56 protein-coding genes, 1 tRNA gene and 1 other annotated feature (1 of these 58 only partly in view) are annotated in these 54,822 nt (G+C 62.3%); of the genes, 32 read left to right on the top strand and 25 right to left on the bottom strand.

Annotation, left to right across the window (positions count from 1 at the left end; genetic code table 11):
* Positions 1 to 648, top strand: coding sequence for a TetR/AcrR family transcriptional regulator C-terminal domain-containing protein (locus tag SJ05684_RS10020; protein WP_034850892.1), 648 nt, complete (start codon positions 1 to 3; stop codon positions 646 to 648).
* Between the two features lie 154 nt (positions 649 to 802).
* Positions 803 to 1,822, top strand: coding sequence for a ketol-acid reductoisomerase (ilvC, locus tag SJ05684_RS10015; RefSeq protein WP_034850890.1), 1,020 nt, complete (start codon positions 803 to 805; stop codon positions 1,820 to 1,822).
* A gap of 106 nt (positions 1,823 to 1,928) precedes the next feature.
* Here ilvC and SJ05684_RS10010 read toward each other — a convergent pair whose 3' ends face one another.
* A complete protein-coding gene (locus SJ05684_RS10010) occupies positions 1,929 to 2,183 on the bottom strand; it encodes a hypothetical protein (protein WP_034850889.1) in 255 nt (84 codons plus the stop codon).
* A 314-nt stretch (positions 2,184 to 2,497) separates the two neighbouring features.
* Between SJ05684_RS10010 and SJ05684_RS10005 the strand changes: the two genes are divergently transcribed.
* Both SJ05684_RS10005 and SJ05684_RS10000 read left to right on the top strand, forming a co-directional pair.
* Positions 2,498 to 3,724 carry an aminotransferase-like domain-containing protein gene (locus SJ05684_RS10005; RefSeq protein ID WP_034850887.1) on the top strand — a complete coding sequence of 409 codons (1,227 nt, stop codon included), beginning with the start codon at positions 2,498 to 2,500 and terminating at the stop codon, positions 3,722 to 3,724.
* A gap of 550 nt (positions 3,725 to 4,274) precedes the next feature.
* A complete protein-coding gene (locus tag SJ05684_RS10000) occupies positions 4,275 to 6,242 on the top strand; it encodes an acyltransferase family protein (RefSeq protein ID WP_034850885.1) in 1,968 nt (655 codons plus the stop codon).
* Positions 6,243 to 6,475: 233 nt separating this feature from the next.
* Here the strand turns inward: SJ05684_RS10000 and SJ05684_RS09995 are convergent, their stop codons facing one another.
* The 5 genes from SJ05684_RS09995 to SJ05684_RS09975 all read right to left on the bottom strand — a co-directional run bounded on the left by SJ05684_RS09995 (position 6,476) and on the right by SJ05684_RS09975 (position 10,205).
* On the bottom strand, positions 6,476 to 7,525 hold the full coding sequence (locus SJ05684_RS09995; RefSeq protein ID WP_034850883.1) for an aldo/keto reductase: 1,050 nt from the start codon (positions 7,523 to 7,525) through the stop codon (positions 6,476 to 6,478).
* Positions 7,526 to 7,690: 165 nt separating this feature from the next.
* On the bottom strand, positions 7,691 to 8,365 hold the full coding sequence (locus SJ05684_RS09990; RefSeq protein WP_034850881.1) for a glutathione S-transferase family protein: 675 nt from the start codon (positions 8,363 to 8,365) through the stop codon (positions 7,691 to 7,693).
* 132 nt (positions 8,366 to 8,497) lie between these two features.
* Positions 8,498 to 8,920 (bottom strand): DUF1801 domain-containing protein, encoded by a 423-nt coding sequence (locus SJ05684_RS09985; protein WP_034850879.1) that lies wholly within the window; start codon positions 8,918 to 8,920, stop codon positions 8,498 to 8,500.
* Between the two features lie 97 nt (positions 8,921 to 9,017).
* On the bottom strand, positions 9,018 to 9,497 hold the full coding sequence (locus SJ05684_RS09980; protein ID WP_034850877.1) for a DUF1801 domain-containing protein: 480 nt from the start codon (positions 9,495 to 9,497) through the stop codon (positions 9,018 to 9,020).
* 168 nt (positions 9,498 to 9,665) lie between these two features.
* Entirely contained in the window at positions 9,666 to 10,205 is a 540-nt protein-coding gene (locus SJ05684_RS09975; protein WP_034850875.1) for a BA14K family protein, read from the bottom strand.
* Positions 10,206 to 10,777: 572 nt separating this feature from the next.
* Positions 10,778 to 10,829, top strand: a sequence feature (sul1 is cis-regulatory element that is thought to sense ions involved in sulfur or methionine metabolism; They are found in Alphaproteobacteria).
* Positions 10,830 to 11,057: 228 nt separating this feature from the next.
* Between SJ05684_RS09975 and SJ05684_RS09970 the strand changes: the two genes are divergently transcribed.
* From SJ05684_RS09970 to SJ05684_RS09955, 4 genes are read left to right on the top strand one after another with little or no spacing between them, the layout of a single operon-like run.
* Positions 11,058 to 12,548: a SulP family inorganic anion transporter gene (locus tag SJ05684_RS09970; RefSeq protein ID WP_034850874.1), complete on the top strand. Its 1,491-nt coding sequence runs from the start codon at positions 11,058 to 11,060 to the stop codon at positions 12,546 to 12,548.
* A 12-nt stretch (positions 12,549 to 12,560) separates the two neighbouring features.
* Positions 12,561 to 13,415: a universal stress protein gene (locus SJ05684_RS09965; protein ID WP_034850872.1), complete on the top strand. Its 855-nt coding sequence runs from the start codon at positions 12,561 to 12,563 to the stop codon at positions 13,413 to 13,415.
* 47 nt (positions 13,416 to 13,462) lie between these two features.
* Positions 13,463 to 13,810, top strand: coding sequence for a TraR/DksA family transcriptional regulator (locus SJ05684_RS09960; RefSeq protein ID WP_034850870.1), 348 nt, complete (start codon positions 13,463 to 13,465; stop codon positions 13,808 to 13,810).
* 38 nt (positions 13,811 to 13,848) lie between these two features.
* A complete protein-coding gene (locus SJ05684_RS09955) occupies positions 13,849 to 14,232 on the top strand; it encodes a PIN domain-containing protein (protein ID WP_193354419.1) in 384 nt (127 codons plus the stop codon).
* Positions 14,233 to 14,409: 177 nt separating this feature from the next.
* Here the strand turns inward: SJ05684_RS09955 and SJ05684_RS09950 are convergent, their stop codons facing one another.
* The 3 genes from SJ05684_RS09950 to SJ05684_RS09940 all read right to left on the bottom strand — a co-directional run bounded on the left by SJ05684_RS09950 (position 14,410) and on the right by SJ05684_RS09940 (position 16,517).
* Positions 14,410 to 14,625 carry a hypothetical protein gene (locus tag SJ05684_RS09950; protein WP_034850868.1) on the bottom strand — a complete coding sequence of 72 codons (216 nt, stop codon included), beginning with the start codon at positions 14,623 to 14,625 and terminating at the stop codon, positions 14,410 to 14,412.
* Positions 14,626 to 14,666: 41 nt separating this feature from the next.
* On the bottom strand, positions 14,667 to 15,650 hold the full coding sequence (locus tag SJ05684_RS09945; RefSeq protein ID WP_034850965.1) for a L,D-transpeptidase family protein: 984 nt from the start codon (positions 15,648 to 15,650) through the stop codon (positions 14,667 to 14,669).
* Between the two features lie 168 nt (positions 15,651 to 15,818).
* Complete coding sequence (locus SJ05684_RS09940; protein ID WP_034850865.1) at positions 15,819 to 16,517, bottom strand: TetR/AcrR family transcriptional regulator; 699 nt, start codon at positions 16,515 to 16,517, stop codon at positions 15,819 to 15,821.
* 118 nt (positions 16,518 to 16,635) lie between these two features.
* Between SJ05684_RS09940 and SJ05684_RS09935 the strand changes: the two genes are divergently transcribed.
* The gene (locus tag SJ05684_RS09935; protein ID WP_244426579.1) at positions 16,636 to 17,838 is read left to right on the top strand and encodes an alpha/beta hydrolase domain-containing protein; all 1,203 of its coding nucleotides are present in this window, start codon (positions 16,636 to 16,638) and stop codon (positions 17,836 to 17,838) included.
* Between the two features lie 138 nt (positions 17,839 to 17,976).
* Here the strand turns inward: SJ05684_RS09935 and SJ05684_RS09930 are convergent, their stop codons facing one another.
* Complete coding sequence (locus tag SJ05684_RS09930) at positions 17,977 to 19,260, bottom strand: PRC-barrel domain-containing protein (protein ID WP_034850862.1); 1,284 nt, start codon at positions 19,258 to 19,260, stop codon at positions 17,977 to 17,979.
* 251 nt (positions 19,261 to 19,511) lie between these two features.
* Here SJ05684_RS09930 and SJ05684_RS09925 point away from each other — a divergent pair, with 251 nt between their 5' ends.
* Together SJ05684_RS09925 and SJ05684_RS09920 are read left to right on the top strand one after the other, a co-directional pair.
* Entirely contained in the window at positions 19,512 to 20,243 is a 732-nt protein-coding gene (locus tag SJ05684_RS09925; RefSeq protein ID WP_034850859.1) for a ZIP family metal transporter, read from the top strand.
* 149 nt (positions 20,244 to 20,392) lie between these two features.
* Positions 20,393 to 20,866, top strand: coding sequence for a DUF421 domain-containing protein (locus SJ05684_RS09920; protein WP_050979898.1), 474 nt, complete (start codon positions 20,393 to 20,395; stop codon positions 20,864 to 20,866).
* Between the two features lie 67 nt (positions 20,867 to 20,933).
* Here the strand turns inward: SJ05684_RS09920 and SJ05684_RS09915 are convergent, their stop codons facing one another.
* Positions 20,934 to 21,533, bottom strand: coding sequence for a hypothetical protein (locus SJ05684_RS09915; RefSeq protein WP_244426578.1), 600 nt, complete (start codon positions 21,531 to 21,533; stop codon positions 20,934 to 20,936).
* A gap of 301 nt (positions 21,534 to 21,834) precedes the next feature.
* Between SJ05684_RS09915 and SJ05684_RS09910 the strand changes: the two genes are divergently transcribed.
* From SJ05684_RS09910 to SJ05684_RS09900, 3 genes are all read left to right on the top strand, one after another.
* A complete protein-coding gene (locus tag SJ05684_RS09910; protein ID WP_050979897.1) occupies positions 21,835 to 23,025 on the top strand; it encodes a BCCT family transporter in 1,191 nt (396 codons plus the stop codon).
* Positions 23,026 to 23,275: 250 nt separating this feature from the next.
* Positions 23,276 to 23,632 (top strand): hypothetical protein, encoded by a 357-nt coding sequence (locus SJ05684_RS09905; RefSeq protein WP_034850858.1) that lies wholly within the window; start codon positions 23,276 to 23,278, stop codon positions 23,630 to 23,632.
* Positions 23,633 to 23,859: 227 nt separating this feature from the next.
* A complete protein-coding gene (locus SJ05684_RS09900; RefSeq protein WP_034850856.1) occupies positions 23,860 to 25,572 on the top strand; it encodes an HAD family hydrolase in 1,713 nt (570 codons plus the stop codon).
* A 68-nt stretch (positions 25,573 to 25,640) separates the two neighbouring features.
* Here the strand turns inward: SJ05684_RS09900 and SJ05684_RS30370 are convergent, their stop codons facing one another.
* Complete coding sequence (locus SJ05684_RS30370; protein ID WP_034850854.1) at positions 25,641 to 25,835, bottom strand: hypothetical protein; 195 nt, start codon at positions 25,833 to 25,835, stop codon at positions 25,641 to 25,643.
* 368 nt (positions 25,836 to 26,203) lie between these two features.
* Here SJ05684_RS30370 and ftsZ point away from each other — a divergent pair, with 368 nt between their 5' ends.
* Entirely contained in the window at positions 26,204 to 27,238 is a 1,035-nt protein-coding gene (ftsZ, locus tag SJ05684_RS09890) for a cell division protein FtsZ (protein ID WP_034850852.1), read from the top strand.
* A 250-nt stretch (positions 27,239 to 27,488) separates the two neighbouring features.
* Here ftsZ and SJ05684_RS09885 read toward each other — a convergent pair whose 3' ends face one another.
* Positions 27,489 to 29,261 carry an adenylate/guanylate cyclase domain-containing protein gene (locus SJ05684_RS09885; protein WP_034850851.1) on the bottom strand — a complete coding sequence of 591 codons (1,773 nt, stop codon included), beginning with the start codon at positions 29,259 to 29,261 and terminating at the stop codon, positions 27,489 to 27,491.
* A 627-nt stretch (positions 29,262 to 29,888) separates the two neighbouring features.
* Here SJ05684_RS09885 and SJ05684_RS09880 point away from each other — a divergent pair.
* From SJ05684_RS09880 to SJ05684_RS09860, 5 genes are all read left to right on the top strand, one after another.
* Positions 29,889 to 30,098 carry a hypothetical protein gene (locus SJ05684_RS09880; protein ID WP_034850849.1) on the top strand — a complete coding sequence of 70 codons (210 nt, stop codon included), beginning with the start codon at positions 29,889 to 29,891 and terminating at the stop codon, positions 30,096 to 30,098.
* A gap of 128 nt (positions 30,099 to 30,226) precedes the next feature.
* The gene (locus tag SJ05684_RS09875; RefSeq protein WP_034850847.1) at positions 30,227 to 31,564 is read left to right on the top strand and encodes a TadE/TadG family type IV pilus assembly protein; all 1,338 of its coding nucleotides are present in this window, start codon (positions 30,227 to 30,229) and stop codon (positions 31,562 to 31,564) included.
* A gap of 720 nt (positions 31,565 to 32,284) precedes the next feature.
* Positions 32,285 to 32,728, top strand: coding sequence for a TIGR02594 family protein (locus tag SJ05684_RS09870; RefSeq protein ID WP_034850959.1), 444 nt, complete (start codon positions 32,285 to 32,287; stop codon positions 32,726 to 32,728).
* Positions 32,729 to 32,946: 218 nt separating this feature from the next.
* The gene (locus SJ05684_RS09865; RefSeq protein ID WP_034850845.1) at positions 32,947 to 34,053 is read left to right on the top strand and encodes an endonuclease/exonuclease/phosphatase family protein; all 1,107 of its coding nucleotides are present in this window, start codon (positions 32,947 to 32,949) and stop codon (positions 34,051 to 34,053) included.
* 296 nt (positions 34,054 to 34,349) lie between these two features.
* On the top strand, positions 34,350 to 35,267 hold the full coding sequence (locus SJ05684_RS09860) for a PhzF family phenazine biosynthesis protein (RefSeq protein WP_034850843.1): 918 nt from the start codon (positions 34,350 to 34,352) through the stop codon (positions 35,265 to 35,267).
* Between the two features lie 387 nt (positions 35,268 to 35,654).
* Here the strand turns inward: SJ05684_RS09860 and SJ05684_RS09850 are convergent.
* Positions 35,655 to 35,730 (bottom strand) — tRNA-Lys (locus SJ05684_RS09850).
* A 290-nt stretch (positions 35,731 to 36,020) separates the two neighbouring features.
* Here SJ05684_RS09850 and SJ05684_RS09845 point away from each other — a divergent pair.
* The 3 genes from SJ05684_RS09845 to SJ05684_RS09835 all read left to right on the top strand — a co-directional run bounded on the left by SJ05684_RS09845 (position 36,021) and on the right by SJ05684_RS09835 (position 39,042).
* Positions 36,021 to 37,001, top strand: a complete 981-nt coding sequence (locus tag SJ05684_RS09845) for a glycosyltransferase family 2 protein (protein ID WP_034850957.1) — start codon at positions 36,021 to 36,023, stop codon at positions 36,999 to 37,001.
* A 126-nt stretch (positions 37,002 to 37,127) separates the two neighbouring features.
* The gene (locus tag SJ05684_RS09840; RefSeq protein WP_034850955.1) at positions 37,128 to 38,144 is read left to right on the top strand and encodes a Tim44 domain-containing protein; all 1,017 of its coding nucleotides are present in this window, start codon (positions 37,128 to 37,130) and stop codon (positions 38,142 to 38,144) included.
* A 214-nt stretch (positions 38,145 to 38,358) separates the two neighbouring features.
* Entirely contained in the window at positions 38,359 to 39,042 is a 684-nt protein-coding gene (locus SJ05684_RS09835) for a pentapeptide repeat-containing protein (protein ID WP_034850841.1), read from the top strand.
* A gap of 25 nt (positions 39,043 to 39,067) precedes the next feature.
* Here SJ05684_RS09835 and SJ05684_RS09830 read toward each other — a convergent pair whose 3' ends face one another.
* The 4 genes from SJ05684_RS09830 to SJ05684_RS09815 form a co-directional block, all read right to left on the bottom strand.
* A complete protein-coding gene (locus tag SJ05684_RS09830) occupies positions 39,068 to 39,562 on the bottom strand; it encodes a hypothetical protein (protein ID WP_034850839.1) in 495 nt (164 codons plus the stop codon).
* A 61-nt stretch (positions 39,563 to 39,623) separates the two neighbouring features.
* Positions 39,624 to 39,875, bottom strand: coding sequence for a hypothetical protein (locus tag SJ05684_RS09825; protein ID WP_034850837.1), 252 nt, complete (start codon positions 39,873 to 39,875; stop codon positions 39,624 to 39,626).
* Positions 39,872 to 40,201, bottom strand: a complete 330-nt coding sequence (locus tag SJ05684_RS09820; protein ID WP_034850835.1) for a hypothetical protein — start codon at positions 40,199 to 40,201, stop codon at positions 39,872 to 39,874. The genes SJ05684_RS09825 and SJ05684_RS09820 overlap by 4 nt, the downstream gene beginning before the upstream one ends.
* A 150-nt stretch (positions 40,202 to 40,351) precedes the next feature.
* Positions 40,352 to 41,044 (bottom strand): LexA family transcriptional regulator, encoded by a 693-nt coding sequence (locus tag SJ05684_RS09815; RefSeq protein WP_034850953.1) that lies wholly within the window; start codon positions 41,042 to 41,044, stop codon positions 40,352 to 40,354.
* Between the two features lie 181 nt (positions 41,045 to 41,225).
* Here SJ05684_RS09815 and SJ05684_RS09810 point away from each other — a divergent pair, with 181 nt between their 5' ends.
* The 4 genes from SJ05684_RS09810 (at position 41,226) to SJ05684_RS09795 (ending at position 44,102) form a co-directional block, all read left to right on the top strand.
* Complete coding sequence (locus tag SJ05684_RS09810; RefSeq protein ID WP_034850833.1) at positions 41,226 to 41,747, top strand: helix-turn-helix domain-containing protein; 522 nt, start codon at positions 41,226 to 41,228, stop codon at positions 41,745 to 41,747.
* A 106-nt stretch (positions 41,748 to 41,853) separates the two neighbouring features.
* Positions 41,854 to 42,474, top strand: a complete 621-nt coding sequence (locus SJ05684_RS09805; RefSeq protein WP_034850831.1) for a hypothetical protein — start codon at positions 41,854 to 41,856, stop codon at positions 42,472 to 42,474.
* Between the two features lie 276 nt (positions 42,475 to 42,750).
* On the top strand, positions 42,751 to 43,248 hold the full coding sequence (locus SJ05684_RS09800) for a BA14K family protein (RefSeq protein WP_034850829.1): 498 nt from the start codon (positions 42,751 to 42,753) through the stop codon (positions 43,246 to 43,248).
* A 524-nt stretch (positions 43,249 to 43,772) separates the two neighbouring features.
* Positions 43,773 to 44,102: a BA14K family protein gene (locus SJ05684_RS09795; protein ID WP_083846048.1), complete on the top strand. Its 330-nt coding sequence runs from the start codon at positions 43,773 to 43,775 to the stop codon at positions 44,100 to 44,102.
* Positions 44,103 to 44,144: 42 nt separating this feature from the next.
* Here SJ05684_RS09795 and SJ05684_RS09790 read toward each other — a convergent pair whose 3' ends face one another.
* Together SJ05684_RS09790 and SJ05684_RS09785 are read right to left on the bottom strand one after the other, a co-directional pair.
* Positions 44,145 to 44,324, bottom strand: coding sequence for a hypothetical protein (locus SJ05684_RS09790; RefSeq protein ID WP_034850825.1), 180 nt, complete (start codon positions 44,322 to 44,324; stop codon positions 44,145 to 44,147).
* 106 nt (positions 44,325 to 44,430) lie between these two features.
* Positions 44,431 to 44,625 (bottom strand): hypothetical protein, encoded by a 195-nt coding sequence (locus SJ05684_RS09785; RefSeq protein ID WP_034850817.1) that lies wholly within the window; start codon positions 44,623 to 44,625, stop codon positions 44,431 to 44,433.
* 819 nt (positions 44,626 to 45,444) lie between these two features.
* Here SJ05684_RS09785 and SJ05684_RS09780 point away from each other — a divergent pair.
* Positions 45,445 to 45,852, top strand: coding sequence for a hypothetical protein (locus SJ05684_RS09780; RefSeq protein WP_050979896.1), 408 nt, complete (start codon positions 45,445 to 45,447; stop codon positions 45,850 to 45,852).
* 29 nt (positions 45,853 to 45,881) lie between these two features.
* Here the strand turns inward: SJ05684_RS09780 and SJ05684_RS09775 are convergent, their stop codons facing one another.
* The 4 genes from SJ05684_RS09775 to SJ05684_RS09760 form a co-directional block, all read right to left on the bottom strand.
* The gene (locus tag SJ05684_RS09775; protein WP_034850815.1) at positions 45,882 to 46,244 is read right to left on the bottom strand and encodes a hypothetical protein; all 363 of its coding nucleotides are present in this window, start codon (positions 46,242 to 46,244) and stop codon (positions 45,882 to 45,884) included.
* Positions 46,245 to 46,324: 80 nt separating this feature from the next.
* Positions 46,325 to 46,726, bottom strand: a complete 402-nt coding sequence (locus tag SJ05684_RS09770; RefSeq protein ID WP_034850813.1) for a hypothetical protein — start codon at positions 46,724 to 46,726, stop codon at positions 46,325 to 46,327.
* A 136-nt stretch (positions 46,727 to 46,862) separates the two neighbouring features.
* Complete coding sequence (locus tag SJ05684_RS09765) at positions 46,863 to 47,204, bottom strand: GFA family protein (protein ID WP_034850811.1); 342 nt, start codon at positions 47,202 to 47,204, stop codon at positions 46,863 to 46,865.
* A gap of 111 nt (positions 47,205 to 47,315) precedes the next feature.
* The gene (locus SJ05684_RS09760) at positions 47,316 to 47,522 is read right to left on the bottom strand and encodes a hypothetical protein (protein WP_034850809.1); all 207 of its coding nucleotides are present in this window, start codon (positions 47,520 to 47,522) and stop codon (positions 47,316 to 47,318) included.
* A gap of 133 nt (positions 47,523 to 47,655) precedes the next feature.
* Here SJ05684_RS09760 and SJ05684_RS09755 point away from each other — a divergent pair, with 133 nt between their 5' ends.
* From SJ05684_RS09755 to SJ05684_RS09740, 4 genes are all read left to right on the top strand, one after another.
* Positions 47,656 to 49,092: a terminase large subunit domain-containing protein gene (locus SJ05684_RS09755; RefSeq protein WP_034850807.1), complete on the top strand. Its 1,437-nt coding sequence runs from the start codon at positions 47,656 to 47,658 to the stop codon at positions 49,090 to 49,092.
* Positions 49,092 to 51,200, top strand: a complete 2,109-nt coding sequence (locus SJ05684_RS09750; protein ID WP_034850805.1) for a portal protein — start codon at positions 49,092 to 49,094, stop codon at positions 51,198 to 51,200. Before SJ05684_RS09755 ends, SJ05684_RS09750 begins: the two co-directional genes overlap by 1 nt.
* Before the next feature lie 658 nt (positions 51,201 to 51,858).
* The gene (locus tag SJ05684_RS09745; RefSeq protein WP_034850802.1) at positions 51,859 to 52,350 is read left to right on the top strand and encodes a hypothetical protein; all 492 of its coding nucleotides are present in this window, start codon (positions 51,859 to 51,861) and stop codon (positions 52,348 to 52,350) included.
* Between the two features lie 18 nt (positions 52,351 to 52,368).
* The gene (locus tag SJ05684_RS09740; RefSeq protein WP_034850800.1) at positions 52,369 to 53,250 is read left to right on the top strand and encodes a hypothetical protein; all 882 of its coding nucleotides are present in this window, start codon (positions 52,369 to 52,371) and stop codon (positions 53,248 to 53,250) included.
* A gap of 227 nt (positions 53,251 to 53,477) precedes the next feature.
* Here SJ05684_RS09740 and SJ05684_RS09735 read toward each other — a convergent pair whose 3' ends face one another.
* Positions 53,478 to 54,822 carry the 3' portion of an RNA-directed DNA polymerase gene (locus SJ05684_RS09735; RefSeq protein WP_157211935.1) on the bottom strand. The gene runs 293 nt beyond the window's last position, so only the last 1,345 of its 1,638 coding nucleotides appear in the window; its start codon lies beyond the right edge, outside the window — the gene reads right to left on this strand; its stop codon occupies positions 53,478 to 53,480.

Here is a 54,822-nt window from a genome sequence, read left to right as displayed (position 1 = left end):
GTGCAAGGCGTCGAAGCGACAAGAGAGGCGAGGGGCGGGACCGGCTTGACCGAGCGTCAAGGCGCGGTGCTCGAGCAGGCCCTGCGCCTTCTCGTCGACGGCGGCGAAAGGGCGTTGACGACGGCTGGCGTCGCGCGCGCGGCCAATTGCTCCAAGGAAAGCCTCTACAAGTGGTTCGGCGATCGCGAGGGGCTGCTTTCAGCGATGATCGCCTTCCAGGCAAGCAAGGTCAGGACGCTCGACGTTTCAGCGGAAGCGCTGGACGCAGCAAGCCTCAAGGCGCATCTTGTCGCCTTCGCCAGGGACCTGCTCGAAGTTCTCTCCGGGGAGGTGTCGCTGGCGCTTAATCGGCTGGCGATCGGCCAGGCGAGCCGCGAGGGCTCCAAGCTCGGGCGGCTCTTGCAGGAGCGCGGGCGGCGGCCGATCGGGCGGCGGGCAGGGGCGCTCCTGGAGGCCGGACGCAAGGCGGGGCTTCTTGCCTTTGACGACGCGGAGGAGGCCTATGGCGCGCTTTACGGGCTCGTCGTCGCCGACTGGCACCTGCGCCTGCTTCTCGGCGAAGAGGCGGGGATGATGAAGAAGGATTTCAGCCAAAGGGCGGAGCGGGCGGTCGAAGCCTTCCTGAGGCTCTACGGCGCGAAAGTGTGACGGTGGCCTCATGCCACCACTACAGCGCCGCGCGGCCTATCGGACGCGCAAATCGCTGTAGCACTTTGAAATGCTGCATGTCTTTCTCCTTGAATCGAGGTCGATTCAAGGAGACATGCGAGTGGGAAACAGACAGCAAAGGGAAGGAAATTCGATGCGCGTCTATTACGATCGTGATGCCGATCTCAACCTCATCAAGTCCAAGAAGGTTGCCATCGTCGGCTATGGCAGCCAGGGCCGCGCCCATGCGCTGAACCTCAAGGAATCCGGCGCCAAGGAAATCCGCATTGCGCTGAAACCGGGCTCGGCGACGGCCGCCAAGGTCGAGGCCGACGGTCTTTCGGTTCTCTCGGTTGCGGAAGCCGCCGCCTGGGCCGATCTCATCATGATGGCGACGCCGGACGAGTTGCAGGCCGACATCTACAAAAACGAGATCGCCGGCAATATCCGGGACGGCGCGGCAATCGCCTTCGCCCACGGCCTCAATGTTCACTTCGGCCTGATCGAGCCGAAGGCTTCGGTCGACGTCGTGATGATCGCGCCGAAGGGCCCGGGACACACGGTGCGCGGCGAATACCAGAAGGGTGGCGGCGTTCCCTGCCTCGTGGCCGTCCATCAGGACGCGTCCGGCAACGCGCTCGATCTGGCGCTCTCCTACGCCTGCGGCGTTGGCGGTGGCCGTTCCGGCATCATCGAAACCAACTTCAAGGAAGAGTGCGAAACCGACCTCTTCGGTGAGCAGGTCGTTCTCTGCGGCGGTCTGGTCGAACTCATCCGCGCCGGTTTCGAAACGCTGGTCGAAGCCGGCTACGCGCCGGAAATGGCCTATTTCGAGTGCCTGCACGAAGTGAAGCTGATCGTCGACCTGATCTATGAAGGCGGCATCGCCAACATGAACTACTCGATCTCCAACACGGCCGAGTGGGGCGAATACGTCACCGGTCCGCGCATCATCACGGAAGAAACCAAGGCCGAGATGAAGCGCGTACTCAAGGACATCCAGACCGGCAAGTTCACCTCGGAATGGATGCAGGAGTACAGGTCGGGTGCCGCCCGCTTCAAGGGCATCCGCCGCGTCAACGATGCGCACCAGATCGAGGAAGTCGGCGCGAAGCTGCGCGGCATGATGCCCTGGATCGGCAAGAACAAGCTGGTGGACAAGGCCAAGAACTAAGCCTTACCTCCCAAGGCAGGAGAAAGCCGGGGCATCAGCCTCGGCTTTCTTGTCTCGGGCGGTCGGATAACAGCCAACATATCTCGTCGGCCGGCGAACGAGACCGTCAGTCGGAAGATCCGCCTCTCAACGCGCTGGCCATGTGAGTCTTGCATTTGTCGATGTCATTCGCCGCCAGGGCTTGCTTGGCCAAGGCGAGTTGGTCCGCGGCATAAGCCCTTCTCGCGTCGTCGGTGAGCAGACTGACGTCGGTTTCCAATCTCTCCATGCCTGCCTGGTCGCAGATGATATCGGCCTGTGCAAACACGGGAGACGCGAAGGTGGCAGAAAGCGCGCCAGCGATGAGGATTCTTGTCAGCATGATGAGACCTCCAGAGTCTGGTGTGTTTATCTGTTACACGGAGCCAAACCTCCAAGTGCCGTTTCAGTTCCCTGGCGCGAGCCGCTGAAGCGGTTGCCAGCACGAGATGTGATCGCGTCGGTCCGAAATCTGCTGCAAGGGCGTGCGTGTGCAGCCTTCACGACATTGACTCGCAACCGCTTTGCCGACCGACTTCGTCATCAAACATGCCGAACGAGACGCGATCGTGCGGCGGAGGGACTGAAATAGGTCAGCAATATTGACTTAAAATCCGCTCTGTGATGATGTCCGGCCTTCGCCGAAGGGAGGGCCCCATGCTGAACTGGGAAAGCATTTTCGCCACGCGTTCGAGCCGGATGAAGGCCTCGGAAATCCGTGAGCTTCTGAAACTTCTGGATCGTCCGGACATCATCTCCTTCGCCGGCGGTATTCCGGATCCCGAGCTTTTCCCGGATGCGCAGTTCAAGGAGGCCTATGCGGAGATCTTCGGCGGACCGGCCGTCAGCGCCGCGCTGCAATATTCGGTGAGCGAGGGCTATCGGCCCTTGCGCGAATGGCTCGCGGGTCAGATGCGTGCCCTCGGTATTCCGGCAACGGTCGACAACATCTTCATCACCTCCGGCTCGCAGCAGGCGCTCGATTATCTCGGCAAGCTGTTTCTCTCGCCAAAGGATACGGCGCTCGTCACCTGGCCGACCTATCTCGGCGCGCTGCAGGCCTTCAATGCCTATGAGCCGACCTATGACCAACTGAATCCCGCCGGCAACCGGACGCCGGAAGCCTATGTCCAGGCCGCGACGGAAGCGGGCGGTCGCGCCAAGTTCGCCTATCTCTCGGCCGATTTCGCCAATCCGACGGGCGAGACCGTCGACCGCGCCGGCCGTGAGAGGGTGCTCGCCCTTGCCGAGGAGCTCGACGTCGCCGTGATCGAGGATGCGGCCTATCAGGCACTGCGCTATGACGGCGAGGCGGTCCCGCCGATCCTGGCACTCGAAATCGCCCGTAAGGGCGACATCAACATGACCCGCACCATCTATTGCGGCAGCTTCTCCAAGACGCTGGCGCCGGGCCTTCGCGTCGGCTGGGTCTGCGCGGCAGACCAGGTCATCCGCAAGCTGGTCCTGCTGAAGCAAGCGGCGGATCTCCATTCCTCGACCATCAACCAGATGGCGATCTGCACTGTCGCCGAGCGCGGTTTCGACGCACAGGTGGCGAAGATCCACCGCGTCTACAGGCACCGCCGCGACGCCATGTTGGCGGCGCTCGAGAAATACATGCCGGCGGATGTCAGCTGGACGAAACCGGAGGGCGGCATGTTTGTCTGGGTCACTCTCCCCAAGGGCACGGACGGTGCCGCGCTGCTTGCGAAGTCGATCGAGACCGCCAAGGTCGCCTTCGTGCCGGGCCGTGCCTTCTTTGCCGACGGATCGGGCGAAAACACGCTGCGCTTGAGCTTCTCCTGCGCCAATGACGAGATGATCGACGAGGGCATCCGCCGCCTCGGCGCGCTCATACGCGGCGAGATGGCCGAGGCAGCCTGAGGCGAGCGGCGAAATTCGGGTGGGCGGCACCCCCTGCCTTGCCGGGCACCTCGCGAGCCCCTCACCCTAGCCCTCTCCCCGCAAGCGGGGCGAGGGGACGAGGCGTGCCCCGATCTCTCGTTTTACCTACGCTGCAATTGGATATTCCGACCTGCTTCGGAAGAAGCGGCGAGGGGATATAACGGGGCGCGGCATTGCCCCTTCTCCCCGCGAGCCGGCAGAAGGTCGCGGCAGCGGGATGAGGGGCGCGGGGAGGGATGTCGCCTAGGACGTCCCGAAGACATTCGCAGGGGACAAATGGCCGGCGCCCTTTTGAGGCCATATTGTCGAGCAGTATCACCTCACCGTTGCGTTGCACTGCAGCAAATTTCCTGCAATGTGTGATGGAACTTTGCGCTCCGGGTCGGCCGATGCGGCGGGCAGGGCGCTGGAGTGGGATGCGCTCGCGCAGCTGCGCCATACCGCTCCATCCGAATGTTTTGCCGCATTTCTGCAGGGGAGGTGATTCCACCTGACTGCAAGATGCTCCAAGGGACAGGGCACCGGTCATATGCGTCCATCGGCATCCTCGGGCGAGTTTCGTCCGGACATTGAAGGGCTCAGGGCCCTGGCGGTCTCCGGCGTCGTCGCCTTTCATTTCGGCATGAGCGGATTGCCGGGCGGCTTCGTCGGCGTCGACATCTTCTTCGTCATCTCCGGCTACCTGATTACCCGGCACCTGCAGCAGGAAATTGCCAGGAGCGGCACGGTCGACCTCTGGCGCTTCTACGCCCGTCGTGCGCGGCGTCTGCTTCCGGCCTCGCTCTTCGTCATCCTGACGACGCTGCTCGTCGGCTATTTCATCCTCGCGCCTTCCGAACAGCAGTTCTATTCCAAGGGCTCGCTGTTTGCTTCCGCCTATATGATTAATCTCTGGCTCATCCGCTGGACCGTCGACTATTTCGCCACGGATGCGTCGAACAATCCCTTCATCCACTTCTGGTCCTTGTCGGTCGAGGAGCAGTTCTACCTCGTCTGGCCCGCGCTTCTGCTGCTCCTTGCGAAGTTTCGGCCGGGGAAGGGCGGCCTTTTCGTTCTCCTTGCCATCGTCGCCGCCGTCTCCTTCGCCTTCTGCTGGCGGATGACGGCCATATCCCAGCCCTGGGCCTTCTATTTCTCTCCCTTCCGGGCCTGGGAATTCGCCCTTGGCGGCCTTGCCTCAATGGCCCTGCCGCAGGAGTGGGCGAGGCGCTTTCGCTTTTCGCCGCTCCTCGGCTGGATCGGGCTCCTGCTGATCGCCGTCGCCTATCTCGCCGTCACCGAAGAGGTCCCCTTTCCGGGATCGATCGCCCTGCTGCCGGTCTTCGGTACGGTGATGGTGTTGCTGAGCGGCGCGCATGCGAGCGGCGCCGGGCCGAAAATCATTCTCGCGCTGCGGCCGCTGCAGGAGATCGGCAAGCTCTCCTATTCGCTCTATCTCTGGCATTGGCCGGTCATCGTCTATGCGGGAATCCTCAAGCCAGAACTGACGATCGCCGACCGGTTGCTGTGCGGCGCGGCAACGCTTGCGCTTTCCGTCTTCAGCTATCGCTTCATCGAGAACCCGGTCCGCCACAATGGCTGGCTGGCGGCCAAGACGAGCCGTTCCCTGGCGCTGGCAGTGCTCCTCACCGGAACCGGGACAACGCTCGCCTACGGCAGCGCGGCTCTCGCGGGTCGCAGCCTCGATGCCGAGCAAAGGCAGGTCCTTCGAAGCGCCGAGCGGCAATCGGCGGCGCGTACCTTCGACACGAACTGCGTCCTCGATCGGGAGGAGGCGCAGCCGAAGGCCTGCTCGTTCGGCGCCGCCGATCCGAAGAAGACGATCGTGCTCTTCGGCGATTCCCATGCCGATCACTGGTCGACGCCGTTCAAGAAGATCGCCGAAGCGAAGGGCTGGCGCCTGGTCACCTATCTGAAGTCGTCCTGCCCGGCGGCAAGCGTCCCGGTCTGGAACAGCGTCCTGATGCGGCGCTATAACGAGTGCGACGAATTCAAGGAGCGGGTCTTCCGCGAAATCGCCTCGCTGAAGCCGGACATGGTGATCCTCTCGCACTATTCCTCGAGCTATGTCCGAAACGACATCAACCACGCGTCCAAGCCGATCGGGCTCGAGGACTGGACGGCCGGACTCAGGCGGACGATCGAGAGGCTCAAAGGGGACGGCAGCGACGTCGTTCTGCTTCGCGACGTGCCGGTGCACAAGACCTATCTCGACAAATGCGTCGCGCGCGCGCTCTGGCAGGACCGGAGCCCGAGCGTCTGCGACACGCCGCGCAGCGAGGCGGTGGAGGAGACGATTCCTGCTGCCGAGAGAGCGGTCGCAGCGGCGCTGAAGGCGGACTATGTCGATCTGGTCGATCTTTTCTGCAACGAGACGGTCTGCCCGGCGGTGATCGACGGCAAACTGACCTTCCGCGACCGCCATCACATCGCCACCCCTTACGCGGAATCGCTGGCGCCGCGCGTGCAGAGCGCCGTTTTCGGCCCCTCACCCTAGCCCTCCCGCCGCAAGCGGGGAGAGGGGACTGGGAGTATGCGGCGCCGCCTTCAGCTCGTCAAAACCGCCGCAGCTCGATAGGACTGGGAAGGCGCCGCTTGTCCCTTCGCCCCGCGTGCGGGGAGAAGGTGCCGGCAGGCAGATGAAGGGCGCGCGGGAGATGCCCGGTCCTCCCTCCGGAGCTTCTGCGGAGACGGGCAGGGCAGAGGGGGTAAATCGCACCGCCGCCGCTCTCACATATGCGGTCCCAGCAGCGACAGATCAGCCTCGCCGAGCCGGTCCTTGGCGGTCCAGAGCTGGTGCCAGTAGGGATAGATGACCGGCGGCAGGCTGACGGCGTCGAGCAATTGGCGTTCCTCGTCATTGAGCTTGAGGCATGCCGCGGCGAGGTTGTCGCGGAATTGCGCTTCGGTGCGGCCGCCGATGATGACGGAGGTCACGCCCTTGCGGCCGATCAGCCAGGCGAGCGCGACCTCAGCGGCGGATACGTTGCGCTCGGCCGCGATCGTCACCAGCATGTCGACGATCTTCCACAGCCGTTCCTCGTCGCGGATCGGCGGCTCGTTCCAGCCGGCAAGCTGGCGCGTGCCTTCCGGAGTGGCGCCGCGCCGGTGCTTGCCGGAAAGCAGGCCGCCCGCTAGCGGGCTCCAGACCAGGATGCCGAGGCCCTGGTCGATCGAGATCGGGATCAGCTCGTATTCCGCCTCGCGGGCTTCGAGCGTGTAATGGATCTGCTGGCTGACGAAACGCTGGCGGTGCTCGCGCGCGCTGATGCCGAGCGCCTTCATGATGTGCCAGCCGGAATAATTGGAGCAGCCGATATAGCGCACCTTGCCCTGGCGCGCGAGCGTATCGAGCGCCTCCAGGGTCTCCTCGAGCGGTGTGAGGCCGTCCCATTCATGCACCTGATAAAGGTCGATCACGTCGGTCTTCAGCCTCTTCAGGCTCGCCTCGCAGGCGCTGATCAGGTGCTGGCGCGAAAGGCCGCCATCGTTCGGGCCGGGACCCATGGAGAAGCGCGCCTTGGTGGCGATCAGCACGCCGTTCTTGCGCTTGCCGCCGAGCACGTCGCCGATCACCTCCTCGCAGGCGCCGGTCGAGTAGATGTCGGCGGTGTCGATCAGGTTGACGCCGGCATCGAGGCAGAGGTCGACATAACGGCGGGCATCCTCGACCCCGACATTGCCGACCTGGGCAAACTTGCCGCCGCCGCCGATCGTCATCGTGCCCATGGTGATGGTGGAGACCTTGAGGCCGGAGCGGCCGAGCAGACGATATTCCATGGTCTTGCTCCTTTGCGTGGGGTGAACAGGGTAGCCGGTGGGAGCGCGAAAGCAAGACGGCCGATCCGCGCTGCGCCGCGCGTCTTTTCAGACGCGCGAAGGTCGCTGTCACGCTTTGAATCCGCACATCGAGCTTTCCGAAAGCCGGTTCCGGTTTTCGGCGGCTCACAGAAAGCGTGGCGGAATCGCCTCCCGGTAGGGGAACATGTGGAAATAGGGCCGCGCCTCGGCGAGCACGCGCTCAAAGGAGGGGCGGCGGAAAAGACGTTCGAAATAGGTCGACAGGCTGGGATGGGTGGCGTCAAAAGGCTCGACGATACCGGCATAGAACAGGGCAGGGGCGGCGGCGCAATCGGCGATCGAGAAGCGCTCGCCGACGGCGAAGATTTTTCCCGCCAGATGCCGATCGGCCATATCATAGGCGGTGTGGAGAGCAGTCCGCGCCTCGGCGACGCCGCGACTGTCGTTCTCGCCCTCCGGGCGCAGCGTATCGGTGACGATCTTCTGCATCGGCGCATGGATGTAGAGATCGAAGAAACGGTCCCAGAGCCGCGCTTCCAGTGCCTGCTCCTCGTCGCGCGGTATCAGCGCTTCCTTGCCGGGGTGGAGCCGGTCGAGATATTCGATGATGATCGAGGCTTCCGGCACCGTCCGGTTGGCCGCCGCATCATGGAGCACGGGGATCTTGCCGGCGGGCCAGACCTCCAGATAGCGCGCATGCTCCTGCGGGTCCATCAGGTCGACGATCTTCGCCTCGAACGGCGTTCCGGCCTCGTGGAGCGCGATCAGCACCTTATGGCAGAAGGAGGCGAGCGGATGCAGGTAGAGGGTCAGCGCCATGGACGGCTCCTTTGGCTTGGGCGGTGTCTTGACTATAGGGCGTGAACGCTGAGGAAAAAGAGGGGGCGGCGGAGGCTCGCCGCCTTCGCGTTAACCGCCGGCGTGACGGAGTGCCGAACCCGGAGGGGGCCCTCAAGCGCTCTTCCGCTTCTTCTGCGCCCGCGTCGACATGTTCAGGGCCACGGCGGCGCGAATGAGCGCCATCAGCGCCTCTTCATTTATCTCCTCGCCCTCATGGATGTCGATCGCGCGCCTGGTGTTGCCCTCGAGGCTGGAGTTGAAGAGGCCCGCCGGATCCTCCAGCGAGGCGCCCTTGGCGAAGGTCATCTTCACGGCCTGTTTGTAGGTCTCGCCGGTGCAGATGATGCCGTCGTGTTCCCACACCGGAACGCCTCTCCACTTCCACTCCTCGACCACTTCAGGGTCCGCCTCCCGGATGAGACGCCGGATCCGCGCCAATGTCTCGCCCCGCCAGTCACCGAGTTCGCCGATCTTCTCATCGATCAGCCGGGAAGGACTGACTGCCGCTTCTTGCGCCTTCGTGCCGCTCTTCATCATGTTCTCCTATAAGGACAGGCAGAAATTCAAAGTTCTACAGAGACCTTTGCGTGTCTGATAAGACGCGCTGTGCTGTAGTGGTTGTTGTCGACGCTCACATGCGCTCGCCGGGCAATTGGCTGGCCTGCCTCACCCAGTCGGAGAGTTGCGCTTCATCGATTTCGTCGTCCTCATGGATATCGAGATAGCGCACTTCCTTCTGCCTGGACTCGCCGGGAGGAAGAGGCTGCAGCGAGCTCCCTCGGAAGAAGGCGACTTTCACGTATTTCGTGAAGCAATGAAAGCTCAAGAACCAGCCCTCGCCCTCCAACCCATAGAATGGCGAGTTCCATTTGACGGCCTTCTGCACCTTGGGAACCGTGCGCGTGATGAGCGCGTCGATGCGTCGACCGACCTCGCTTTTCCAGCCGGGCATGGCCGCGATATAGGCCTGCACCGGCGCGTCGCCATAGGCTTTTGCGATCTGAGGATTGCCGCCCGAAAGCAGCCTCGGCTGCGCGTCCGCCGCAACCTCCTGCTTCTCCTCGGCCTTCTTTGCGGGCTTCCTAGTCTTGCTGGACGTCTTGCCGGCCATCGCGTTTCTCCGCTCGACAGGCAGACAAGTAGGTGAGGGGTGGTGCGATTTCTACCGCAGGTCTATTGAATCGACCGCAATCTACAGCGCCGCCGCGTCTTTTCAGATGCACGGCGCCGCCGCGTCCGCAGAGCGGCGGTCAATCGCTACTGTCGATGCGCTGCGCCGTCAATAGGGCGAGACGCACGGCCGCCGCGGACCGTAATAGGGCTGGAACGTGTTGTCGTAGGCCCTGTAGGAACGGTAGCGTGCGAAGCACCAGCGCACATGCGCGTTGCCGCCACTGTAATAGGTTTGGCGGTAATAGCGCGGCGCGTAATAGCGTGGCGCGTAATAGCGCGGCGCATAGTAGCTTGGCGCGTAGTAGCTTGGCGCGTAGTAGCGCTGCGCGCGGTAGCGTGGCCGGTAATAGGTTGGGCCGTCGTAGTAGCCCTGATCGTAGTAGCTTGGGCCGTAATATCTCGGTTGTGCCAGCGCTCCGCCGATGATCGCGCCGACGGCCAGTCCGCCGAGCGCCCAGGCCCAATCGTCGTTACCGCGGTGGCGGCGGTGCCCGCCGCGGTACCCGCCACGGTGGCGCCTGTATTGGACCGGCTCCGCCTGCGGTGCCTCGACCTTCAGTGGGACAGGGGTGGGAAACGCCATCGCCGGTGCGCCGCTCGTCAGCGCCGTCGCCAGCGACAAGGCAACGATTGCCAGCCTCTTCATTGGCTTCACCTTTCCGCTACAGCGCCGCACCCGGGACAGGACGTTAAAGGACGCTGTACTGCCTTGGACTTGCTCGACAATTTTGTGCCCAAACCGGTGCCGGTTCAACGTATTTCCGGTAGCAGGAAAGCGCTCTTGCAGCGCGACGCGCGAGGTGCAGATGCGGTAGAACTGGACATAAGTGATCACAGACGGGTGCAGCGTCCGCTTTCCGAAAAATCGATCCGATTTTCGGTGGCTGCGCTTCAGTTTCTCACGCGGAAAACTCGAACGGTAAGCTGCTCCAGATCGGTTGGCGCGAACGGCTTGCTCGGCATGTGCGAAGACCGAAACGGGTGGGGGAGTGGACTTCCGATGCGAGTACATGATGCGACTACATAGAGTGGCCGCTTTGGGGGGTGCAGACCTTGCAAAGACTTGTCTGGAGCGTCAATACGTGCCGCCTGGGCGGCGTCGAGTGCGCGGTAAGCGAGCGAAGGTTGCGGAAACACCGTCGGCTGTTGCAGCATCTCACCAACCTTCGAAATTCCCACTTGATCTCACGGCTGTTTGCCGCAATATTGCCGCCTTCCACCGGACCCGATCCTCGGGTGGCTTCTCCGGGCGCCCATCCCCCGGCAACCAGCTAACTCCTGCACATGTCTCCAGAGATGATGCCGCAGCGAGCCCTCCGATTGGACCTCCCACATGATTGCGACGGCCTGATCACGCCAGAGAACTGACGTTTGCCGTTCCGTGCCTTTGCACCGGCTAACACGCTCACAATCGTGCGCGCGACGTCACGACGTATTACCACATTAACCCGCCGGTCCGACGGTCTCCCAAGCGTTGCCCGGCACGGAGAACATAGACTTGAACCGCGATTTTATTGGCACACTCAAAACCGAATGGTTCGGCAACGTCAAAGGCGACGTGCTTGCCGGGCTTGTCGTGGCGCTTGCCCTGATTCCCGAGGCGATCGCCTTTTCCATCATTGCCGGGGTCGATCCCAAGGTCGGCCTTTATGCTTCCTTTTCGATTGCGGTGCTGATCGCCTTCGTCGGCGGCCGGCACGGCATGATCTCGGCCGCGACGGCGGCAACGGCCGTTCTCATGGTGACGCTGGTGCGCGATCACGGCCTGCAATACCTGCTCGCCGCCACCGTGCTCGCCGGCATCCTGCAGATCGTCGCCGGCCTATTCCGTCTCGGTTACCTGATGCGCTTCGTCTCGCGTTCGGTGATGACCGGCTTCGTCAATGCGCTCGCCATTCTGATCTTCATGGCGCAGCTGCCCGAGCTTACCAATGTCCCGGTGCTGACCTATGTCATGGTGGCGGCCGGTCTCGCGATCATCTACCTGTTTCCCTATCTGACCAGAGCCGTCCCATCGCCGCTCGTCTGCATCATCGTGCTGACGGTGATTTCGATCTTTTTCGGCTTCGATGTCCGCACTGTCGGCGACATGGGCGAGCTACCGTCGACGCTTCCGGTCTTCCTCATCCCGCAGATTCCGCTCAACCTTGAAACGCTGACGATCATTCTGCCTTACTCGGCCGCGGTTGCAGCCGTGGGCCTGCTCGAGTCCTTGATGACGGCCCAGATCGTGGACGATCTGACCGACACCCCAAGTGACAAGAACCGCGAATGCATCGGCCAGGGCATCGCCAACACCGCGACCGGCTTCATCGGCGGCATGGCTGGCTGCGCCATGATCGGTCAGTCAATCATCAACGTGAAATCCGGTGGGCGCGCTCGATTGTCCACGTTGTGCGCTGGCGTGTTCCTTCTGTTCATGATCCTGGTGCTCGGCGATCTCGTCAGCCAGATCCCAATGGCCGCGCTCGTCGCGATCATGGTCATGGTCTCGATCGGTACTTTCTCCTGGTCGTCGATCAAGAACCTCAGGGATCATCCGCGGTCGTCGTCGATCGTCATGATCGCCACGGTCGTCGGTGTGGTCTACACCCACAACCTCGCTATCGGGGTGCTGATCGGCGTGCTGCTTTCGGCCGTGTTCTTCTCCTGGAAGATCGCACAGATTTTCAGGGTCACGTCGGTTCTCTCAGGAGACGGTACGCACCGCACCTACAAGGTCGAAGGCCAAGTGTTCTTCGCCTCAGTCGAGGATTTCAACAAGGCCTTTGACTTCAAGGAGGCGCTCGCGAAAGTCACGATCGACGTCAGCCATGCCCATATATGGGACATCTCCAGTGTCGCCGCGCTCGACATGATCGTTCTGAAGTTCCGTCGCGAGGGCGCTGACGTCGAGATCGTTGGAATGAATGCAGCGAGCGAGACGATCGTCGACAGGCTCGCCATTCACGATAAGCCCGGCGCCATGGAACGCCTGATGGGCCACTAAGGGAGGACGCAAATGACAAGAATAGTCGGACTGATCGACGGGTCCATCTATGCGCAAAGCGTATGCGACCACATTGCCTGGATCGCGGGCAAGACAGAGGTCGGCGTGGAAATGCTCCACGTCATTGGCCGCCGCGATCTCTCGAGCGAGCCCGTCAACCTCAGCGGCAATATCGGGCTCGGCGCCCGCACCGCGCTGTTGGAAGAGCTGGCGGAATTGGACGCCCAAAAGGCAAAGGTCGCGCAGAAGCGCGGACGCCTGCTGCTCGAGGAGGCGAAATCCCGGCTTCAGGCGGCAGGCGTCGCGGACGTCGAGACCAGGCTGCGCAATGGCGATCTCGTCGAGACTATCCAGGAATTCGAGACCAATGCCGACCTCATCGTCATCGGCAAGCGCGGCGAAGGTGCCGACTTCGCCAAGGGTCACCTCGGCTCGAACCTGGAGCGCGTCGTGCGGTCGACCCGCAAGCCGCTCGTGGTGGCCTCGCGGGCGTTCAAGCCGATCAGCAAGCTGCTGATCGCCTATGACGGCGGCGCGATGGCGATGCAGGCGGTCGACCAGGTGTCGCGCAGCCCGATCCTGACGGGGCTTGCATGCAAGCTCGTCATGGCGGGCCCCGAAACGCCCGAAAACCGCAAGAAGCTCGACGACGCGGCAGTCATTCTGAGGGCTGCCGGCTACGAGGTCGAGACCGCGCTTGTGCCCGGCCATGCCGACAAGGTGATTTCCGAGACCGTCGAAAGGGAAGGTTACGACCTGCTCGTGATGGGCGCCTACAGCCACTCGCGCCTGAGGAGCCTGTTCATCGGTTCCACGACAACGGAGATGATCCGCTCCTGCAAGGTCCCGGTCGTCATTTTCCGATGATCATTGGAGGCGGGCCCTCGGCCCGCCAACATTTCGGGAGGTTCAACATGAAAACGATCGAAGACGCGGATGTCGTCAAGGCCTTCGAGCAGCGTTTGCGCGAAGAGCTGGCGGAAACGATCCGCCTCATCGAGGAAAGCAAGGAATACCGGGCGCCGGTCGAACTGGACCAGCAAAGCGTCGGACGTCTCTCGCGCATGGACGCCATGCAACAGCAGGCGATGGCCCAGGACATCACGCGCCGGCGGCAACATCGCAAGGTGTCGATCGAACGGGCGCTGTCGCGCATCCGCGATGGCGAATATGGCTATTGCAGCGAGTGCGGCGAGCCCATCGCCGTCCGCCGCCTCGATATCGATCCGACATTCGAGACTTGTGTGCGCTGCGCCCCCTGAGTGCGGCCGGCAAGACCGACTGATTGAGAGGAGCGATCATGCCGCGACAAAGGCAGACCCTGTTCCTGATCGACGGCAGCCATTACGACAGGCTGAAGTCCGTCTTTGAGGCGCCGCTCGATCTACGAAAGCTGGCGCAGATCGCCAGCAACGGCGCTTCGATTGATCGCGCCTTCTACTACCGCGACATCCGCGACGAAAAGGAGGAAGAAAGGCAGCGCCCGCTCTTCAATTGGCTCGGCCATCACGGATTCGCCGTCAAAGGCCGCGCCCACGGTCCTGACGAGGCACGCGAACGCTATGGAACCAACCTGGTTGAGATCGCCGTCGTCAGTGGCGCAGCCAATTACGCTCCCAGAATCGATGATCGTTTGCGGATCGCTGACGTCTGCTTGCCACTCGATCTGATCATGAGCGATTAGCGTCGTCGCGTCATGGTGTTAGATCTGCGACAGCAGGAATCGGGCAATCTCGATGTGACCGGTCATCAAGCCTCAAGCCTGATTGGGTGGAAGCAGATGACTGCTGGGACCCAACGCAGCGATCGTCTCCGCCATAGGCAGCGTGCCTCGTGGTCAGCATCGCGTCTCGGCCGGGTGCTACCAATTGCCCGGATCCGCAGTGTGATCGGTACCGGCAAACTCGTCCGCCTTTTCCCTGTCCAGCGTAAGAGCGGTTGCGATCCCTGTCTCGTCCGTCACCGAATAATCGAGCGGCGCCCACCCGTCGGTCAATTCCTGATACATGAGCAAGGCGGCTTCCTCGGCGGTGTCGGCGTCGAACTCTTTCGTGACGGTGACTGTGAACTTGTGCATGGCCTGTCCTCGTCTCTGCTCAAATGGAAATCTCACATGCTTCAATCGCCGAACTCGACGATCACTCCCGGCTTGACCATTGCCGCCAGTTCCTCGGCGTCCCAGTTTGTCAGGCGAACGCATCCGTGTGAGCTCACCTTGTCGACGAGCGACGGTTCCGGGGTGCCGTGAATCCCATAGGTTGGCTCGGTCAGGTCGATCCAGACGGATCCCACGGGGCCGTTGGGGCCGCTGGGCAGTTCTAGAACCGCATCGTTGTCGCCCTGCTTGAAGTTGACTTTGGGGTTGTAGACGTAGGTCGGATTTGGAGCGACCCCTTTGACCTTGTGCGTGCCGGAGGGCGAAGGCGTCTCTTCGCTGCCGATCGTGGCGGGATAAACGGTGAACAGCGAGCCGTCTTCCGCAAAGGCCGCAACCTGGCCTGCTTCCCTGCGCACCTCGATCCGTTTGACCTTACCTTCCCTCGCGGCGCCGGGGATTGCAACCGAAACCGTGTCTCCTACGGCAAATCCCGAGGCCGGATTGAGCGCCTTCAAGAGGTCGATGTCCATGTGGAACCGCTCCGCCAGCTTCTCCGCGACGCTCGTATATCCGAGGTGCTCCATCTCCGCCTGCTTGGCGTAATCTTCCGGGATGCGCTCGACGAGCTCCCTTGTGTCTTCTTCCGAGACGACATAGGGCGCGATGACGGGCTCGTCGTCCAGCAACCGGCCGATGACCTCGGGGTCCGGCTTTCCGTCAACGGGGAGACTTTGCATGGCCTCGAACCCGGCGATCGCCTTGGTGACGTTCTCGCCATAGTAGCCGTCGATCACCCCGGGAGACGAACCCGCGCGGTCCAGAAGGACCTGGAGACGGATGATTGCCGGCTGCGGTTGCGGCGGTGCCTCCGACGGTCGGTCTGGCGGAACCGAGGCGATGGAAGCATTGTTGATCGCTTCCGGCAGAAGTTCCACGGCGCCGGCGGCGGCGCAGAGGCCGAATGTCAGCGATGCTGCAAGAAATGCCATGCTCTTCATGAAGATCACAAATCCGTAGGAGCCAACTTGTTCCGCCCGCAGGGTCCGAAATCCCGGGGACGGGACCGTCGGGCGGCCGACCAACCCGGTCGTTCACCCGTTCCCCGGTTGCCGCAGGGTCTCGCCGTCGGCGCCCGAAGCTCGAACCGCCCGCCCACTTCCGTCAGGACATGTTCATGTTTTCGGAGCAAGGCCATCGAGGAGGAAGTCGAGGCCATTCCGAAAAGTGCCCTCCCAATCGCCATCCAACAGCAGACGCGAGCGCTCGATTGTCGGGAAGTGTTCGCTGAGGCCTGTAAGGCGTTGCTGAGCGGCGGCCCTGTCGTCGTCCGAGCGGTCGAAGCTCGCCCGGGTGAAGGTAGCGCCGATCACATAGTTCCAGAGCGACCATATCGCAACGTTCAGATCTGCGTCCGCGACTCCGGCTCTGGACAAGGTCTTGCCGAGCAGTTCGAGGCGGCCGAGGATGTTGGGGCCGAGCGCCCGGCGCGGCAATAGCGACGCCGACCAGGGATGGCGCAGCATGCTCGCGCGCCAGTCTTCGAGCATATGAACGACTTCCCCGCGCCAGTCTCGAAACTCCATGCTTTGCGGCGGAGCGCGGTATGCTAGCACTGCGTCGAGCGCCAGATCGAAGATCTCCTCCTTGCTGTCGACATGCCAGTACAGGCTCATCGCGCCCGAGCCGAGGCGATCGGCCAACCGACGCATCGTCAGTCCGTCGATCCCGTGGGCGTCCAAGAGTTCTACCGCGGTCGCCACGATCCGTTCCAGAGAGAGGGGCGGTTCATTACGCGGCTCCCGCACGGACTGGAGCGACACACCTCTTTGTCGAGACCGTTTGCTCCGGGCACCGCTGTCTTTGTCTGCCATGCGTCTTCCTCGCTGATCCGGGCGCCGATCTAAGCCGACAATGCGAAGAATGTCGATTCTGGACGGTTGACTCGTACGGCGTACGATGCGAGTGAATCGTACGCCGTACGAGTCGCCCATGGGCGATGAGTCAAATTCATATCCGGCCAAGGATGCGGTTCCCGCCGGCCTTGCCTTCGCCGCGACGAGCGACCTTGTTTCCTTCCTCCGGGGCAACCATGGCCATGGCGTGCAGAGCCCGCTGGACGGCGTGGAGCACACGATCGCCCTTGGTGTCTCGCAATCGGGACGCTTCCTGCGCGACCTGGTCTATCACGGCTTCAACGCCGACGAGGCGGGCAACAGGGTTTTCGACGGAGCCATCCCGCACATCGCCGGATCGCGAAAGACCTTTACCAATTTCCGCTTCGCGCAGCCGGGCCGGTATTCGCGCCAGCACGAGGATCACGACTATCCGGGCGATCAATTCCCCTTCACCTATGCGGAGACCACCGATCCGCTCACCGGCGAAAGCGGCAGCATTCTTTCCGCATGCCGCGCCACGGCCACATGCCCGAAGATCATGCACACTGACACGTCTACCGAGTTCTGGCAGGCTCGTGCTTCGCTTGTCACCACCTCGCCCGCTGGCGAGCCCCTGGAGATGCCTGACGGGGTGCGGCTCTACTTCATTGCCGGAGCGCCGCATTTCAACGGCTGGTCAGCCCAGTCGAAGGAGGAGGCTGCGTGCGCCTTTCCGACCAATCCGCTGAGTGCGGCACCCGTGATGCGGGCGCTTTATGTCGCGTTGGCGAATTGGATATCGAAGAACAAGGCACCGCCCGCCAGCCGCTATCCCAGCCTGACCGATGCGACGCTGGTGCGCCTTGAAGATCTGAAGCTGCCGAGGATCGGCGGAGAGGTGGCGCGGCCTGTTATCAACGAGCTCAGGGTGATGGACTATTCTTCACAGCCGCCGGTGCGGGGAAAGGCTTATCCGGTGTCCGTGCCTGGCCTCGACGACGACGGCAATCCGTTGGGAGGCATTAGGATGGCCAATGTCGAGGCGCCGCTCGGAACCTATGCCGGCTGGAACCTTCGAAGGGAGGGCTTCGCGGAGGGCGAGCTCTGCAGCCTCTCCGGCACCTTCATCCCCTTTCCGAAGGAGCGGAGCAAGGCCGATGACCGAAAGTCCCTCGGCGAGCGCTATCCCGACGAGGATGCATATCTGATGGCGGTCAAGAGCGCCGCGGAGGCACTGGTCGCTGATGGCTTCATGTTGCCGGAGGATATCGGCTACGTCCTGGGCAGGGCTCGCGAAGACGCCGCGCTGCTGCGGTAATGGCTCGGCGCGGGAAGCCCGTCGTGATCCGGAGATACGGCCGCGGCGATCGCCGCTGAAGCGGTCGCGAGACTCCCCCACACCAACGAAACGCCCGCGGTCCGGAGGCCGCGGGCGGGTTCGGTACGCGCAATCGGATCAAGACTCGGAGATCTCGACCTGCATATTGGTGCGAAGCTCGGTGCCAGTTTCCGAACTGATATTCGGCATGGCCTCGATGTCTTCTTCGCTCATCCCCCGCATCAGAAGCTGGTCGTCGCCCCGGACGGAGGAGATGCGGTCCAGCGGCACGGCCACCTCGTCCTCGCCGAGACCGAGGAAGCCGCCATGTTCGAGAACCACATAAAGGCGATCGTTCGAGCGGATCACGCGATCCACCCTGCCGAGCTCTTCGCCGCGGCGGTTCACGACGTCGCGGCCGACGAGGTCCGAGACGAGAATGCGCCAGGTTCGACCCTCAGCCTGCTCCCGGTCGTCGCCACGAAGCATGCGGCGTGCTTCGTCGGTCATCTGCCGACGCTCGATGCTCGCGGTCTGTTCCCGTCCGACTTCCTGGTCGGCCCGTGCCTGCTGCTGGCGCCTGGCTTGCGGCTGACGGGTGTCTTCATCCCCTGCGGCGGCTTGCTGCGTCCCCTCGAAGCGCACTTGCGGCTCGCCGGTCCGCTCGAAGCGCACTTGCGGCTCGCCGGTCATTTCAAACTCGACATTCGGTTCGGCCCGTTCGAAGCGCACCTGCGGCTCTTGCCTCTGGACATTCACGCGTGCCTGTTGCTCCGGTGCGGCTCGGCGCCTGATGACCGGCTCCTCTTCCGGTTCCTGGACCTGCACCTGAGGCTCGCCGCGCGAGACTTCGATATCGGGCTCGGGCATCGAGACCGATACGTCCGGTTCCGGCATCCGAACGATGATTTCCGGCTCCGGCTGCTGGATGGTGATCCGCGGCTGCGGCATCTCGACGCGAATCGTCGGTTCCGCCTGTCTGACGAGGATCTCCGGTCGGCCCTGCTGCACGTTTACCCGCGGCTGCGGCTGTGCGTAGGTTATCTCGGGCGCGCCTTGCTGGATCGTGATCCGCGGTTCGGCCTGCTCGATCATGATGCCGCGATCGTCCGTTTGGCCCTGTTGCTGACGATCTCTGCCGGCGCGCTGATCCCGGGCCTCTTCCCGGTCGAGTTCGCGCAAGGCATCCTCCGCCTGTGCCACATATTGCGAGCACCGCTGCTCCCTGTTCTGCCGCACTGCGGTGTTCGCCTGGTTGATCCATTCGTCGCGAAGCCGGTCTTCGTTCTGCTGGATCAGCTGGGTCAGCCTTTCGCATCCCTGCAGATCGCCTGCCTGGTTGGCTTCCTGGGCAAAGGCAGTTGTCAGTCCCGTCCCGCATAGCAGGCCGGCAGCAAGTAGAATTCTGCCACTCTTTCGCATGGTTTCCTCCTCGGCGGCGCGTAACCCTCCAGCACTGTCCATGCAGTGCGCTCGCTGGACACGCCTTGCTTAGAGTTATTCGCGGCCCTGTTGCCGCACCCGTAGCCAATCGCGCGCGGGCGAAAATGTTCCTTGCCGCGCGCATGGGACTCGCCGTGAGTGGAACGATTCTTGTTCGACCCCGTTCGAGGCGAATTGACCACCGAAGAGGTTCGAAGAGCAGGGCCCGCCACGTCGAGGGCCAAATAGCCATGAGCGAATATCTTCTCGTGCTGGCAATCGCTTTGCTGCCGGCCGGCGGTAGCGGCATCGGAAGCGCGATCGCCGAGAGCACCCGCGCTCCCGAGTGGGTGGTCGGGTCCGCGCTCCATGCCGCAGCGGGCGTAGCGATCGCCGTCGTGAGCGTGGAGCTCATGCCGCGCATTCTGGAGAGCACGCCTATCGGGCTGGCGGTCGTGGCCTTCCTCGGCGGGGCGGCCTTCTCCGTGCTTTTGGCCAAGGGCGTCAAGTGGCTGCAAGGACGCTCGCAACCCGGCGGAAGCACCGCAGGCTGGATGGTCTATACGGCGGTGGCGGCGGACCTGTTCGGTGACGGGCTCATGACCGGCATAGGATCGGCGGTCTCGAGTTGGCTCGGTCTCATCCTCGCTCTCAGCCAGCTCGTCGCCAATATTCCGGGCGGATTTGCGGCGGTATCCAACTTTCGAAGCGAGGGGGTCGGCCGGCGGATGCGGATCCTCGCGGCCTTCGGCTTCGCGCTTCCGCTGTTCCTCGGAGCGACGATCGGCTTCTGGGTGCTGCGCGACTTCGAAGCCGACATCCAGAATGCCGCGCTGGCCTTGGTCGTCGGGATCCTGCTCCTCACCACGGTCGAGGATACGCTGCCCCAGGCCGATGAACCGACACCGCCGCGGCTGATCTCGACGGTCTCGTTCGCCGGCGGCTTCGCCTTCTTTGCCCTGCTGACCACCTATCTCGGGTAACCGCGCGGATTCTGGCCACCTCTGAGAGAAGCGGGAGCGCCAAGGAAATTAGCCGCACCGCAAGCACGGGCGAGCAACACGGGAACATCATCGGGTTCTAGGCTTGGGACCGAGCCTAAAGTTCCCGGGGCAAACTTGGAGGAAAACCGATGGACTTCGAACCGCTGCTTTTTCATGGATGGTCCGGGATCTTGCGCACCCTCATCGTCGGCACGATGGCCTATGCTGCGCTCGTTCTGTTTCTCCGGGTTTCAGGGAAGCGGACCCTTGCGAAGCTCAATGCCTTCGATTTCGTCGTCACCGTCGCTCTTGGGTCCACGCTGTCCGCCATCCTCCTTCAGGAATCGATCGCATTGGCGGAAGGAGCAACGGCCCTGGCATTGCTGGTCGGGTTGCAATACCTGGTCACATTCGTCTCCGTTCGATCCAGGACGGCGGCAAAGATCGTCCGGGCGGAGCCGACGCTGCTTGCGCGCGAGGGCGTCTTCTGTCATCGCGCGATGAAAAGAGAGCGGATCACGGAAGATGAGGTGCTGAGCGCAGTCCGCTCGAACGGACATCGCGATCTGCAGGACGTGGAGGCCGTGGTGCTCGAGAGCGACGGCTCGCTGAGCATCCTCTGACGTCCGCGCAACTGTTGCCGTCCGGCTAGCCGCGTCGGCCCGAAAAGGACGCAGGGCGCTGTAGATGCTACTGATCCCGTTTGAGTTCCGAGATCAACCTTCGTCGCTCGCGTCTTTTCCTGATCTGCTGCGTCTCGATCGTGTCCCCCCGCAGGCGTATCCGGCCTTGCGTTTTGGCCAGGATGAAGCGACGGCGGGCGCCGACGGGCAGGTCCTCGGAGCCGTAGACGCCAAGGATTTCGATGACCATTGCCTGTACGATCTCGGCCTGATCATCGGCGGCTTCGAGCGCGTGGCAGATCAGGCTGCGGAAGGACCCGATGTCGCGGATATCGCCCGGTTGAAGCGGCCCCTGGCGCGTACGCTCGATCGGACTGCCTTCGCCGTCCTGAATATCGGTCGCCGGCCTGATCAGTGTTCCATCGGCGGTTTCGAGCGTGATGATCACGCTCTGCACGTAAACCGGTCCCGAGCTCATATTGCTCAGGAAGCAGCGGGCCTCCAGGCCGTCGCCCGCGCCGCGCGCGATCAGGAGCGTCGCCCGCAATTGCCTGCGATAGCTGCTGATGAAGACCTGCAGATAGATGACCCAGACCAGGAGCATGCCGACGCCGGTAAGCGCCGAGATCAGCTGGCCATGGCCGGATATCCACCGCAGGAGATCCATCGCACCTGAACCCTTCCGGACAAATTGCTCGTGGATACCTCGACGCACCAACGGAACAGGCCGCCAACGGTTCCGGAACTTCGAACTCCGAATGGGCTTTCCGGAAGATATCGGCACCACCCTTGCGATCATCCGCGTCCCCCATTAAAGAAAACTCTTCCGAACACGCGAGCCGCTTTCGTCGCATTTGGTTATCGTAGCGTCGTTCTCCGACGTAGATCTCTGCCGTTCCTGTGGCGTCGTACGAGCGGCATTTCCCCTCTCGGTCAATCCGGCGGAACTGCCGCAAGGGAGGTCATCAGTGAGTTACATCATCAGCACCGCCTATCTGGCGGTTCTAATCAGCGCTGTCTTCGTCATCCTGCGCTGGGGCAATGTCCGCTGTTGCGGGCAAACCCCGGTCGGCACATTTACCTTCGTCGCGCTGTTGTTCACAGCCGGCCTGGACATGGGCCTGGTCATGCTGCCGCTGACCGAGTTTCCGGCCTATGCGGCGGACGAGGCTTACCGGTTCACCAACCCGCTTGCCATCGAGTTCGGCATGTGGGGACCGCTGGTCTGGATGATGTACTTTCTTTCGGCCTTCTACTTCGTCGTGCTCGAACCTCGGCTGCAGATCTTCGAGATTCCGATCGTCAAATGGGTCTACAATCTCACGGTGATCGCAACCTGCGCCTTCACCTGCTACCTCTTCCTCACGGCCTTGCCGAGCTACATCGGCGATGTTTCAGCGACGACGCTTTGGGCGATCGTCGTCTGCGTCATCGCGATATCGGTCTACTCCAGCGGAAACATCAATTTCATGAAGTGGCTGGCCGTCAGTTCGACATGGATGTTCGTGGCCTTGGCGATCGTCGCCGTACTGGCGGCTTCCTACTACTATAGCGCTGCTGGACTGGGCGGCCTCGCGTCGAATCTCGGCCTGCTGTCGGACTATTTTGCTAATCTGCATCACTTCGTAAGCCCGATCACCGCCTATCACGAATTCTATCTTTTCTGGTGGTTCTCGTGGAGCATCATGATCGGCCAGTTCGTTTCGATGTTCGTCGGGGGCCTCAGGACATGGCGGCTCGCCGGCGCGATGATCCTTTTGCCGTCAATCCCGTTGGCGGTCTGGTTCGCAGTGCTTTACATCTACTTCGAGCAGCAGATTACCATACCCGCCTGGTTGAACTGGTTCATGGTGACAGTCGGCATCGTTTTCGTGGTGAATTCACTCGATTCGTTGATCCGTCTCTACGGCCTCAATCTTGGCTGGACGAAAACACGGCTGGGCTCGACCTATTATCCTTTGCACTTTTTTCTTCAGCTGGGTCTCGTGATGGCCTACCAGTTCACGCCCTTCAAGATCGAGTGGGTCGGTGTGGTCGTCATCGGCCTGTATGCGGCGGTCTACGCCTTGATGCTGCGCCGTCGGGCACTCGTCCGGGCGGCAGTCATGGAGGCGCGCGGCCCGGCCGGCAACGCCTTGCCCGCGGGGTCGCCGTCCTGAAGGACGCGATGGCGCGGTAGTGGGCTCGGTCCGGCTATCGCGCTTCACGATCCTCCAAGCCGTAGACGATAGTGGGCAATCCTGGGCAATGCGGCCCGTCGACCCGAAGGACCCGGAGCTTCTGCTGTTTGAGGAAGCCTATCGTCGATCATGCGTTGCGATTACAGGAAGTTTCCGATCCTACAATTAGCGCGGAGCGGTCGAAGAAAAACCCCGGTCGACTCGTGGATTTGGAACAAGGGAGAAAAACATGATCATTCGCTGGTGGCGTGCATCGGCCGGAACGGACGAAGTGCTTAATCAATATGCTGACCACCTTCGGCGCACGACCTTTCAAGAAATGGCCGAACTGCCCGGCCATCTCGGTGCATCTCTGGCGACGAAGATCGGCGGAAAGGACAATGAACTGGTCGTCGTATCGCTCTGGAGCGATCTGGACTCTTCAGCTCATTTCGAAGGCGCTGCCTTCGATGACGCGGTCGTCAAGCCGAGCACGCAGAAGCTTTTGAAGTCATTCGACCTCAAGGTCGAGTACTTCGAAACCGTGGTCGCGACCGGGATTCTTGATCCGCAGTTGCAAGCCGCTATCGGGGATCGCGCATCCTAAGCTGCGGGTTGGCCGCGGCGCCCCTTTGATTGAGGGAGGCACGCCGCCCCTCGGTCCGCTGCCGCTGCCATGGCGGTGCGCGAGATAACTGCCGGAGGGCATGCACTTTGAGTCGCTGCATGTCTCGGTTCCTCAATCGAGGCAGGGAGACCTGCAGGAGGCGGGAACCAGCATCAGGCTTTCACGTTCCACCTGCAGTACGAGCTCCGAGGAGAAAGGCAGCCCGCATGTATTACATGGCCCTTGCGACGGATTATGACGGGACCTTGGCCGATCACGGCGCGGTCAGGCCGGAAAGCCTCGAAGCGCTGAAAAGACTACGGGAGACAGGCCGCAAGCTCCTGCTCGTCACCGGACGGGAATTGCCGGATCTGAAAAGCGTCTTCCCGGAGACCGATCTTTTCGACAAGATCGTCGCCGAGAATGGCGCGCTCCTCTACACGCCGGAGACTGAAGAGGAGCGGCCGCTGGCGCCGGCGCCGCCGGCGGAATTCGTCGAGCTCCTGAGAGAGAAGGGCGTTGACAACATCTCGGTCGGGCGCACGATCGTCGCCACCTGGGAGCCGCACCAGACAGCCGCGCTCGAAGCGATCCACGAGCTCGGCCTCGAACTGGAAATCATCTTCAACAAGGGCGCCGTCATGGTCCTGCCGAGCGGGGTCAACAAGGCGACCGGGCTTACGGCCGCGCTCAAGGAAATGCAGCTCTCATTTTTGAACGTGGTCGCTGTCGGGGATGCGGAAAACGACCACGCACTGTTGAGAATGTGCGGCTGCGGTGCCGCCGTGGCGAACGCGCTGCCTGCGGTGAAGGACACCGCCGATTTCGCGCTCAAGGGCGAACGTGGCGAAGGCGTCGAGGAATTGATCGGCGCGATTATCGCGCAGGATTTCGCGTTCTGCACCAATGCGCGCCATGAGGTGCAGATCGGCGAGGACGATACCGGGCCCGTCGTGATAACGCCGCCCGACGTGCTGCTCATTACCGGCAGCTCCGGGATCGGCAAATCAACGCTGGCCACGGCGCTATCCGAGCGGTTGCGCGAAAAGGGCTTCCAGTTCTGCGTCTTCGATCCGGAGGGCGATTACGAAGATCTCGAAGGTGCCGTGACGGTCGGCAGCGGTTCGGTCACGCCGACGGATCGCCAGGTGATGGAGCTCCTTGCCAATCCGGACGACAACGTCGTCGTCAGCGCCCTCGGCTTCGAGCTCGACGAGCGGCCGGCGTTTTTCGCCGAGCTGATGCCGGACATTTCGGCGATGCGCGCGCGCACGGGCAGGCCGCATTGGCTGATCATCGACGAGGCCCATCATCTCATGCCCGCGGCGCGCGACAGCGCGTCGCTGGCGCTCTCCGACGACCGATCCGGAACCATCATGATCACCGTTCACCCGGATTCGGTCTCGCCCAAGGCCCTTTCGGCGGTAACCGCGGTTGCGGCGCTCGGCCCCAAGGGGCGCGAGGCCATCGAGACCTTCTGCGAGGCGACCGGAGACGATCTGCCGGACGGGCTCGACCAGCGCCGGTCGGATGACGAGGTCCTCTTCTGGCGGCGCTCGACCGGCGCACCGGTACAGCGCATCCGCGTCGAAAAGCCGAAGCAGGTCCGCAAGCGGCACACGCGGAAATATGCCGAGGGACATCTCGGAGAGGACGCGAGCTTTTATTTCCGCGGCCCGGAGAACAAGCTGAACCTGCGCGCCCACAATTTGATGATGTTCCTGCAGATCGCCGAGGGGATCGACGACGAGACCTGGGACCATCACCTGCGGGCGGGCGACTATTCGAAATGGTTCAGCGAGCGCATCGGCGACCCGGAACTCTCGGACGAAGCCGCGGCCATCGAGGAAGATCGTTCGCTTGCCCCGACCGAAAGCCGCAAGCGGCTGGCGGAAGCGGTGCGCCGCCGCTACACCGCGCCCGCCTCGGAGAGAGACTGAGGCGGCGTCTGCGCCACTTCTATGCGGCCCGAGCCTACCTGCGGGCGATCCCGTGGATCGCTCGCGCTCTACTTCTTAGGCCTCTGCTTCGCTGCCGCGCTCCTGCCGTCGGAGCTCCTGGAGCGTTCGTCGACCCGGTCGGCACCCTTGGCGAGGTCCGATCCCTTCCTCGCCTCGGTCTTTTTCTCTTCTCTCGCAGCGCTGTCGCGTAGACCGCGGGCAGCTTGTTTGCCCTTTTCGGTCGGTGCATTTTTAACGCCCATGGCAGCCACTCCCTTTGGTGAATGTGCAGCATGAACGCCGGCACCTGGACCTTGTTCCTGTTCGCCGGCCCTCTTACAGCGCCGCGCGTCTTTTCAGACGCGCAAAGGTCGCTGTAACTCTTTGAACTGCGCATCGAGCTTTCCGAAAATCGGTTCCGATTTTCGGGCCGATGCGCTGACGAGAAGGCTCATCAACTGCCCGTGCACGTAGCTGTGGACGCGCCTTGTTTTCGCCGCTCTTGCCTTCTCCGTGGCTTTTTTGAATTCCTACAATGACAACGCGTGATTCGCGCCCGCGCCGCTTTCGATCGCAAGTTCCGGGGGACGGACAGCCTTTGACAGCCGGGGATCTGCCCAAGGAGAAGAGCATGACTGAGTTTAAGAAGCCGATCATCACGGAGATGCGCCCGAAAATCACCGTCATCGGCGTGGGGGGCGGCGGCGGTAACGCAATCAACAACATGATCGCCGAGAACCTGCAGGGTGTGGATTTCATCGCCGCCAATACGGATGCGCAGGCTCTGTCCATGTCCAAGGCCGAACGGCGAATCCAGCTCGGCGCCGCGATCACCGAGGGCCTCGGCGCCGGCTCGGTGCCGGATATCGGCGATGCGGCGGCACAGGAATCGATCGATGAGATCATGGATCACCTCGGCGGCACGCATATGTGCTTCGTCACCGCCGGCATGGGCGGCGGCACCGGCACCGGAGCAGCGCCGGTCATCGCCGAAGCGGCGCGGCGGGCCGGCATCCTGACCGTCGGCGTCGTCACCAAACCCTTCAGCTTCGAGGGCCGTCGGCGGATGCAGACGGCGGAACTGGGCGTCGAGCGGCTGCGCAAAAGCGCCGACACGGTGATCGTCATCCCCAACCAGAACCTCTTCCGCATCGCCGACGCGAAAACCACCTTCGCCGACGCCTTCATGATCGCCGACCGGGTGCTCTATTCGGGTGTCAGCTGCATCACCGACCTGATCGTCAAGGAAGGCCTGATGAATCTCGACTTTGCCGACGTGAAAACGGTGATGAAGGGCATGGGCCGCGCAATGATGGGCACCGGCGAGGCGACGGGCGAGAGCCGGGCGATGAAGGCGGCCGAAGCGGCGATCGCCAACCCGCTGCTCGACGAGGTCTCGATGCGCGGCGCCAAGGGCGTGCTCGTTTCGATCTCGGGCGGCATGGACATGACGCTGTTCGAGGTGGACGAGGCTGCCACCCGCATCCGTGAAGAAGTCTATGACGAGGCCGATATCGTCGTCGGCGCGATCTTCGACCGCACCCTCGACGGCACCTTCCGCGTCTCGGTCGTGGCGACCGGCCTCGACAGCGCCCGTACAGACGAGGCGGCGGCCCACGGAGCCGTGAACGGTCAGCCGGCAGCGCCAGGGCGGCCGCTGCAGTAGGGGCGGTGGGGAAAGCCCCTCACCCTAAAGCGCGTCGCGCTTAATCGTATTCGTGCAACGCGCTTTAGTTCTTTGTTTTCATGCGCGTCGTTGTCCCAAAACCGCTGCACACTTTTGGGCGACATGCATTAGCCCTCTCCCCGCAAGCTGGGAGAGGGGAGTGAAACGGCGCCGCTTGTCCCTCTCCCCGTAAACGGGGAGAAGGTGCCGGCAGGCGGATGAGGGGCAGTACGGCCGAGGATTCTCGAGGCTAATCCGGCAGACCGGCGCGGCGTAGGTCGCCGACGAAGCGTTCGACGAATTGTTCCGGCATGGCAGGGCGGTCGCCGAAATAGAATTCGGCCCGCGCCGTCGCCGTTGTCAGGGCCGGGCGCCAGCGAAGAAGGTTGGAGACGGCTTCGCGGGCTTCGCCGGTCGGCCCCTGGGCGCCGAGGGTCGCCGCCAGCACCATGGCCGGCCAGAAGGTGACGTTTTCCTGGCGGAGCGATGCCCGTGCTGCCGCGGTGGCTTCGTCCAGGCGGCCCGATTGGTAGTAGGCGATCGCCAGCATGTTGTGGAACGTCCAGAGATGCGGATCGCGGGGGCTGAGCCGGAACGCCTCCTTGATCTCGGCAATGCCTTCCTCCGGCCGTTCGACATAGCAAAGGGCCTGCCCCAGGGCGAAATGGCCCTGGGCAAAGCTCGCATCCAGTCTCAACGCATTGCGCAGATGATTGATGCCGAGTTCGGGCTGTCCGTTGAGCGCAAGCGCCCGGCCAAGGGCCAGGTGCGCCGCCGATTCACGGTTGTCGAGCGCGATCGCCCGTTCGGCATGGGCGACGGCGTCGCCGATGCGTTCGGCGCGTTCGCCGAGCGGGCCGTACCAGCCGAGCTGGATGTGGACATAGGCAAGGCGCGCATGAGCCTGGGCGAAGCCGGGTTCGAGCTCGATCGCCCGTTCGAACAGCTGCTTGGCGATCTTGAGATCGTCGAGATTGAATTTGTAGAGATGCCAAAGGCCCTTGAGATAGATGTTCCAGGCGCCCAAATCGGCGGCCGTGTGGCCGCGCAGCGCGGCGAATTCGATGATGCCGAGCTCCGGCTGGATGGTGCCGGTGATCTGGCCGGCAATCTCGTCCTGCACGACGAAGACGTCGTCGACCATCCGGTCGTAGCGCTCGGCCCAGAGCAGCATGCCGGTTTCGCCGCTCAGCAATTGCGCGGTGATGCGGATGCGATTGCCCGAGCGGCGGACGCTGCCTTCGATCACATATTTGACGCCGAGGTCCGCGGCCACCTTGCGCACATCGACCGCGGTGCCCTTGTAGGTGAAGGAGGAGTTGCGGGCCACGACCCGCAGCCAACGGCAGCGGGCAAGGGTGGCGATGAGTTCTTCGCTAAAACCGTCAGAAAAATGTTCCTGGCCGTCGACACTCGAGAGGTTGGCGAAGGGCAGGACCGCGATCGACGGGCGCTTCTGATCCGGAACCGGCCGGTCGTCGGCGAGGGTAGTCTCGGCCACGGGGCTGCTCGTCCCCTTCGGCTGCCACCGCCAGACACGCACCGGCGCGTGGGCGTCGCTGAGTGACCGCCGGCCGAAGTCGGTCACCGGGAAATCGAGCCTCGATGTGACCTGGTCATAGACCTGTTGGGAAACGCAGATCCCGCCCGGCGGGGCGAGGCTCTGCAGTCGGGCGGCAACCGTGACGCCGTCGCCGTGAATGTCGGCGTCTTCCACGATAACGTCGCCCAAATGGATGCCGATGCGCAGTTGCAGGCCCTCGGCGCCGGCACCCCCGTCCCGTTCACGCATTCGATTCTGGATCGCCATGGCGCAGGCGACGGAATCGACGACACTCGAAAATTCCGCAAGGATACCATCACCCGTCTGCTTCACGATGCGCCCGCCATGCTCTGCAACGGCAGGCGCGATCAAAGCACTGCGGCACGCCTTCAATGCCTGGAAGGTCCCCGTCTCATCACGCCCCATCAATCGGCTGTAGCCGACGACATCGGCGTCCATGATCGCTGCCAGCCGCCTCATGCGGCACCCTCCTGATCCGAAATCACGATCCTTTCGGACCGAGCCGACCCGAAGCGCGAGCGTGACAGAAGTCGAAGAAGTGAAGCTGCGGGATGTCGAAGGATTGCCTTCCATCCCGCGTGAGGAGAGTAGCAATCACCGCTATGGGTGTCCATTAGAATGACATGATGGATTGCCGCTGCGGCGTGACAGCGCGGCGCTGTAGACGGGCAAAGAAAGGCCCGCCACCGAAGGGCGGGCCGAAGGCTGCGGTCAATACTTCCAACGTGTGGGCGCAATTCTTTTGGTCAGAGCTTTACGCTCGTTCGCAAACGCACTTGGCCGTCGATTCAGTATCCACGCCCGGGAGCCGCCGCAAACTCGACCGGGTCCCCTCTACAACCAGAGCTCACCACTCGAGCGAGCTCTGATCTAAATTTCTACTGAAATCCATTTCGGCGCTATTGCCTGACTATTTTGCAGGATCGACAGGACCGGTCCAGTAACATTTGAGGGCGTTTTGTTACCAAGCAGGATCGATTCTTGCGCGGCGGTCCGCTGTCGCACCGGGCCAGTCCGTACAGGAACAGCTCCTTGCAGCCGGCGTTATTCACTGTAGCCCCACCTCGTATAGGAAAGGAGAATCCAATGGCTCTTTCGGAGACCCATCCGGCCTATCACACACAGAAGATGAAGCGGGAACTCAACGCACTGATCGCGCATCTGCGCGAGGACATCACGAAGGTCGACGATCCGCAATTCAAGGCGATGTTCGAGACATCGGCCGAGGTTCTCGGCGGCCTCGTGAAGGCGTTCAGCGATTACGAGAAGAAGAATGAGGCCGCCTGGCAGCGATAGACCCGCGGCGCCCCATCGGCGGCGAGGGGATATATTAAGAATACATAAAAGGCGGGCAATTTTCCTAACGAATTGTAAATTAGCCAGCGCTTAAATGGCCGGCATTCCTGTTTCGGAGGGGGAAGGCTATGACGGCCGAGCGGATCCGTGCACAAGTCAGGAGACTGGCAGACAATAGGGAGGGGAATTTTGCGGTGCTGGGCGCCATCGCATTCGTGCCGATCCTAGGCGCGGCGGCGCTGGCGCTTGATTTTGTCGGCGCCTATCTCGAAGCGGAAAAGATCCAGAATGCGCTAGATTCTGCGGCACTCGGATCCGTGAGGGCCTTTGGCGAGGGGGCGACCGAGGACGCGGCCTCAAAGGAAGGCGCGAAATTCTTCTGGAGCAACTATTCGCTGCCGCAGGACGTTGTCGCCGAGGCACTGGCTGCGCCGACGGATGCTTCCGTGCAGGAGGCGCTGACGGTGAGCTTCACGCGCGACGTCAACGAAGACACCGCGACGGCGGAATATGTCACGGAGTACACGCCGCTGTTCCTCGAACGCATGCCGCTCCAGATCCGGCGGCAGTCGGTCGCGGCGAGGGCCGCCGGCGCGGAAGCCTGTATCCTGGCTCTTCACCATACGGCGCAGCGGGGGTTCAATGTCAGCGGCAGTGCGATCGTGGACCTGACCGGATGTGCCGTGGTGTCGAATTCGAACCACACTGAGTCGATCTATGTCGGGGGAAGCAGCACGCTGAAGGCCGAATGTCTCTATGCGGCGGGTGCCATCTACGGCTCGCCTGAGGACATAACGCTCGCCTGCGAGCAGGCGGTGGACGGATCGCCGCGCGTTCCCGACCCCTTTGCGGGCAAGGCGATGCCGAAGACCTCCGCCTGGGTCGATCTTTCGGGCTGCGGCCAGGATTATGTCAGCGGCGGCGGCGGCAACGGCGACTGCAACGGCACCGGCAAAACGCCGAAGAAGACCGACGGCTATGTGGTGACGCTGAAGCCCGGCACCTATGGCACCCTCGACGTCAAGGGAACCGTCAATCTCGAGCCCGGCTATTACATCGTCGACGGCGGGCGCCTCGAACTTGCCGCCCAGTCGGTGCTTACCGGCAAGGGCGTCACCTTCTTCCTGATGAACGGCGCCGAACTGCTGATCCGCGGCGGCGCCACCTTCGATATTTCGCCATCGCTTACCGGTGACTGGGCAGGCTTCTCGATCGTCGCCGAACACGGGAATACCGAGCAGGCAGTGATCAACGGCAACAGCAATTCATCCCTCACCGGCATCGTTTACCTGCCGGATGTCGCCGAGCTGCAATATTCCGGCAACGGATCGACCGGCGGCGAGTGCATCCGGCTGATCGCGCAGGAGATCACGCTCATCGGCAATGCCACCTTCAAGATGGATTGCAGCGCGGAACTCGCCGACAAGCAACTCAACTATCCGGGCACGATCCGGCTGGTGCGCTAGCCCACCGACTTTTTCGAAAATCCTACCTACCCGTTTCTCGGAAAGCTCGGAGCGCAGTTTCAAAAAGCGACCTTTGCGCGTCCGAAAAGACGCGCGGCGCTGCGGAGCCCTTTCACGTCTGATTGGAAGGCCTGAGCACGGGCGGGAAGCCTCCGCCGCCGAAAGAGCGGCGCGTAGCCAGAGCTGCGTCATCGACCGCCGTCTACCGTCAAAAGTCCGTTTATCGCCGGGCCGAATAGGCATTTCGATCAGGAAATGCGGCTTTCGACGCATGAGGTGCGGTCTTGCCATAATTTCGCTCCACCCGACCGGCAAAGTCCCGCCGCCATCAACGGCTGGCAGGGGATTTCCAGGTCGCGCGTAGCGAACGCCAACAAGTTGGGGCACGGCCATTGCTGGCCGGCTGCACCTTGGAACCGAACACCGGCATCGGTTTTCGGCGGAAACCATGTGCGGCTCAAAGTGCTAGAGAGTCTTTCGTGCGTTTTCTACGAATGCGTGACGCTGACGATCGCAGCGTGCGCCTAGGATCAAGGACGCTCTAGCCCTTTGATTTCAGAGCATCTTATCCGCCTTCAGGATTTAAGTCCCTGACGGCGGGCGGCTTGATGCGTGTCAGTAAATGCCGCGCTCTGGAGGGGCGTTGCGTCGCAATGGACGGAGACGAAGCGGGCGCATGCCGACATGTTGGCCGGTGTGCGCATCTTAGGAGACCAGATCATGAAGGTCATGGTGTTTCTGACTGCGATATTTGTTGCGCTTGCGTCCCCCGATGTCACATATGCCGGCATGCTCAACCAGGCCCAGAAATATGCGGGTCTGCACGAGGTCAAGCACAACAAGAAACTGCGGGCGGTGCTCGGCGTCAATCCCGCGCGCACCCCCTGGTGCGGCCATTTCCTGGGGCTGATCGCGCGAATGACCGGCCGCAAACCGCCGGAAGGATACGCTATTGCCCGGTCGTGGCTGCGCTTCGGCGCACCCGTGCGGCTCACCTACGCCCGCCCGGGCGACGTCGTTGTCGTCAGGGCAGGGCGGGGCTATCACGTCGGCATCCTTGCAAAACTGTCGAAAACGCGGGCGCAGCTCATCGGCGGCAACCAATCGGGCCGGGTACAGTTCTCGTATTTCAGCCGCGGCAAAGTGGTCGCGGTCAGGCGGTAAGGTGAGCTTAGAACCGGGGTTGGCGCCAAGGCGCCACCCCCCACCTGAACACCCCTGCAGCCGCGCGTCTCATCAGACGCGCAAAGGTCGCTGTCGCACTGTGAATTGCTGCAACGCGCTTCAGGTCCGGTCATCAGGCAGAACGTTTTCCCGAAACCGCTACACACTTCCGGGCGAGATGCATTAATCTCCCGCGCAACTCACTGCGGAATCGCCCGATGTCACTTCGCCTTGCCACCTTCAATATCGAAAACCTGATGGGCCGCTTCGATTTTTCCGGCTTTCGCAACCAGCTGAAGCAGGACCGGGTGCTCAGGCTCTTCGATGTGCGCAGCGAGGCGGAATATCAGCGGCTCGAGGAGGCGCGCACCATCGCGCATACGGACGACACCCGGCAGATGTCGGCATTGGCGATCGCCGACTGCGACGCCGACATCCTCTGCCTGCAGGAGGCCGACAGCATGGCGGCGCTGCACGCCTTCGAATACGGCTATCTCTTCCGCATGGTCGGCAATGGCTATCGCCAGAAATACCTGATCGAGGGCAACGACTCCCGCGGCATCGACGTGGCGGTGCTGATGCGGGACGAAACGCGCGACGGGCAGAAGATCGAGTGCCTGGATGTGAAAAGCCACGCGGCGCTGACATACAAGGATCTCGACCTTTTCAACGGGGAGCTCGCGCAAACCAACCGGCCGGACGACCGGATATTCAGGCGGGACTGCCTCGAAGTGGAACTGAGCATCGGCGGGCGGCCGCTGACGCTTTACATCGTGCACTTCAAGTCGATGGGGCCGGCGCGCGAAGGGCTCGACGGGCGACAGGCGACGATGGCGCAGCGCATCGCGGAAGCAAGGGCGGTGCGCCTTATCGTCGAGAGTCGTTTCGGCCGCGACCGCGCGGCCGACAAGATGTTCGCCATCTGCGGCGACATGAACGACTATCAGGAGAAGGTGGAGATCCTCGGCGACCGGCGCAATGGCTACGAATTCGTGCCGCGCGAAGAGGCGATAAGCTCGCTGGATGTGTTTACAGCGGACGGGTTCGTCGAAAATCCGATGCTCAAGCGTCCGGTGCTCGACCGGTGGACCCTTTTCCACAGCCGCGGACCTGAGGAGCGGCATCTCTGCCAACTCGACTATATCTTGCTTTCGCCGGCGCTCGCCCGCCGCAACGCTGCCCACGTCCCGGAAATCATCCGCGCCGGCCAGCCTTTCCGTACGATCTTTCCTGCCGGCCAGGAGGTGGAGCGCTACCCGCGCACCGGCTGGGACCGGCCGAAGGCCTCCGATCATTGCCCGGTGGTCATGACCCTGGAGGTCTGACACGGCCTCATCGCGGGTCGCACCGGTCGGCCGAAGCAGATCTTGCGGTCTCTACAGCGCCAGCGATGCCTACGCCCTGATGTCGCCACGCGGCTCCTGTGAGATCATCGGCCCGCCGGCGCTTTTAGCCTTGCCGCCCGGACAAGGGCGTTGCTAGGTTCGTGGCGCGGATGCCAGCGCATCGGCCCGAAACCGGACTCGATTTTCGGCAAGCGCGGTACATGGGTTCAACGAGTTACAGCGTGCTTTGTGCGTCCTGAAGGAGGCACGGGCCGTCAAACGCAAGGGGGATATCGATGGCACGGCGCTACGCGATCTACGACGTCTTCACCAGCAGGCGTCTGGAAGGCAACCCGCTTGCCGTGGTGTTCGAGGCCGATGACTTGAGCGATGCGGCCATGCAGGCGATCGCGCAGGAGTTCAACCTTTCGGAGACCGTATTCGTTCATCGGCCGGCAAACACCGCCCATTCGGCGCGCCTCAGGATCTTTACGCCCTCGCACGAACTGCCCTTTGCCGGGCACCCGACGGTGGGCGCGGCGGTCGCGATCGCGGAGGACTTCTACGCCGGGCCCGAAAAGGGGCTCGATCTCATGCAGGTGCTCGAAGAGAAGGTCGGGCCGGTGCGCACGGCGGTGCGGCTGAAACCGGGCCAGGCGACCTTTGCCGAATTCGACCTGCCGCGCAAGCCGATCCGGCTCGACGCCCGTTTCGAGAAACAGGCGATCGCCGATGCGCTCAGCCTCAAGGCGACGCAGGTCGGTTTTGAAAATCACGCCATCTCATTCTGGAGCGCGGGTGTTCCCTTCGTCATGGTGCCGCTGCACGACATCGCGGCGGTGGCGGCCGTGGAATTCGACCCGCAACGATGGGAGCAGCTTGCGCCGCTCGCCGAGGGCCGGCTCGCCGGGGCCTATCTCTATTGCCGCGGCGGCATCAACCACATGGCGCGCTTCCATGCCCGCATGTTCGCGCCGGAGATGGGCATCGTGGAGGACCCGGCAACCGGGTCGGCCGCGGCAGCCCTTGCCGGTGCGATCAACGTCTTCGACGAACTGGTGGATGGGCATCATCCGATCCTGATCGAGCAGGGCGTGGAGATGAACCGACCCTCCTTCATCCACCTGCACCTAGACATCGCCGGCGGCCGGGTTTCCACCGCCCGTATCGGCGGGCATGCGGTGAAGATCGCGGGAGGGGAGATGATGGTCTGACGTGCCGCGGATTGGGGCTGACGTGCTTGCCTTCGTTTAGGCAAAATTAACCATCACCGGCATCGGTGAAGGTCTTCGCCGCAGGCGCCTCGCTTTGCTCGCATTCACTTGACCATGATGGGGAATGGATAAAGCAGGCATCGCATTCGTGGCGCTGATACTCGTCCTCATCTCACTCGTGGGGAGCATACTGGTCGTCGATCAGGCAGCGCTGGACGCGCCGAAGTACAGACAGGCACTGGTTCCCACCACGTACCGATAATGGCTTGCGGGAGAACGTCACCACCGGGCGCCGGTTTTAAGCGCCGTCGCCAGCAATAGTCAGCCCGGCGCATATCGCGTGTTAACGAGTTCGTTCAGGAAACTTCGCTAAGCTTTTGAAAAGAATGGTGGGTGATCACGGGCTCGAACCGTGGACCCGCTGATTAAGAGTCAGCTGCTCTACCAACTGAGCTAATCACCCGTCCAGGACCGCGTCGCCGCGGTATGGAGGGGCGTATAATGGCCTTCTTTCGGCTTGTCCAGCACCCATTTCAAAAAATCCCGGGAAAATTTCCGGCTCGCCCGTGCCACTCTGCCTTGAGCTCCGGCAATCCCGGCAGCCTGATGTCCGCAGAGTTGAATTCTCGACTTCATGCGGATAAACGCTGCTATCAGAGCCTCGACCGGAGCGGATGCTTGAACGATCTTCACTACCCTTTTCGCGTTTCTGACAATCGGAACGGGCCGCGCCGAGGGGCGTTTCTCGATCGTTTGATCACTCGCTACGACACCTATCGGCTGACGGCACGCGTTCGCCGGCGCAGGCGCGAGATTGAGATGTCCTGTCTCAACAGAGGCGGGCAGCGGCCGTTGCGCCCGGACGACATTCCACTGGTCTTCAACACGCATAACGACCTGAAGCTGATGCCGTCATTTCTGGCGCATTATCGGCAGCTCGGCGTCACGCGATTCATCTGTGTCGATGACGTGTCGTCGGATGGCACGCGCGAATTCCTGCTATCGCAGGCGGATGTCGACATCTGGGGGTCGCCGCTGCGCTACCGGGATGCCCGCCGGGGGCGCGAGTGGCGCGAGACGCTGTTCGAGCGCTACGGGGCAGACAGGTGGTATCTCAACGTCGATTCCGACGAATTCCTGTTCTACCAGGATTGCGAGCAGCAACCGCTCTGCCGGCTCCTTCAAGCGCTCGAAAGCCGGGGCGAGAAGCGCCTGGCGGCTCCGATGCTCGATATGTACCCGGTCGGTTCGCTCGGATCGGCAACGCTCGACGATGACGATCGAATGCCCTGGGAAATTGCCGACCATTTTGACGGCGCCGGTTATGCGCTGACCCATACGAAGAGGGCGATCAGCATCACCGGCGGGCCGCGCAAACGCAAGTTCTCCTATGAGCTGGAGCTGATGAAATATCCGGTCATCTTCTGGGACAAGGAGTGCAGCCTGGGCGTAAGCATCCATCAGCCGCTGCCATTCCAAAGAAACTTCCTGCCGATTTCCGGGGTGCTGCTGCATTTCAAGTTCTTCGCCGACTACAAGGAGAAGATCGAAGAGGCGGTTGCCGATGGGCAGTATTTCGACGGGGCTGCCGCCTATCGCACGATGCTGGACGACCTGCAGAAATCCGGCGAATTCGATTTCGCCAACGAGCATTCGATCCGCTTTTCAGGATCGGCGCAGCTGCTCGAACTGGGCTTCATCGCGCCTGTTTCCTTCGGCGTCGAAGCGCCTTGACGATAATCGGTGGATGCGGCACGGCCGGCGGCAGAATTGCCGAGTGTGCTCTTAAACTATCCCGGTTTTATCTCTATATCGGCAGCAGTGGCCGGCTTCGGCGGGCGTGAGAAGGGATTGGAAACGATGCAGCGTGTTGGACGAGTTCTGGCGATGGCCGCCGTCGGCCTTGCGGTGATGGTGACGGTGGCCGATGTGGCCGAGGCGCGCAGGGCGGGCGGCGGGTTCGGCTCGCGCGGCAGCCGGACCTTCTCCATGCCGCCCACGACCCGGACGGCGCCGACCAATGCGGCACCGATCGAGCGGACGATGACGCCGCAGCCCGCGCCTTCGGCTGCGACGCGGCCCGCTGGCCAGAGCCAGACGACGACGGCGTCGCGGCCGGGCCTCTTCGGCGGGTTCGGCGGATCGATGCTCGGCGGCCTGATGATGGGCGGCCTGATCGGCATGCTGCTTGGCCACGGGCTCGGCGGCGGCATTGGTTTTCTCGGCCTGCTGCTGCAGATCGGTTTGATCGTCGCAGCCATTGCGCTTGCGAAGCGCTTCTTCGGCCGCGGTAACCAGCCGGCCTATTCGGCGCCTTCCGCCGTCGTGCGCAATCACCCGGCTGCGAGCGCTGCGCCGTCCTTCCGCATTCCGGGGATCGGCGAGGGGATCGGTGGGTCTGTAGGCGCGGCTGCCGCTTCGTCGAACCGTCCTTCTACGCCGGCCAAGAGCGCGTGGGACAATGACGAGATCGGCATCGGGCAGGACGACCTCGAACAATTCGAGGCGATGCTCAAGCAGCTCCAGGCGGCCTATGCTGCCGAGGATTATGCGGCGCTTCGCCGACTGACGACGCCGGAAGCCATGTCCTATCTTGCCGAGGAGCTCAGCGAAAACGCCACGAAAGGCCTCAAGAACGAGGTGCGCGACGTGCATCTCGTCCAGGGCGATGTGGCCGAGGCCTGGCATGAGAATGGCACCGACCATGCGACGGTTGCAATGCGCTACGAGAGCATCGACGTGATGCGTGAGCGCGCCACGGGCCGCGTCATCAGCGGCGACCCCGACCAGTTGACGGAAGCGGTGGAGCTCTGGACCTTCCTGCGCAGGCGCGGTGCCGACTGGCAGGTCTCCGCGATCCAGGCTGTCGAGGCATAGTTGCTGTTGCGCCACCGACCGGTTGCAGATGTTCGCTCACTTGCGGTGCGTCGCTCCGGTTTCGCGGAAACGATGGCTTTCATCGCGGGGCCGTAAGCAATAAAATGGACTTCGGCGCAGGAGGCGGGACGACATGATTCCGTGGGCGGCAAGACTGGTCGAAGGCGTTCGAGGCGGAGCGGTGCACCGGTGCTTCCCCGCGCAGCGGGCGGGAATGGCCGCGCTTCTTGTCGCGATTGCCGCGTTGACCTGTGCCTCGGGCGCAGCGGCGGCGGACTGCAAGAGTTTGCCCAAGCCGCGAACCGATTGGAGCGACTGCAACAAGCGGCAAATCATGTTGGGCAGGAGCAATCTGACAGGCAGCAACCTCTTCAACACGGACTTCACGTCCACCGATCTCAGCGGTTCCAATCTCACATCGGCCAATCTCGAGAAGGCGACGTTGATGCGCGCATCGCTCGCCGGCGCGAGGGCGGACAAGGCGAATTTTTCGAGAGTGGAGGCTTACCGCACCAATTTCACCGGCATGTCCGCCGAATATGCTTCCTTTGCCAGCTCCGAGTTGCAGCGCGCCGATTTCGCCGGCGCGAGACTGACGGGTGCCGATTTCGAGAAGGCCGAACTCGGACGCGCCAATTTCGAAAAGGCCGTGCTGACGGGGACGCGCTTTGCGACGGCCAATCTGTCGCGCGCCGTCCTCAGCGGCTCGCAGTTCGAGGGCCCGATCGACTTCAGCCGCGCATTCATGTTCCAGACGAGAATAGAGGGCGTCGATCTCTCTCAGGCTTCGGGCCTGACGCAGGACCAGATCGATCTCACCTGCGGCGACGCGGCAACGAAGCTTCCTGCCGGCCTCTCGGCGCCGCCCCAGTGGCCGTGCCCGGCCGACGACGACTGAGGTTCAGGGTGCGCGCGGTAGCATGTCAGTTGATCCGCTCGCCGAAGGCGTTCGATGGAAACAGGCAGTAGATCGGCTTCTGTCGAAGGGCGATTGCCGACTTGGCGGGCGAGGCCAGCCAGCGCCGCACGGCGTCCTGCGGCAACTCGCCCTCGGCAACCGCGATCGAGCGCCCCATGAGATCGACGCGGCGGCCGGAATAGTTCCGGTCGGCCGGATGCCGGCCGAAGCGTGAGGGGCCGAAATCCGTGCACCATCGCTTTCGGTGGGGAAACGACTTTGGCGGTCCGGCTGCGAAGAAGGCCCAGACGTCGAAATCCTTTATGCCATTCGCTCCGTTGAAATAGTGGAGCGCGCTTCCCTGGGCGAGCGCCAGCAGGAGCATGCGGTCCCTGTAGAGGCCGGCGACCGGTGCGCGTTCGAAGATGCCGGCGAAAGCCCGCATCGCGACCGACGCGATCCTTTCGAGATCCGCGGGTTTCAGCAACTCGTAGGACCGGTCTGCCACTTCGCCGTCCATCGTCCGAGCCTTGAGTGTAAGGGAACGCTCACTTTATTGTGCCGCCATGTTAGCAGCCCTGTCACTCCCCGGCACGCTCGGAGACGAGCCGGAGGCGGGCGCCGGCCGCGGGGGAGGGCGCGGGGCATTGCTGCGACGCGCGATCGACGGCGACTTCGTATCCCATGGCGGCGGCGATCTTTTTCAGCATCTCGCGGGCGCGGGCTTCATGACGGGCGGCAGTCTCCTCGTCGGTGACGTAATAGGCGGCGCTGACCGCCTCGATCAGGTTGAGAGCGGCGAGGTTGGCGACGGCATAGGTCTTGGCATTCATCGAAACGAGCCTCCGAACTGCTGGCGGTGATTGTGCGTCCCGAGGAGGCGTTGCGTCCGATCCGTGCCGCCCGGCGAAAACTCGCGCTCCCGCCTGCGTTCAAAAAAGGCCTCCTCCACGAGTTCCGCGGCGGGCACAGCCTCGCGCTGAAGCACGCTGCCGTCGGCGCCCATATGCCAGGCGAGGGATGCCAGGCTCGAATAGGTGGAGACGAGAAAGATTTCGAGCGCCGCCTGATTTTCCAGGTCGCTCGACTGCGGCAGATCGGCGCTGAAAAGCTCGTCTATGTGACCGTGGAGATCGGCCTTGATGCGCGGGATGGACATTTGCGTTCGACCACATCTTTCGTGTTGCCATCTGAGGTCGATAACATGTCACGATGTCACATAGCATGTCAACACGATGCGTGTTGCAATCACACTGCCGGGCGTCTTTTCAGGCGCGCAAAGGTCGACGCGATGGTGGATCTACGCCGCTCAGGCGTTGCCGGCAAGGGCGATATAGTGGACCGAGTGGACGGTGCGGGCGTCGAAGCGCAGCTCCTTGGCGGGATTGAACTGCTGGAGCACGAGTTCGGAACTGTTGTGGCGCACGAACTTCTTCACATAGGCGAGCAGGGCGCCGTCTTCCTCAAGGCGTATTTGCGCGATGACGTAATCGCCCCTTCTCACGCGGCGCTCCGGGTCGACGAAGCAGATTTCGCCGTCCTCATAGCGCGGAGACATGGAATCGCCGGAGACGCAGACGGCGTAGGCGCCTGAAATCTCCGAGAGAATCGGGGGTGCCATGACATCGAACAATATACTGCCATTCATCAGGAATTCACCATCAACCCCGCCGACCGCCTGGCCGAAGACGGGGATTTTCTTGCCTTGGCCGATCACATTGGCGCGGAACTCTGCGTTCGGTTCTTCGACCTCCACGCTATCAGGAGGGGGTGTCGCGCCGCCATTCGCCTGATCGCGGCCAGCCCCCCGCATGAGCCAGTAGGGGTCGACGTTGAACTTGCGCCCATAGAACTCCGCCTCGGCGAGGTCGAAATCGTTCTGGCCGTTCTCATGGGCGCGATAGGTGGAGGCGACGACGCCCAGGGCGTTCGCCGCATCGGAGGCAAAACGGTAGCCCGCTCTCATGCGCGCCTGGCGCAATCTGTCAGCTTTTTCGCTCATAACATGGAACATAGCAACACATATAACATAAATCATGTTGACATTTCAACACTCGGGATGTCATTAAGGAGCAGGGTCGCCGAAGGCTTCGCCCCGGCTAAATTTTAGCCGCGCCGGCGGGGCTCCGGCCTGCGGCTGCTCGCGCGAGTGAGCGGCCGCTTCTCATCCAGGGAGAGAAGGCATGACGAATTCGGAAGTGGCAAGGCAGCAGCAACACTATAGGGCGGTGCGCGAACGGCTGGTCCGCGCCGGGTCCCGCGGCGGTCGATCGGCCGCGATGGCGGAGCTTCACGCCGAAGTCAAGGAGCTCACCGCCGAGAACGCAGCAAAGGCGCGGCGGATCGCGACGCTGGAGACCGATCTCGCCGATGCGGAGGCGCGCCTGCTGGCGCAGGCAAAAGCGCTGCTGACGGGGCGGCGAGTGGCGGAGACGGATGCGGAGCCGACCGACGACAGGCCAGCCATCGACACGATCGTAGCCGACGTGCTCGCGGATTTTCCGGGGGTGAGCTGGGAGGACGTCATCAGCGTGCGCCGCGAGCGCCGGCTGGTGAAGCCCCGGCATGCCTGCATGCGGGCGGTCTATGAAAAGCGTCCGGACCTCTCGCTGCCGCGCATCGGCCGTATCTTCCGGCGCGATCATACGACGGTGCTTGCCGTGGTGAAATCCACCTCTGAGGCCCCTGCAGACATTTCTGATTAATTCCCCTGGTTCAGCGGTTTACCGGCGGAAGTCGAGAACTCGAACCACGCCCGTGCTGCCCGGAAGTCCCCCACCTGTTTTCTCGCGAATTCGAAAGGATAGTCCCATGATGAGCAAGGCCCAGAAACTGCGTGCGAAGCGCAAGGCGCAACTCGGCCGCCCGCGCAAGGCCGAGGCCGAACGCTTCGCCTGCGGCAAGATCAAGCCGGGATGGTCGAAGCGGGAAAGCGAAAAGGAGGCGATGGCCGTGGCGCTGGCGGCGCGCAAGCGCATGCACGGGCTCGAGACCGGCAGCGCCTTTGCCGGCTATACGCTCGGCCGGCTCTTCCTCGACGGGCGGATCACGGAGGCGCAGCGGGTGGCCGGCGACGACTATACCGCGGCCATGACGCGCTACTATCACCTGACCGGCATTCCCTTTCCGAGCCTGCGCGCGCAGGTCATCGGTCGGGTACAGGGACATGCCGGCGAGACGAGCGAGGCGCGGCACCGCCAGGCCCGGAAGGCGGCCGATATGATGATGCGGCTCGAGGGCGTGCTGCTCAAATGCGACGAGGGGCGGCAGGTGAAGACGACGGTCTTCAATGTATGCGTCATGGACTATGAAGGGCTGCGGATGATGCCGGAGCCACAATTGCTGTGGCTAAAGCGGGGTTTGAGCGCCCTTCTCTTCGACAAGGGCTTGCGCGAACATGGGGAAAAGGATTATTCCTTTAATCAAGAATAGGAATCTTATCCTAGCTCATTTCCCGGTGGAACGGCCTCGATTTCAGGGAAATTACACGTGCTTCAGCGACATTTTGCGCGTCTGATAAAGCGCGGCGCCGTGGAGACGCGCCGGCCCTTTGGAGGTAGGGCGCGTCTTCCGAAAGCACGGGGAGCAATCGACTTGCGATCAATTGCCTTCAACATATCGTGATCGGCTCCTGAATGTGGCACAATTTCGTCGTTCGGACATTTTCCTATCCGAAGGGACTCTGTGCAAAGGAAAATGGTGAAGCCAATGAAGAGGTTAGCAATTCTTGCCCTGTCGCTGGCAACCGCCTTGAGCGGGGTTCCGCCAGCGGGGGCATTTCCGATTTTGCCGACGGTCAAAACGGAGCCCGCGGACGTTCAGCGCGTGCAGTTCCCTTATGAACGCGGCGAGAACAACAGGAACGATCGTTGCCGTGGTCCGCATTGCTGGCGCGGTCATCGGGATGGCTATCGGTACGATCGTTATCGCGATCGCCGCCATCGCTACAGCTATCGCGACCGGTACCATCGCCGCCATCGCGATCGGGACAGCAATGTCGGCGCGATCATCGGCGGCCTGGCGGCCGGCGCTCTCCTAGGCGGGTTGCTGGCGCAGCCGCGCCAGTACGGTCAGCCGCGCTATTACGGGGGCGGCAGCGCGCATACGCGCTGGTGCTACGGGCGCTATCGCTCCTATCGCGCCTACGACAACACCTTCCAGCCCTATCAGGGGCCGAGGAGGGCGTGCATCTCGCCCTATCTGTGAGCGGGCTCAGAGGAATGCGGCCGAGCCGGCATACGATTGCTGGCTTCGGTCGCGTTGTAAATCGGTCGACATGGCATGGCGCGCCGCGATCAAACGGACTTGAGCGGCGCGCTCGTTTTTGTGCATGTCGTTGCCCCAAGCCGCCCGCGCGCTTGGGGCGAGGGGGATTATAGCGCCGCGGGTCTTTTCAGACGCGCAGAGGTCGCTGTATCTCTTTGGACCTGCGCATCGAGTTTTCCGAAAAACCGGGTACGATTCTCGGGCGGAAGGCGGGATTCGGCCGGCCTGTTGGCGGACACCACGTGGCGGGTCGGCTTTCGGCGGTCCCGGTGGTTGTGATAGGTTTCGCTCTACTGCATGTCTCCTTTAATCGACCTCGATTAAAGGACCAAGACATGCAGCGATTCAAAGTGCTACAGCGACCTTTGCGCGTCTGATTGGACGCGCGGCGCTGTAGAAGGAAGGCGGGTCTCGTGAGGACACCGGCAATCATCGCGCTGGCATTGGCAATCGCAGGGACGGGGATCGGCCCGTCGCGGGCGCGGGACAACGTCAGGGATCCCGGCATCATCGACAACCGTCACGAGCTGTTCATCGAGCGGCAGTACCGTGATTTCCTGCAGCAGCGTTATCCGAATTATGGCTCACGCTATCGCGGCATGGCCCCCGATATCAGCATCGGTCCGGGCGCCACGGTCGGCGGTCCCTTGCCCGGGCCGCGGCGCAGGATCGAGGACCTGGCCAAGGCGCATTTGCGCTGGTGCCGCGAGCGCTACATTTCCTACCGGGCCTACGACAACACATTCCAACCCTTCGAGGGCCCGCGCCGTCCCTGCAACTCGCCCTATGACTGATCCCGGCGGGGTCGAGGTCGGATCCATGCAATAGGCGGCGGATCAGCCGTTTTTCTGTAGGAGCTTCCTGGCGGCATGTGCGGCGGCCTGCGCCTCGACCTGGCTGCCGAATTGCCCCTGGGCGGGGTAGGTGACGCCGCGATAGGTGAGCACGAAGGCCCAGCGCCCGTTCAATCGCTTTTCAACCTTGATGGTGGCGTCGGGCTTGTTGTCGGCACTCAAAGCGGGCTCCTTGGATAAATCGCGCCGGACGACGATTCGGCGCGATTAACTTGCGCAACTGCCGACAAAAGGCAAGAGCGGTCGAGATGGTGCCCTTGCGGGGTGGTTATTCGACCGAACGGTCGGGTCCGAAACGCTCCATGAGGAACGACGCATGAATGGCCGGGCCCTGCAGGCGGCCGGTCTTCTCGAGCTTAACGGTCACCTGCTCTGCGGGCGGCATTCGCTGCCAGGCGGCCGTCAGAAACAAGGTGGCGCCGGCAAGGAACCCGAAGGCGATAAAGATCCAGGGGCTGGTCATGGCGAAACTCCTTTTCCCGCGAAGGCAATGCGTGAGGGCAGTTTCTGGTTCCCGGCACGCTGCCGGAGCGGGCTTTATGGTTTAGTTCTAAAAATTTGCTGCAGCCTGCAGCGCCTTTGACAATCTGTTCAAATAGGCCGCCAGCTTTTCTGCTGGCCGCCAGGAGTTCAATTATAACACCGCCGCTCGCGGGCGAACGGCAGTCGAACATCATCAATTCGTCCGATGGCGTCTTCCCTTCGCATATCTCGCGCGAGGTATTGTTCCGTCGAACTTATGCCGCGCTTTCACATCGGCAATGTGATTGAAGCAAGTGCCGCGTCATTGCGCAAGCAATTTATAATGTACAGTTGTATAGCAGTTGCCCAGGTTGCAGGCTTGGGTCGCGCGCACAATTCTGTGGCTAAACGGAAAATCGCTTGCTCCCATCTCACGTGACGCTTGCACCAAAGGCGCGGCTCGGTTATTCCATAAATCAAGGATAGGAATTGTATCCTCACTCAGGCCCAGACAATCATCCTCCCCAGGGGAAACATCGTCGCGATGGCTGGGCGATTTACTGTAAATCAAAGTGCTACAGCAAACTGCGCCTCTGGAGACGCGCGGCGCTGTAGGGTTTGACAGCAGCTTTTTCCGACATTCTCGAAATCAGAGCCTACGGCGGTCCGGCGCGTCTCACGTCAGATGCTGCGGTGCCGTATGCGGCCGGCGATGCGCCTTCGCTGAAGCAGGCGCCCTTGCGAAGGCGCGGCTCGCGAGCAAGCGGCATCGCCGGCCGTCCGCACGGGGGAACTCTCTGTGAAACAAAGGAGCATTCCGATGCCGGACGTGGAAAGCCTGGACTGTGCGGCGGGCCCGCCGGAGGAGGCGCCGGGGGCGGCCGGGATCGCCGCGAAGCGGGCGAGGGGGCGTGGCCGGCTCGGCGGCGCCTTCGCGGATGCGGTTCAGGCGGATTTCGAGGCGCATGGCGCGGCCGTGGTCGCGCGTATTCGAGAGGAGAAGCCGGAGAGTTATCTGAAGCTTGTCGCCTCCATCCTGCCGAAGGACCTCGGTGCCGCCGCAGGCGGGATGGAGGATCTTTCGGATGAACAGTTGATCGAGCGGATCCGCTTGCTGGACATGGCGGTGCGGCCATTGCTCGATGCAAAGAAAATCGGCGCTCGCGGTACGGTACGGCGGGGGCGGTCTGGCCGCTCCGCAAAGGGGCCGGCCCGAGGTGTTCCATAAACCGGGGCAGGAAGGCGGATAGCTAAGGGTCAAATGGCCCTCGACCGATAGGCATGAATTGATTCCACCAAGGCTTTCTCCTTGGCTCCCGCGGCCGTGAATCGGCCAAACGTCAGACCGACGGCAATTCCGTACCAACCAAAGAACCATGGCGCGGCGAGCAACAGCACCATAAGAGCCACGAGTCCTAAGACTGTTCCGCCAAGGGGGCCGAGGGCCTGTAGCAGCAGGATAAACGGGAGAAGAACAGGTAGTGGAGCAATGACCCACCAGAAGCACAGTACCATTGCGATCGGAAGCGCAGCCAAACAGGGCACCTGCTTCGCCAGACCGATTGCCCACAGCTCGCTGCGATGACGGTAGTACGTGATCCGCTGCCAAAGTTTACCCATCTTATCGAACCCTGCTTTTACGTGCAGCAGACGGGGTTGGTCGCCGCGCTCTCAGCGTTGTGCCGAGAACGCGGGGCCAATCAATGCGCCGGCGAAACCGCCGCCGTGGCGGGCTCTTCGCGTGAGAAGATGATGACGGCGAACAGGAGGACGCCGGCAAAGGCGATGAGCGAGGCTATGGCGACGACCGGCTCCATGGCCGCGTTTCCCGACAGCATGAGATAAAGCGACGGAACGAGAACGGCGACGCCGAAGGTATAGACGGCATATTGGATCGCTGCCAGGCGGCGTGCCGCCTTCTGCGGATTGAGCGCGTGATAGCCGCCGAAGATCGCCATCGTCACCCAGCCGAGCAGGTTGGCGTGTGCGTGGGCCCCGGTGACGGCGTGGTTTCCCGAAATCGACATATGCAGCCCGATCGAGATACCGAGCACGAGAAAGACAATGGCTGTCCTGAAATAGAGATTTGCAATACGCGGCATGTTTTTTCCTCCCACCGTTTCGCGGAAAATCTACCATGCTCCCAAGTCTTTGAGAACGTGCTGATAGAAGACCCTTTCGGCTGCGCCGGCTGTTACCGCCGGTACACGAAAAGACGGCGTTTTCGAGTGCGATCGCTCACCAGCCGGCGCCATCGATCAGCCGGTGGGGGATGTCCTCCCAGACGGAACGATCGAACATGCGCATGTTCACGCCCATGCGCGAGGACGAGCGCCCGATCGGCGACCAATGGGTCGTGCAGCCGCAAGTGCTGCAATGATGCATGGTGAGCGTCCTGTCACCCTGGACATAGCCGACGAGCCTGTTCTGCGGATCGCTGACGGTGACCTCCTCGGCGGGATAATAGCCCCAGAGCGCGCCCAGCCGGCTGCAGAGCGAGCAATTGCAGTCGCCGAGCGTTTCCGGCCGGACGGGGACGGTGATGTGGACCGCCCTGCAATGGCAATGACCTTCGATCATGATGCGGCTCCTTGCTGAGCAATCACAATCGGTCTTCCCCGCCGAAGGTGCAAGGCAAGGCGCTTGCAGTTTTGTCGGTCAGGCGCTGAGGGCGACGGGCAGCGACGCGCGTCAGGATTCCGCATCCAGCATCAATGCCGTCGCGAGGCTGCCGAGGGCGAAGGGGGCTCCGAGCGCGAAGATCCTGAGCCAGAGCGCGAGCGGCTGAAGGCCTTCCCCGTCGGCGGGATGCAAAAGGACGAGCGCGATGGCGGCGAGGCTTCCGATCAGGAAGCCGACGGCGATGTGCGTGATCATGAACCCTATCAGCTTCGGCATGGCGCCACCTCCCACCTGAATTAACGGCCCTGCGAGCGCGATGTTCCTGTCGGGCGCCGGCGGGGCTGGCTGATCCGGACTCGCTGACCGGGACTGGCTGACCGGGACTTGCCAATGAAGACGAGGACGGCGGATGGCAAAGCAAAGGGAGGCGGATGGCGGCGCGATCGCGCCGGAGCTTTCCGCCATGCTCAAGGAGCAGGCCGCGCTGATGGCGGAGCTCGACCGGCGGCGGCGGACCAACCTGCTTGCCGCCTACAGGCCCTACAACAAGCAGCACGACTTCCATGCGGCCGGCGCGGACTACCGCGAGCGGCTGTTCATGGCCGGCAACCAGCTCGGCAAGACGCTTGCCGGTGCCGCCGAAGCGGCCATGCACCTGACCGGGCGCTATCCGGACTGGTGGAAGGGCAGGCGCTTCGACAAGCCGATTGTGATGCTGGCGGGCTCGGAATCCCACGAGCTGACTCGCGACGGCGTGCAGCGGCTTCTGGTCGGACCGCCGCTCAGCGAGGAGGAGTGGGGAACCGGCTTCATTCCCAAGGCGACGATCGTCGCGACGACGCGGCGCTCCGGCGCCTCCGGCGCGCTCGACAGCGTGACCGTGCGGCACGAAACGGGCGGCACCTCGACGCTGCTCTTCAAGGCCTACGAGCAGGGGCGCGGCAAGTGGCAGGCGAACACGGTGGATTACGTCTGGTTCGACGAGGAACCGCCGGAGGACGTCTATTTCGAGGGCATCACCCGAACCAATGCGACGGGCGGCTCGATCGCCGTGACCTTCACGCCGCTTAAAGGCTTGAGCGCCGTGGTGGCGCGCTACCTCATGGAAAAATCGCCGGATCGCGAGATCATCACCATGACGATCGAGGATGCGGAGCATTATACGCCGCAGGAGCGGCAGCGGATCATCGCCAGCTATCCGGCGCATGAGCGGGAGGCGCGAACGAAAGGCGTTCCGTCGCTCGGCTCGGGCCGGATCTTCCCGGTGACGGAGGAGAGCATCCGCGTGGAGCCGTTCGACATCCCGAAACACTGGGTACAGATCGGCGGCCTGGACTTTGGCTGGGACCACCCCTTTGCCGCCGCGGGTTGCGCCTGGGACCGGGACGCGGACGTCTTCTACGTGACCAGGATCTATCGCGAGCGGGAGGCGACGCCGATCATCCATGCGGCCGCCTTGCGGCCCTGGGGCGGCTGGCTTGCCTTCGCCTGGCCGCATGACGGCCTGCAGCACGACAAGGGCAGCGGCAACCAGCTTGCGGCGCAATACCGCGCGCAGGGGCTGATGCTTCTGCCCGAGCGCGCGACCTTCGACGACGGCACCAACGGCGTGGAGGCGGGGCTCTCCGACATGCTGACCCGGATGCAGACCGGACGCTGGAAGGTGTTTTCCACCTGTACGGAATGGTTCGAGGAATTCCGCCTCTATCACCGCAAGGACGGCCGGATCGTCAAGGAACGGGACGACCTGATCTCTGCCTCGCGCTACGCGCTGATGATGAAGCGCTATGCGCGGGCGAATAACGGCAACGCAAACTGGAATTTCACTGCCCGAAAGGTTCTCTGATGGCCGCAATGACCGATGAACGCCTGTGCGCCCTTGTCAGCCAGCTGGTGAAGGACTGCGAAGGCTATCGCGACGAGCTCGCGACCGACCGCATCAAGGCGATGGAATATTATGACGGCACGATGCGGGATGTGCCGGCGGACGCCAACCGCTCGAAGGTGGTTTCGCGCGACGTGCGCGCGGCGATCAAGAAGGTGCTGCCTTCGCTGATCCGCACCATTCTCGGCAACGACAAGGTGGTGGAATACCAGCCCGTCGGCGAGGGGGACGAGGCGGCGGCGGAGCAGGCGACCGACTACATCAATTATGTCGTGTTTCCGGAGAGCAACGGCTACGACGCCGTGCAGGATGCGGCGCATGACGCGCTGAAGCTCCGCAACGGCGTGATCCGCTGGTGGTACGAGAAGAAGCAGACGGTTTCCGTTTCGACCCATACGGGCCTCGACGAGGCGGCGCTGGTGCAGCTCGTCGGCGACGACGATGTCGAGGTGCTGGAACAATCGCAGACGATCGAAAGGATCGGGACGCCGGAGTCACATGCTTTCGAGCGGGCGGGCGGAATACCGCTTCACACTTTTCCTCATGCCGCTCCGGTGGAGCAGCCGAGCTACAGCGTGAAGATCCGCCGCCGCGCCGAGCGCGGCACGCCGCGGCTGGCGGCGGTGCCGCTCGAAGAATTTCTCATCCATCCGGATGCAATCTCGATCGAGGACAGCCCGATCACCGGCATTGCGATGCGCATGCGCCGCTCCGACCTGATCGCCATGGGCTACGACCGCGACGTGATCGAGCGGCTGCCGGCCTCGACCGGGGACCGCGGCCGCGACGACGAGGACTTCGCCCGCCGGCGCGACGCCTTCGCGGCGCGGGACGAGATGCCGAAGGCGCTGGAGGAGGTGGACTATTACGAGCTCTATGTGACGATCGACGCCGACGACGACGGGATCGCGGAGCTGCGCCGGCTGGTCTTTGCCGGTGGCACAAGCGAGGAGAACCTGCTTTCGAACGAGGAATGGGACGAGGTGCCCTTTGCCGACCTCATCATCGAGCGGCGGCCGCACCAGCGCGAGGGCGGCTCGGTGACCGACGACCTGGCGGAAATCCAGCGGGTGAAAACCGTGCTGATGCGCCAGACGCTGGACAATCTCTACTGGCAGAACAACCAGCAGCCGATCGTGCAGGAAGGGGCGATCGCCAATCCGGAAGCCGTGCTCAACCCAAAATTCGGCCAGCCGATCCGGGTGAGCCAGGGGATCGATGCGCGGGCGGCGGTGGGCTATACGATGGTGCCCTTCGTCGCCAAGGAATCCTTTGCGATGCTCTCCTATCTCGACCAGGAGGCGACGGACCGCACGGGAATTTCCGACGCCTCGAGCGGGCTTGCACCGGACGCGCTTATGAACATGACGGCGCGGGCAACGGCGCTGATCGAGCAGGCGGGGATCGGCCAGACGGAGCTGATGGTGCGCACCTTTGCGCATGGCTTGAGGCGCGTGTTCAAGGGCCTCTTGCGCCTCGTGATCAAGCACCAGGACCGGCCGCGCGCCGTGCGGCTGCGCGGGCAATGGGTGAGCTTCGATCCGCGCCACTGGAACGCGGAGATGGACGCGACGGTGAACACCGGCCTTGGCGCCGGCACGCGCGAGCGCGACATGATGATGATCCAGATGATCCAGCAATTGCAGGAGAAGCTCCTGGCGACGCTGGGGCCGGACAACCCCTATGTCTCGCCAGACAACCTCTATAACGGCATTGCCAAATCGGTGGAGGCGGCGGGGCTGAAATCACCCGAGCTCTACTTCACCAAGCCGACGCCGGAGGAGATCCACCGGCGCATGCAGGCCGCGGCCGAGCAGCCGAACCCGGAGATGCAGAAGCTTCAGATGCGGTCGCAGGCGGAGGCCGAAAAGGCGCGGCTTTTGGCGGAAAACGAGCGGCGGAAACTGGAGATAGACCGCGAACTGAAGCTTGCCGAAATCCAGCAGAAGGGCGCGCTGAAGCGCTACCAGATCGACGCGGAGCTGGACCTGAAGCGAGAGCAGAATGCTGCGGAAATGATGGGCGGCGAGCCGCTGACGGCGGCGCAGGTAGGAGGGGTGCCGGGGTGAACTTCGATACCTCGTTCCACGGCGCTCCCGCGCCGATAGGCACACTTAAATGCAGGCGTATGAGTCCGAGCAGCAGGGGTCTTTCCTTGCTGTGGTGCAACCCAGTAATACTAGAAACTCTTGAATGCTCGCCCGAGGCGACATATGCCGATGAACATGAAAAACTTTGTCCGTGTCTCACTTATTATTGTACTTCAGTTGCTTGCATCGTCTTGCAGCGAAACGGTTGCACCCGCGGAGACCGCGCTCGTCTCCGCCAAATCCGGTACGACCACTTCGCAAATGAGTTCTTCGGAAGGGCCCAGGCAGTGCACGACGCCCAAGGTGGTGTGCTCGTATGGCACCGGTCCCGCGGGGGTGCCCTGTTCGTGCTGGTCGAATGAGGGTGGTGCGCCCCACCTTGGCGTGACGACGAAGTGACTCCTCGAACAGCCTCATGGAAGGCATGGCGCGGAGGCGATCGACCTGTTGCGGAACGGTGGCGCGTAGCTCGTAGCAACCGGGGGCGATTAGGCTTTCTATGCGTCTTGGAAGGGCGAGCTTTGTCGCTCCTCTCATCATTCGGATACGCGGCGGTGGTGTCATACTCTGACATGCTCCCATTCTTCCACACCACCTGATATGGTTTTTTTTGTTCGTAAGTTATTTCGAGGGGTGCATGCAAACGAAAGGTATCTCGACCCATCTTTACCCATTTGCGATCGCGATCACGCTTATCATCGCGATCGGGACCATAATTTATGTCATCAATCATGAGCCAATGTTGGCATTGCCGGATCCAAAAGGGACAAAAGTACCAGAATCAGACATCGCAACTCGTGTTGCCGCGGCTGATATAGTAAAAGAAACGGTCGGTTATATCGCAAGCTTGACCGTTGCCTTGGCCGCTGTTGCGGCATTCCTGGTGAAAGATGGGTTCGGCGCGGGTGCTTTCCAAAAATCATGCAACATCGTGCTGACAGCATCGGTCGCTTATTACCTCATCAAGAGTTTGCTGTTTGCGTATGACGCATATGGCATGATTGCGATCCAATTATCAGAAGGCTATTTTTACATCTCGCGTGTTCAGCAGGTGATCTCTTCGCAAGCACAAACGCTCCTGATCGCACTTGTCCTAACCACGGTTTTAATCAATGCTAGGATAAGTTGAATAACTGGGGGGCTCGCTATGCACAGATCACTTGTAACCAAGGTGTTAGCCGTGTTGCGCGCAAGCTGGTGCGTCCCCATCGTCATGATTCCGGCGCAACTTGGCGCGCAGGAAAACACAACTCCGGTGTCAATCAGTATACCGGACAAAATCGACTCCGAACTGACCCCCTTCATTTACGTAGATGGTGTTTTGACGGGTGCAATTGATGGTACCGTCCGAGTTCCCGTAGCTGCCGAGTCAACAATTGAGATCGGCCTTCCACAGGCAAGACAGCCGCTCTACAGCCTCGCGTTAGGACCCAAGCAGTTTGACAGAGGGACGGCGAACGTAGTGATGACGTTTTATTCATATGGGACCGGAAATGCCGACGCTGTATGGGCGGGTGTCAATCTGGAGCCGAACAAGGTTCAGGACATCCAGTTAGAGCCCATGAACACTGGAGGATTTGAGATAAAGCTGCCGCGAAGCGCTTATGACAGCTACCGAGAGATCATTAGGAAGCTTGGCGTTGATCAGTCGAACAAGAATTGGTTGGAGGCGATACCGAAAGCCAATGATGAAAGCAGAAGAGACGGCATCAGCCATCTAACCGCGGCAGTGAATCAGACCGAGTCGTGGTCAGGAGCGTACACACCGTCGGTAAGAACCTCGTGGCCGTCCCCAGCATACTCCGAGAGGGACTGGAAAATCACGTCCGAGCCCGCCGGAGCAAGGATTCGGACGCAAGTCGGCGACAAGGGGCTCACCAATCGTACAGTTCCGCTTCCTGACCTCTCCGAAACCTTTGTTGTGCTGCAACTGGCCGGCTACGTTGACTGCCCGCACGACGGTGAACAGTGCACGAAGATCGACAGAGGTACTTTCACCGAGCTGCAGTGCACATTGCAAAGAAAATGATACAGTCCGCTACCCTACAGACCTTGTGACCTTCAAAAGGTATGAAGCGGATGGCTGGCGGACGATTCTTCATGTTCTCGAAGGACGCAGGAGGGTGGGGAGCGGAAACGCAGCCTCAAAAGCGCGGGATAGCGGCTTTGCGCCATGAGCGGACATCAGGGTCTCTCTAGGTTTCTTGCGGCACGGTTGGCTACATACATGCACAGCCGCCTAGTTTCCTCCACCGTTTACTCGTAATTGTCCCACTGGCCGTGGCCGAGGTACCGGACATTGAGTTCCATATCGCCTTGAAACTCAGAGTCGTACTCCTCGCTCTCAAAGTACGCTTGTGCCAGGCGCCACCCGTCAAAAGCACTGACTTCAAAGTGGTCTTGATCGGTGATGTAAAACTCAACTCCGTGATTGCTGAGATGCTGATACAGATCATTGGGGTCGTCTGCAGTGCCAAACTTCGAGAATGACGGAGAGGCGTCCCATCCGCGACGCCCCACTTCGTAAATCGGTAGCCAAGCCGACGATCCAAAATCGTTACTTCGGTATCTACTCCGCATTTCGCTCAAGTTAAACGAGAAGAGACCTGCACTCCGGCCGTGGTATAGCACCAAATCAACCAGTTCATTGGACATGCCGATGCATAAATTGCAAAGCGCTCCAGCGAGGCGCATATCCAAAAATATCGCTGCATATAGAAACCATAAGAGGCTACCAACATCGTTGCGCCGAACGCATGTCTCTATGCCCCATCCAATAATGCGCCGTACTTCAGCATTCAGGCCTTCGGCCCTGTAAATGCCTAGCAAGAGGGGTAAAATCCATCTTGCTTGGTGCGGTACAGCGAAAACCAGCCTCTGGAGATATTCGCGAACTAGGCCGCGCTCTTTGTTTCGAGCCAGATTTCGGGCGAAGCGTTTGATTGCGTAACCCAAGACGTTGGTATTTGGATGTAGTGGGACCTGTGCATAGAGTATCTCAAAGAAATGTTCTACGAAGTTGCGGTCCCGTTGTTGGTCGAGGCAATCGAAATGTCTTTGGAAATTGGATGGGGCGAACGATAGACCGTGGTCTACTGATGTCTTGAAGTCATTCAGACGAAGCTCATAGCGACTTATCGTCCTAACAAAGCGGCTCTGCGCATTTTCAGATTCCCCAAGCGCCATACACCCAATCTGGTAGTCATCAATGTTGTGGTAGATCTGCGGAGACGCTAAGCCCGAGCCAACAGAGGTGAGTTCCGCGTCGATACGCGACAATATCAGTTCTGAAATAATCCGCGAAGTGTCCGGTCCGATCGGTATGCCGACAGTCTGCTGCTGATTGCAATTGCGAACCAGTTTGTCCAGCGTGTCGCTCCAGTGTCCTTGCAGTGTTCTATTTCGGTGTCTCTTCTTGGCTTCCTGCTTTCCGAGTACGGACCAAGGTACCGAGTGTGTGTAGATTGAGCCATAAAACCTGTTGATATCGAGGCCGAGAATAACCGGGTAGACACTTGCCAAATGCCGTTGGCTCTTTCGTTTGCTTGCCAGTGAGGCAGTCTCAATTGCTCGCCCTTCTGCGCCTAGGGGCGGAAACGTT

This window comes from Sinorhizobium sojae CCBAU 05684 (assembly GCF_002288525.1).
In the GTDB taxonomy this organism is placed as follows: Bacteria; Pseudomonadota; Alphaproteobacteria; order Rhizobiales; family Rhizobiaceae; genus Sinorhizobium; species Sinorhizobium sojae.
Note: the sequence above shows the minus strand (reverse complement) of the source record. Positions and strands in the feature narration are given on the sequence as shown.

Excerpts from the sequence above, each read along its gene's own strand:
- ilvC (WP_034850890.1), top strand. The coding sequence starts at position 803 with ATGCGCGTCTATTACGATCGTGATGCCGATCTCAACCTCATCAAGTCC.
- SJ05684_RS10010 (WP_034850889.1), bottom strand. The coding sequence starts at position 2,183 with ATGCTGACAAGAATCCTCATCGCTGGCGCGCTTTCTGCCACCTTCGCG.
- SJ05684_RS10005 (WP_034850887.1), top strand. The coding sequence starts at position 2,498 with ATGCTGAACTGGGAAAGCATTTTCGCCACGCGTTCGAGCCGGATGAAG.
- SJ05684_RS10000 (WP_034850885.1), top strand. The coding sequence starts at position 4,275 with ATGCGTCCATCGGCATCCTCGGGCGAGTTTCGTCCGGACATTGAAGGG.
- SJ05684_RS09995 (WP_034850883.1), bottom strand. The coding sequence starts at position 7,525 with ATGGAATATCGTCTGCTCGGCCGCTCCGGCCTCAAGGTCTCCACCATC.
- SJ05684_RS09990 (WP_034850881.1), bottom strand. The coding sequence starts at position 8,365 with ATGGCGCTGACCCTCTACCTGCATCCGCTCGCCTCCTTCTGCCATAAG.
- SJ05684_RS09985 (WP_034850879.1), bottom strand. The coding sequence starts at position 8,920 with ATGAAGAGCGGCACGAAGGCGCAAGAAGCGGCAGTCAGTCCTTCCCGG.
- SJ05684_RS09980 (WP_034850877.1), bottom strand. The coding sequence starts at position 9,497 with ATGGCCGGCAAGACGTCCAGCAAGACTAGGAAGCCCGCAAAGAAGGCC.
- SJ05684_RS09975 (WP_034850875.1), bottom strand. The coding sequence starts at position 10,205 with ATGAAGAGGCTGGCAATCGTTGCCTTGTCGCTGGCGACGGCGCTGACG.
- SJ05684_RS09965 (WP_034850872.1), top strand. The coding sequence starts at position 12,561 with ATGACAAGAATAGTCGGACTGATCGACGGGTCCATCTATGCGCAAAGC.
- SJ05684_RS09960 (WP_034850870.1), top strand. The coding sequence starts at position 13,463 with ATGAAAACGATCGAAGACGCGGATGTCGTCAAGGCCTTCGAGCAGCGT.
- SJ05684_RS09955 (WP_193354419.1), top strand. The coding sequence starts at position 13,849 with ATGCCGCGACAAAGGCAGACCCTGTTCCTGATCGACGGCAGCCATTAC.
- SJ05684_RS09950 (WP_034850868.1), bottom strand. The coding sequence starts at position 14,625 with ATGCACAAGTTCACAGTCACCGTCACGAAAGAGTTCGACGCCGACACC.
- SJ05684_RS09940 (WP_034850865.1), bottom strand. The coding sequence starts at position 16,517 with ATGGCAGACAAAGACAGCGGTGCCCGGAGCAAACGGTCTCGACAAAGA.
- SJ05684_RS09935 (WP_244426579.1), top strand. The coding sequence starts at position 16,636 with ATGGGCGATGAGTCAAATTCATATCCGGCCAAGGATGCGGTTCCCGCC.
- SJ05684_RS09930 (WP_034850862.1), bottom strand. The coding sequence starts at position 19,260 with ATGCGAAAGAGTGGCAGAATTCTACTTGCTGCCGGCCTGCTATGCGGG.
- SJ05684_RS09925 (WP_034850859.1), top strand. The coding sequence starts at position 19,512 with ATGAGCGAATATCTTCTCGTGCTGGCAATCGCTTTGCTGCCGGCCGGC.
- SJ05684_RS09920 (WP_050979898.1), top strand. The coding sequence starts at position 20,393 with ATGGACTTCGAACCGCTGCTTTTTCATGGATGGTCCGGGATCTTGCGC.
- SJ05684_RS09915 (WP_244426578.1), bottom strand. The coding sequence starts at position 21,533 with ATGGATCTCCTGCGGTGGATATCCGGCCATGGCCAGCTGATCTCGGCG.
- SJ05684_RS09905 (WP_034850858.1), top strand. The coding sequence starts at position 23,276 with ATGATCATTCGCTGGTGGCGTGCATCGGCCGGAACGGACGAAGTGCTT.
- SJ05684_RS09900 (WP_034850856.1), top strand. The coding sequence starts at position 23,860 with ATGTATTACATGGCCCTTGCGACGGATTATGACGGGACCTTGGCCGAT.
- SJ05684_RS30370 (WP_034850854.1), bottom strand. The coding sequence starts at position 25,835 with ATGGGCGTTAAAAATGCACCGACCGAAAAGGGCAAACAAGCTGCCCGC.
- ftsZ (WP_034850852.1), top strand. The coding sequence starts at position 26,204 with ATGACTGAGTTTAAGAAGCCGATCATCACGGAGATGCGCCCGAAAATC.
- SJ05684_RS09885 (WP_034850851.1), bottom strand. The coding sequence starts at position 29,261 with ATGAGGCGGCTGGCAGCGATCATGGACGCCGATGTCGTCGGCTACAGC.
- SJ05684_RS09880 (WP_034850849.1), top strand. The coding sequence starts at position 29,889 with ATGGCTCTTTCGGAGACCCATCCGGCCTATCACACACAGAAGATGAAG.
- SJ05684_RS09875 (WP_034850847.1), top strand. The coding sequence starts at position 30,227 with ATGACGGCCGAGCGGATCCGTGCACAAGTCAGGAGACTGGCAGACAAT.
- SJ05684_RS09870 (WP_034850959.1), top strand. The coding sequence starts at position 32,285 with ATGAAGGTCATGGTGTTTCTGACTGCGATATTTGTTGCGCTTGCGTCC.
- SJ05684_RS09865 (WP_034850845.1), top strand. The coding sequence starts at position 32,947 with ATGTCACTTCGCCTTGCCACCTTCAATATCGAAAACCTGATGGGCCGC.
- SJ05684_RS09860 (WP_034850843.1), top strand. The coding sequence starts at position 34,350 with ATGGCACGGCGCTACGCGATCTACGACGTCTTCACCAGCAGGCGTCTG.
- SJ05684_RS09840 (WP_034850955.1), top strand. The coding sequence starts at position 37,128 with ATGCAGCGTGTTGGACGAGTTCTGGCGATGGCCGCCGTCGGCCTTGCG.
- SJ05684_RS09835 (WP_034850841.1), top strand. The coding sequence starts at position 38,359 with ATGGCCGCGCTTCTTGTCGCGATTGCCGCGTTGACCTGTGCCTCGGGC.
- SJ05684_RS09830 (WP_034850839.1), bottom strand. The coding sequence starts at position 39,562 with ATGGACGGCGAAGTGGCAGACCGGTCCTACGAGTTGCTGAAACCCGCG.
- SJ05684_RS09825 (WP_034850837.1), bottom strand. The coding sequence starts at position 39,875 with ATGAATGCCAAGACCTATGCCGTCGCCAACCTCGCCGCTCTCAACCTG.
- SJ05684_RS09820 (WP_034850835.1), bottom strand. The coding sequence starts at position 40,201 with ATGTCCATCCCGCGCATCAAGGCCGATCTCCACGGTCACATAGACGAG.
- SJ05684_RS09815 (WP_034850953.1), bottom strand. The coding sequence starts at position 41,044 with ATGAGCGAAAAAGCTGACAGATTGCGCCAGGCGCGCATGAGAGCGGGC.
- SJ05684_RS09810 (WP_034850833.1), top strand. The coding sequence starts at position 41,226 with ATGACGAATTCGGAAGTGGCAAGGCAGCAGCAACACTATAGGGCGGTG.
- SJ05684_RS09805 (WP_034850831.1), top strand. The coding sequence starts at position 41,854 with ATGATGAGCAAGGCCCAGAAACTGCGTGCGAAGCGCAAGGCGCAACTC.
- SJ05684_RS09800 (WP_034850829.1), top strand. The coding sequence starts at position 42,751 with ATGAAGAGGTTAGCAATTCTTGCCCTGTCGCTGGCAACCGCCTTGAGC.
- SJ05684_RS09785 (WP_034850817.1), bottom strand. The coding sequence starts at position 44,625 with ATGACCAGCCCCTGGATCTTTATCGCCTTCGGGTTCCTTGCCGGCGCC.
- SJ05684_RS09780 (WP_050979896.1), top strand. The coding sequence starts at position 45,445 with ATGCCGGACGTGGAAAGCCTGGACTGTGCGGCGGGCCCGCCGGAGGAG.
- SJ05684_RS09775 (WP_034850815.1), bottom strand. The coding sequence starts at position 46,244 with ATGGGTAAACTTTGGCAGCGGATCACGTACTACCGTCATCGCAGCGAG.
- SJ05684_RS09770 (WP_034850813.1), bottom strand. The coding sequence starts at position 46,726 with ATGCCGCGTATTGCAAATCTCTATTTCAGGACAGCCATTGTCTTTCTC.
- SJ05684_RS09765 (WP_034850811.1), bottom strand. The coding sequence starts at position 47,204 with ATGATCGAAGGTCATTGCCATTGCAGGGCGGTCCACATCACCGTCCCC.
- SJ05684_RS09760 (WP_034850809.1), bottom strand. The coding sequence starts at position 47,522 with ATGCCGAAGCTGATAGGGTTCATGATCACGCACATCGCCGTCGGCTTC.
- SJ05684_RS09755 (WP_034850807.1), top strand. The coding sequence starts at position 47,656 with ATGGCAAAGCAAAGGGAGGCGGATGGCGGCGCGATCGCGCCGGAGCTT.
- SJ05684_RS09750 (WP_034850805.1), top strand. The coding sequence starts at position 49,092 with ATGGCCGCAATGACCGATGAACGCCTGTGCGCCCTTGTCAGCCAGCTG.
- SJ05684_RS09745 (WP_034850802.1), top strand. The coding sequence starts at position 51,859 with ATGCAAACGAAAGGTATCTCGACCCATCTTTACCCATTTGCGATCGCG.
- SJ05684_RS09740 (WP_034850800.1), top strand. The coding sequence starts at position 52,369 with ATGCACAGATCACTTGTAACCAAGGTGTTAGCCGTGTTGCGCGCAAGC.